This window comes from Nocardia gamkensis NBRC 108242 (assembly GCF_001612985.1).
GTDB lineage: Bacteria > Actinomycetota > Actinomycetes > Mycobacteriales > Mycobacteriaceae > Nocardia > Nocardia gamkensis.
In genome coordinates, this window is record NZ_BDBM01000018.1 from 57,672 (window position 1) to 115,342 (window position 57,671).

General features: G+C 68.5%; 47 protein-coding genes and 1 pseudogene (2 of these 48 cut by a window edge). 13 read left to right on the forward strand and 35 right to left on the reverse strand.

Annotation, left to right across the window (positions count from 1 at the left end; all coding sequences use genetic code 11):
• Window positions 1-752 carry the start of an MFS transporter gene (locus NG1_RS16765; RefSeq protein WP_084498987.1) on the reverse strand. 988 nt of this gene lie to the left of the window's left edge, so only the first 752 of its 1,740 coding nucleotides appear in the window; its start codon is at window positions 750-752; its stop codon lies beyond the left edge, outside the window.
• Between the two features lie 225 nt (window positions 753-977).
• On the opposite strand from NG1_RS16765, the gene NG1_RS16770 reads away from it, so the two are divergent.
• Both NG1_RS16770 and NG1_RS16775 read left to right on the forward strand, forming a co-directional pair.
• Entirely contained in the window at window positions 978-1,958 is a 981-nt protein-coding gene (locus NG1_RS16770) for an ABC transporter substrate-binding protein (RefSeq protein WP_062971872.1), read from the forward strand.
• A 12-nt stretch (window positions 1,959-1,970) separates the two neighbouring features.
• Window positions 1,971-3,350: a SagB family peptide dehydrogenase gene (locus NG1_RS16775; RefSeq protein WP_062971874.1), complete on the forward strand. Its 1,380-nt coding sequence runs from the start codon at window positions 1,971-1,973 to the stop codon at window positions 3,348-3,350.
• On the opposite strand, the gene NG1_RS16780 is transcribed toward NG1_RS16775, so the two are convergent.
• The 9 genes from NG1_RS16780 to NG1_RS16820 form a co-directional block, all read right to left on the reverse strand.
• Complete coding sequence (locus NG1_RS16780; protein ID WP_062971876.1) at window positions 3,325-4,413, reverse strand: DUF6545 domain-containing protein; 1,089 nt, start codon at window positions 4,411-4,413, stop codon at window positions 3,325-3,327. The genes NG1_RS16775 and NG1_RS16780 overlap by 26 nt on opposite strands.
• A gap of 111 nt (window positions 4,414-4,524) precedes the next feature.
• Window positions 4,525-8,022: a non-ribosomal peptide synthetase gene (locus NG1_RS16785; RefSeq protein ID WP_062971878.1), complete on the reverse strand. Its 3,498-nt coding sequence runs from the start codon at window positions 8,020-8,022 to the stop codon at window positions 4,525-4,527.
• 40 nt (window positions 8,023-8,062) lie between these two features.
• Window positions 8,063-12,403, reverse strand: a complete 4,341-nt coding sequence (gene nbtC / locus NG1_RS16790) for a nocobactin polyketide synthase NbtC (RefSeq protein ID WP_062971880.1) — start codon at window positions 12,401-12,403, stop codon at window positions 8,063-8,065.
• Window positions 12,396-13,718 carry a beta-ketoacyl [acyl carrier protein] synthase domain-containing protein gene (locus tag NG1_RS16795; protein WP_084498979.1) on the reverse strand — a complete coding sequence of 441 codons (1,323 nt, stop codon included), beginning with the start codon at window positions 13,716-13,718 and terminating at the stop codon, window positions 12,396-12,398. The genes nbtC and NG1_RS16795 overlap by 8 nt, the downstream gene beginning before the upstream one ends.
• Window positions 13,719-13,734: 16 nt before the next feature.
• Entirely contained in the window at window positions 13,735-14,493 is a 759-nt protein-coding gene (locus tag NG1_RS16800; protein WP_062971884.1) for a thioesterase II family protein, read from the reverse strand.
• Between the two features lie 119 nt (window positions 14,494-14,612).
• On the reverse strand, window positions 14,613-19,190 hold the full coding sequence (locus NG1_RS16805) for a non-ribosomal peptide synthetase (RefSeq protein WP_062971886.1): 4,578 nt from the start codon (window positions 19,188-19,190) through the stop codon (window positions 14,613-14,615).
• Window positions 19,191-19,448: 258 nt separating this feature from the next.
• Window positions 19,449-24,518: a non-ribosomal peptide synthetase gene (locus tag NG1_RS16810; protein ID WP_062971888.1), complete on the reverse strand. Its 5,070-nt coding sequence runs from the start codon at window positions 24,516-24,518 to the stop codon at window positions 19,449-19,451.
• 72 nt (window positions 24,519-24,590) lie between these two features.
• Window positions 24,591-25,526 carry a methionyl-tRNA formyltransferase gene (locus NG1_RS16815; protein WP_062971889.1) on the reverse strand — a complete coding sequence of 312 codons (936 nt, stop codon included), beginning with the start codon at window positions 25,524-25,526 and terminating at the stop codon, window positions 24,591-24,593.
• Between the two features lie 73 nt (window positions 25,527-25,599).
• Entirely contained in the window at window positions 25,600-26,886 is a 1,287-nt protein-coding gene (locus NG1_RS16820) for a SidA/IucD/PvdA family monooxygenase (protein WP_157114091.1), read from the reverse strand.
• A gap of 152 nt (window positions 26,887-27,038) precedes the next feature.
• Between NG1_RS16820 and NG1_RS16825 the strand changes: the two genes are divergently transcribed.
• Together NG1_RS16825 and NG1_RS16830 are read left to right on the forward strand one after the other, a co-directional pair.
• On the forward strand, window positions 27,039-27,509 hold the full coding sequence (locus NG1_RS16825) for an MTB12 C-terminal domain-containing protein (RefSeq protein WP_062971893.1): 471 nt from the start codon (window positions 27,039-27,041) through the stop codon (window positions 27,507-27,509).
• 112 nt (window positions 27,510-27,621) lie between these two features.
• Window positions 27,622-28,329, forward strand: coding sequence for a siderophore-interacting protein (locus tag NG1_RS16830; RefSeq protein ID WP_062971895.1), 708 nt, complete (start codon window positions 27,622-27,624; stop codon window positions 28,327-28,329).
• Window positions 28,330-28,399: 70 nt separating this feature from the next.
• On the opposite strand, the gene NG1_RS16835 is transcribed toward NG1_RS16830, so the two are convergent.
• Window positions 28,400-30,139 (reverse strand): ABC transporter ATP-binding protein, encoded by a 1,740-nt coding sequence (locus NG1_RS16835; protein ID WP_062971905.1) that lies wholly within the window; start codon window positions 30,137-30,139, stop codon window positions 28,400-28,402.
• Entirely contained in the window at window positions 30,136-31,977 is a 1,842-nt protein-coding gene (locus NG1_RS16840; RefSeq protein WP_084498980.1) for an ABC transporter ATP-binding protein, read from the reverse strand. The genes NG1_RS16835 and NG1_RS16840 overlap by 4 nt, the downstream gene beginning before the upstream one ends.
• 372 nt (window positions 31,978-32,349) lie before the next feature.
• Here NG1_RS16840 and NG1_RS16845 point away from each other — a divergent pair, with 372 nt between their 5' ends.
• The 6 genes from NG1_RS16845 to NG1_RS16870 all read left to right on the forward strand — a co-directional run bounded on the left by NG1_RS16845 (window position 32,350) and on the right by NG1_RS16870 (window position 38,960).
• Entirely contained in the window at window positions 32,350-32,544 is a 195-nt protein-coding gene (locus NG1_RS16845) for a hypothetical protein (RefSeq protein ID WP_062971921.1), read from the forward strand.
• 131 nt (window positions 32,545-32,675) lie between these two features.
• A complete protein-coding gene (locus NG1_RS16850) occupies window positions 32,676-33,116 on the forward strand; it encodes a TIGR03667 family PPOX class F420-dependent oxidoreductase (RefSeq protein ID WP_062971977.1) in 441 nt (146 codons plus the stop codon).
• A gap of 5 nt (window positions 33,117-33,121) precedes the next feature.
• Window positions 33,122-33,703: a putative glycolipid-binding domain-containing protein gene (locus NG1_RS16855; RefSeq protein ID WP_062971923.1), complete on the forward strand. Its 582-nt coding sequence runs from the start codon at window positions 33,122-33,124 to the stop codon at window positions 33,701-33,703.
• A 61-nt stretch (window positions 33,704-33,764) separates the two neighbouring features.
• The gene (locus NG1_RS16860; RefSeq protein WP_062971926.1) at window positions 33,765-34,694 is read left to right on the forward strand and encodes an RluA family pseudouridine synthase; all 930 of its coding nucleotides are present in this window, start codon (window positions 33,765-33,767) and stop codon (window positions 34,692-34,694) included.
• Between the two features lie 177 nt (window positions 34,695-34,871).
• Window positions 34,872-35,615 carry a CPBP family intramembrane glutamic endopeptidase gene (locus NG1_RS16865; RefSeq protein ID WP_062971928.1) on the forward strand — a complete coding sequence of 248 codons (744 nt, stop codon included), beginning with the start codon at window positions 34,872-34,874 and terminating at the stop codon, window positions 35,613-35,615.
• 447 nt (window positions 35,616-36,062) lie between these two features.
• Window positions 36,063-38,960, forward strand: coding sequence for a helix-turn-helix domain containing protein (locus NG1_RS16870; protein ID WP_062971929.1), 2,898 nt, complete (start codon window positions 36,063-36,065; stop codon window positions 38,958-38,960).
• A 152-nt stretch (window positions 38,961-39,112) separates the two neighbouring features.
• Here the strand turns inward: NG1_RS16870 and NG1_RS16875 are convergent, their stop codons facing one another.
• The 5 genes from NG1_RS16875 to NG1_RS16895 all read right to left on the reverse strand — a co-directional run bounded on the left by NG1_RS16875 (window position 39,113) and on the right by NG1_RS16895 (window position 43,172).
• Entirely contained in the window at window positions 39,113-41,266 is a 2,154-nt protein-coding gene (locus tag NG1_RS16875) for an MMPL family transporter (protein ID WP_062971930.1), read from the reverse strand.
• Between the two features lie 43 nt (window positions 41,267-41,309).
• Complete coding sequence (locus tag NG1_RS16880) at window positions 41,310-41,780, reverse strand: EXLDI protein (protein WP_168434220.1); 471 nt, start codon at window positions 41,778-41,780, stop codon at window positions 41,310-41,312.
• 123 nt (window positions 41,781-41,903) lie between these two features.
• Window positions 41,904-42,419 carry an NUDIX domain-containing protein gene (locus tag NG1_RS39050; RefSeq protein WP_063910363.1) on the reverse strand — a complete coding sequence of 172 codons (516 nt, stop codon included), beginning with the start codon at window positions 42,417-42,419 and terminating at the stop codon, window positions 41,904-41,906.
• A gap of 85 nt (window positions 42,420-42,504) precedes the next feature.
• Window positions 42,505-42,951: a type II toxin-antitoxin system VapC family toxin gene (locus NG1_RS16890; RefSeq protein ID WP_062971932.1), complete on the reverse strand. Its 447-nt coding sequence runs from the start codon at window positions 42,949-42,951 to the stop codon at window positions 42,505-42,507.
• Window positions 42,948-43,172: a ribbon-helix-helix domain-containing protein gene (locus NG1_RS16895; protein WP_062971934.1), complete on the reverse strand. Its 225-nt coding sequence runs from the start codon at window positions 43,170-43,172 to the stop codon at window positions 42,948-42,950. The genes NG1_RS16890 and NG1_RS16895 overlap by 4 nt, the downstream gene beginning before the upstream one ends.
• 88 nt (window positions 43,173-43,260) lie before the next feature.
• Here NG1_RS16895 and NG1_RS16900 point away from each other — a divergent pair, with 88 nt between their 5' ends.
• Window positions 43,261-44,166: an NAD-dependent epimerase/dehydratase family protein gene (locus NG1_RS16900; RefSeq protein WP_084498989.1), complete on the forward strand. Its 906-nt coding sequence runs from the start codon at window positions 43,261-43,263 to the stop codon at window positions 44,164-44,166.
• Between the two features lie 2 nt (window positions 44,167-44,168).
• Here the strand turns inward: NG1_RS16900 and NG1_RS16905 are convergent, their stop codons facing one another.
• From NG1_RS16905 to rpsJ, 12 genes and pseudogenes are all read right to left on the reverse strand, one after another.
• Window positions 44,169-44,990 (reverse strand): phosphatase, encoded by an 822-nt coding sequence (locus NG1_RS16905; RefSeq protein ID WP_174315475.1) that lies wholly within the window; start codon window positions 44,988-44,990, stop codon window positions 44,169-44,171.
• Between the two features lie 214 nt (window positions 44,991-45,204).
• A pseudogene (rpsQ, locus tag NG1_RS16910) lies at window positions 45,205-45,453 on the reverse strand (30S ribosomal protein S17); the annotation flags it as partial.
• A gap of 20 nt (window positions 45,454-45,473) precedes the next feature.
• Complete coding sequence (gene rpmC / locus NG1_RS16915) at window positions 45,474-45,713, reverse strand: 50S ribosomal protein L29 (RefSeq protein ID WP_040864843.1); 240 nt, start codon at window positions 45,711-45,713, stop codon at window positions 45,474-45,476.
• Window positions 45,713-46,129, reverse strand: coding sequence for a 50S ribosomal protein L16 (gene rplP / locus NG1_RS16920; protein ID WP_040864842.1), 417 nt, complete (start codon window positions 46,127-46,129; stop codon window positions 45,713-45,715). Before rplP ends, rpmC begins: the two co-directional genes overlap by 1 nt.
• A gap of 3 nt (window positions 46,130-46,132) precedes the next feature.
• On the reverse strand, window positions 46,133-46,927 hold the full coding sequence (rpsC, locus tag NG1_RS16925; protein WP_040774085.1) for a 30S ribosomal protein S3: 795 nt from the start codon (window positions 46,925-46,927) through the stop codon (window positions 46,133-46,135).
• Window positions 46,928-47,332 (reverse strand): 50S ribosomal protein L22, encoded by a 405-nt coding sequence (rplV, locus tag NG1_RS16930; RefSeq protein ID WP_040864841.1) that lies wholly within the window; start codon window positions 47,330-47,332, stop codon window positions 46,928-46,930. It abuts the gene before it with no gap.
• Window positions 47,329-47,610 (reverse strand): 30S ribosomal protein S19, encoded by a 282-nt coding sequence (gene rpsS / locus NG1_RS16935; RefSeq protein ID WP_039795442.1) that lies wholly within the window; start codon window positions 47,608-47,610, stop codon window positions 47,329-47,331. The genes rplV and rpsS overlap by 4 nt, the downstream gene beginning before the upstream one ends.
• 15 nt (window positions 47,611-47,625) lie before the next feature.
• Entirely contained in the window at window positions 47,626-48,462 is an 837-nt protein-coding gene (gene rplB, locus NG1_RS16940) for a 50S ribosomal protein L2 (protein ID WP_040864840.1), read from the reverse strand.
• Between the two features lie 33 nt (window positions 48,463-48,495).
• Window positions 48,496-48,801, reverse strand: coding sequence for a 50S ribosomal protein L23 (rplW, locus tag NG1_RS16945; protein ID WP_029923608.1), 306 nt, complete (start codon window positions 48,799-48,801; stop codon window positions 48,496-48,498).
• Entirely contained in the window at window positions 48,798-49,487 is a 690-nt protein-coding gene (rplD, locus tag NG1_RS16950) for a 50S ribosomal protein L4 (protein ID WP_062971938.1), read from the reverse strand. Before rplD ends, rplW begins: the two co-directional genes overlap by 4 nt.
• Window positions 49,484-50,149, reverse strand: coding sequence for a 50S ribosomal protein L3 (gene rplC / locus NG1_RS16955; RefSeq protein WP_062971941.1), 666 nt, complete (start codon window positions 50,147-50,149; stop codon window positions 49,484-49,486). Before rplC ends, rplD begins: the two co-directional genes overlap by 4 nt.
• A 14-nt stretch (window positions 50,150-50,163) precedes the next feature.
• Window positions 50,164-50,469 (reverse strand): 30S ribosomal protein S10, encoded by a 306-nt coding sequence (rpsJ, locus tag NG1_RS16960; RefSeq protein WP_003938093.1) that lies wholly within the window; start codon window positions 50,467-50,469, stop codon window positions 50,164-50,166.
• A 508-nt stretch (window positions 50,470-50,977) separates the two neighbouring features.
• Here rpsJ and NG1_RS16965 point away from each other — a divergent pair.
• Window positions 50,978-51,454, forward strand: coding sequence for a hotdog fold domain-containing protein (locus NG1_RS16965; RefSeq protein WP_062971943.1), 477 nt, complete (start codon window positions 50,978-50,980; stop codon window positions 51,452-51,454).
• Window positions 51,455-51,539: 85 nt separating this feature from the next.
• Here the strand turns inward: NG1_RS16965 and NG1_RS16970 are convergent, their stop codons facing one another.
• Genes NG1_RS16970 through NG1_RS16980 form a run of 3 tightly spaced genes read right to left on the reverse strand, consistent with a single transcriptional unit; the run spans window position 51,540 to window position 54,198 of the window.
• Window positions 51,540-52,190, reverse strand: coding sequence for an ATP-binding cassette domain-containing protein (locus NG1_RS16970; protein ID WP_062971945.1), 651 nt, complete (start codon window positions 52,188-52,190; stop codon window positions 51,540-51,542).
• A gap of 50 nt (window positions 52,191-52,240) precedes the next feature.
• Window positions 52,241-53,176, reverse strand: coding sequence for an esterase/lipase family protein (locus tag NG1_RS16975; protein WP_062971947.1), 936 nt, complete (start codon window positions 53,174-53,176; stop codon window positions 52,241-52,243).
• A gap of 17 nt (window positions 53,177-53,193) precedes the next feature.
• Window positions 53,194-54,198, reverse strand: a complete 1,005-nt coding sequence (locus NG1_RS16980) for an alpha/beta hydrolase (RefSeq protein WP_062971949.1) — start codon at window positions 54,196-54,198, stop codon at window positions 53,194-53,196.
• Between the two features lie 228 nt (window positions 54,199-54,426).
• On the opposite strand from NG1_RS16980, the gene NG1_RS16985 reads away from it, so the two are divergent.
• A complete protein-coding gene (locus tag NG1_RS16985; protein ID WP_062971951.1) occupies window positions 54,427-55,623 on the forward strand; it encodes a lycopene cyclase family protein in 1,197 nt (398 codons plus the stop codon).
• Window positions 55,624-55,650: 27 nt separating this feature from the next.
• Here NG1_RS16985 and NG1_RS16990 read toward each other — a convergent pair whose 3' ends face one another.
• The 3 genes in view from NG1_RS16990 to NG1_RS17000 are tightly spaced (at most 38 nt apart) and all read right to left on the reverse strand, a layout consistent with a single transcriptional unit that may run on beyond the window.
• On the reverse strand, window positions 55,651-56,529 hold the full coding sequence (locus NG1_RS16990) for an ABC transporter permease (protein WP_062971953.1): 879 nt from the start codon (window positions 56,527-56,529) through the stop codon (window positions 55,651-55,653).
• Window positions 56,526-57,308, reverse strand: coding sequence for an ABC transporter permease (locus NG1_RS16995; protein ID WP_062971954.1), 783 nt, complete (start codon window positions 57,306-57,308; stop codon window positions 56,526-56,528). The genes NG1_RS16990 and NG1_RS16995 overlap by 4 nt, the downstream gene beginning before the upstream one ends.
• A 38-nt stretch (window positions 57,309-57,346) precedes the next feature.
• On the reverse strand, window positions 57,347-57,671 hold the 3' portion of the coding sequence (locus tag NG1_RS17000) for a daunorubicin/doxorubicin resistance ABC transporter ATP-binding protein DrrA (RefSeq protein ID WP_062971956.1). 659 nt of this gene lie beyond the right edge of the window; 325 of the gene's 984 nt are visible here — the last part of the coding sequence; the start codon falls outside the window, past its right edge; its stop codon occupies window positions 57,347-57,349.

The following is a 57,671-nucleotide window of genomic DNA, read 5'->3' on the forward strand; positions in this document are numbered from 1 at the left end:
ACCGCGGACAGCACCCACGGACTGGTCCAGCCGGTGGCGTGCCCGCCGTAGGGCTGGATGCCGTAGGTGATGCCGGTGAGCAATGCCGTGAGTCCGAGGCCGAAGGTGAGGGTGCCCGCCCAATCGACCTTGCCCAGGGACCGGATCCCGACCTCGTGCAGCGACCGGTAGGACCAGACCGCGCCGAGGACGGCGATCGGGACGCTCACCCAGAACACCGCACGCCAATCCCATTCCGACAGCACGCCGCCGATCAGCAGACCGAAGAACGAACCCGCCACCGCGGCGACCATGTTGATGCCGAGCGCGGTGCCGCGCTGTTCGGCGGGGAAAGCGTCGGTGAGGATGGCGGAGGAGTTGGCCGTCAGCATCGCGCCGCCGACACCTTGGATCACGCGCCAGACGATGATCCACAGCGCCCCGGCGCCACCGTGCCACGGATCGAACGACAGCGCGACCGCCGACAGCGCGAAGACCGTGAAGCCGAGGTTGTAGACCCGCACCCGGCCGAAGATGTCGCCGAGCCGCCCGAACATCACCACCAGCACGGCGGTGGCCAGCAGGTACCCCATCAGCATCCACAGCAGGTAGCCGACGTTGCCCGGATCCAGCGGATTCAGTCCCACGCCACGGAAGATCGCGGGCAGCGAGATCAGCACGATCGAGGAGTTGATCGCGGTGAGCAGGACGCCGAGCGTCGTGTTGGTCAGGACGATCCACTTGTAGCGCGGATGATTCCGGTCGTAGCGCATGCGCCGCCGGATCGTGCGGACATCGCCCGGGTCGAGATCGGTGGAGGGATTCGGCACGGCGTCTCCTCGGAAGTGATTACATCGGCGAACAATATAGTTAGCAGATCTAATAAACAAGAGGCAGGGTTGGCGTTCGGCTGGATAGGTTAGCCTTGGCTGACTTATGCTGAGTCGGGCTCAACGGAGCCGGATCGAGGGCGTTCCTCGGCGAAGGAGGGTGCAACGATGAAGGCTGTTCGGACCCGGCGCGCACTGGCGCGCACGGCGGTGGCGGCACTGGCGGGCGCGCTCGCCCTCGGCTCGGCGGGCTGCGGATCGAGCACCGACGACGCCGGTTCCGGCGGAGAGTCGATCACGATCACCCACGCCAGGGGCTCGACCACCGTCGAAGGCACCCCGAAGAAGATCGTCGCCCTCGGAAACCAGTGGCTCGACACCACTCTCGCCCTCGACGCCGTCCCGATCGGCTACATCGACAATGTCGCCATCGCCTCGAGATCGGTCACGCCCTGGCAGCCGGACAAGCTCGGCTCGGCCAAGTCGATCAGCAGCACCGCCAACCTCTCCGAGCAGGTCGCCGCGCTCGAGCCGGACCTGATCCTGGTGGATCCGTTCATCGCGGATCAGAAGACCTACGACGAACTGTCCCATGTCGCGCCCACCGTGCCCGGTCTGAGCAAGGACACGGTCGGAACGTGGCAGGAACAGGTCACCACGCTGGGCAAGATCCTCGGTAAGCAGGATGCCGCCGCCAAGGTGATCGCGAGCGTCGACGACAAGATCGCCGGGATCGTCGCAGCCAACCCCGGATTGAAGGGCAAGACCTTCGCCAGCACCTGGCTGGGCAGCCCCTCGCAGCTGATGGTGCTCACCGACCCCAACGACGGCTCGGCCCGCGTCTTCGGGCAGCTCGGCATGAGCATCCCACGGAATCTGGTCGAGCAGCCCTCCAGCCAGGGCCGCCTCGCGCTCTCGACCGAACGCATCGACGAGATCACCGCCGACCTGCTGCTGGCGGGCTACTCGGGGAGCATGGACGAAAAGTACCGCCAGCTGCCGGGATACGCCGGTCTACCCGCCGTGAAGAAGGGCTCGGTGGTGTTCTTGACCACCCAGGAGATCACCGCGGTGAATCAGCCGACCGCGCTGTCGGTGCCCTACATCCTCGACAAGCTGAGCCCGGCGCTGGCCGTGGCGGCCAAGTAAGAGTCGCCTGCCGTGTCCATCCTCACCCTCTCCGATCAGACCCGGCTCACGTTGCGGGCCGGGGCCACCTGCCTGACCACGCCCGCCGGTGCGGTGCTGCTCAATCCTCCGCACAAGGAGAAACTCACCGGCCTGACGAATGGACAACTGCTCGCGCTCAAGACCCTCAACCGGGGGCAGGCGAGCGTCGCCGAACTCTCCCGGGCCGCGGGGAGCGACGATGTGACCGAGCTGATGGAACGGCTGGCCGCGGCGGGCTGGTTGTCCGTGACGGTCCGCGACGGCGGCCGCGACCTCTACAGCGTGCAGCCGTTCGGCCTGCCGCGCCCGCAGCTCGACAGCAGGCCCGCGTGGTCGGCGACGCTGTCGAAATTCGCGGTGCTGCATCGTGATCCGGACGGCTTCGTGCTCGAGCATCCGCTGTCGTGGTGCGATGTGCGCATCCACGACCCGCGGCTGCTCGCACTGCTCGACGGGCCGGGCGCGGCCGACAGCACCCTGCCGGTCGCGGTGAAGACGCGGTTCGCCGACGATCTGTACCGGTGCGGATTCTTCGTCGCCGACCCCGACGCCGAGGAGCGCGCGTTCACCACCCGCAGCTGGAGTGCGCCGGACCTGTGGTTCCACCGCCGCAGTACTCTCGGCGAACGCACCGTCACGTGGGAGCGTTTCGGACCGACCAAATGGGCGAAAGGCCGGTTCCCTCAGCCGCCCGCCCGCAAAGCGGCCTATCCGGGCGAGCCGGTCACGCTGCCCGCGCCCGACCTGGCCGCACTCCGCGAGGCCGACCCGACGCTGACCGCGGTGCTCGAGGACAGGGTCTCCACCCGTGCTTTCGACGACGCCGACCCGATCACCGCGGCCCAACTGGGTGAGCTGCTCTATCGCACGGCTCGCACCAGGAGCATCCGCTCGGAGGTCGAGGGCGAGGAACTGGTGTCGAAGCCCTACCCCAGCGGGGGCAGCGTCTATGAACTCGAGCTGTATCCGGTGGTGCGCAATGTCGTGGGGCTCGCACCCGGCATGTACCACTACGACTCGGTGGAGCACGTGCTGCGGCCGGTGGCCGCCGCCGACAGCCCGGCGGTGGCCAAACTGGTGAAGTCCACCTCGGCGACCTTGTCCGACGGCGCCGAACCGCAGGTGCTCCTCGTGATGGGCGCCCGGTCCGGACGGGTCATGTGGACCTATGAGCAGGTCTCCTACGCCGTCATACTCAAACACGTCGGCGTGCTGATGCAGACCATCTATCTGGCGGCGACTGCCATGGGTCTGGGCGCGTGCGCCCAAGGATTCGGCGACACCGCGGCATTCGTGGACGCCGCCGGTGTCGACGAACTCGAGGAGTGCAGCGTCGGCAGCATCATCATCGGTTCCCCCGCGCGGCGCTGAGCCGCGGTGACCCGTCGGCGGCGAGGTACGCGCGCTTCGCCTTCGGCCACCGGATCGCCAGATCCAGCAGGTAACGCAGTTCCAGGTCGTGACCGGCGGTGGCATCCGCGCCGGAGACGGTGACGAGTCCGGCCTCGGCGTCGCGCACGATGCGCAGTGTGCTGCCGCGGACGTCGTCGGGCGGATAACCGGGCGCATGCCTGCGCAGTTGCAGCAGTGCGTCGCGGATCTCGATCGCCATCCGGTAGCGGCGCAGCGCCGGGCCGCGGCGGTGGTCGTCGTCCACCAGCACGACCTGCGGGACGGCGGCGGTGAGATCGGTCCAAAGTGGTAGCAACGTGCGGCAATCGCGGCTGTCCCGATCCCAGCCGAGGCGGACCAGCAGCATGCGCACCAGAGGTATCGCCAGCAGCGCCGTGATGACGGCGAAGAAGGCGAATCCACTCAGCGACCATCCTTCGCCCTGATCGGTCGGCGAGACGCCCATGAGGCTTCGCCCCAGCACGAGCACCGCATAACAGATCCAGAAGGCGCCGACGCCGCTCAGGGCGAGGTAGGTGAGCCGCTGGGTGATCGAAGTCCCGGCGGAACGAATCTCGACCACCCCCGCGCGTATGAGCAGGAAACCCGCGGCGGCCAGCGGCAGGCAGGTCGCGGCGGCGCTGAGGGTGTACCACCGTGCGGAGGTCTCGGCCGGCAGCAGACTCAGGGCTGTCGCCACATCGATCAGCACGGTGATCCCGCCCGCCGCGACCGCGACCACGTCGTATCGGCGCTGCCGCCGAGGGGCGTCACGGGGATCCGCGCCGGCCAGCAGGCGTGCGACGCCGAATACACTGCCCGCGGTGAGGAATCCGACCATCGCCCCCAGGTGCGTGACGATTGCCGGGACGGCGAATCGAACCGTCACGACCGCGAGGAGCATGCCGATCCCGGCGCAGCCCAGCGCCCGGTTGATCAGGCGGTCGGTCGCGCTGTCACGGACGAAGATCCAGCGCAGGACCGCGACGAGAACGGCGAGACAGGTGACTGCCACCGTGGGGGCCAGCGGCACCGCCGTCATTTCCGCGAAACCCGCTGGGCGATCCCGATATCGTCGGTCACAGCCGGAGCGTTCATGATTCGAACGATAGGGGCCGGCCGGCTACGAGGCCACTCGACCATCGCTCTCCCCTCACGCCTGGGCCAGGATCTCCTCGTCGCTCATCGCCGCGACCTCCAGATAGAGGCGCGCGACCGCGGGCAGCCGATCCGGGATGCCGCGATCGGCTTCCCGCCGGGTGAGTCGCCCGGCCAAGCCCGCCACGGTTCGCGTCGCGAAGACGTCCGCGACCAGCGCGTGGTCGGTCTCCAGCCATTCGCGCACCCGCGCGATGACCGTGGTGGCCAGCACCGAATCGCCGCCGAGAGCGAAGAAGTCGTCGTGCACGCCGACGGCGTCCACCCCGAGCACCCCGGCCACGATGTCGGCGAGCGCGGCCTCGACGTCGTCGCGGGGGGCGCTGTTCTCGACAGTTCCCGCGCCCGGTTCGAGCAGCGCGACCACTGCCCGCCGGTCCAGTTTGCCGTTGCCGGTCAGCGGCATCCGCTCCAGGAATTCCACCCGGGCGGGAATCATGTAGGCGGGCAGCAGATCCGCGACGGCGGCGGTGATGTCGCCGATGTCGTCCTGATCACCGGCTACTGCCGCCACCAGTTTGGGCGCGCTTCCACCGACGACCGCCGCGACGGCATGGCGCACGCCGGGCACCGTGCGCAACGCGCTCTCCACCTCGCCGAGTTCCACCCGGTAGCCCCGGATCTGCACTTGATGGTCTGCGCGACCGAGGAATTCGATGATTCCGTCGGGCCGGTACCGAGCCATGTCACCGGTCTTGTACCACCGGATGCCCTCGTAATCCACGAATCGTTCGGCGGTGCGCTCGGGATCGTTCCGGTAACCCGCCGCGACATTCGCACCGCCGACCCAGAATTCCCCGGGCACCCAGTCGGGGCAGTCGCGCCCGGCCGGTGAGACCACGCGGCATCGGACATTGCGCAGCGGAACGCCGAACGGCACCGTCACCCACTCCGCGGGCGGCTCCCCCACTACCTCGCAGATGGTGTTGTGGATCGAGGTCTCGGTGGCGCCGCCGAGCCCCGAGAAGCGGCAGCCCGGCACCTGGGCGGCCAGCCTGCGCGCCAGATCCGCGCCGACCCAGTCGCCGCCGAGAGTGACCGCGCGCAACGAATCGCCCAGCTGATCGCCGCCGATCTCCAGGATCATGTCGAGCATGCTGGGCACGCAGTTCAGGATCGAAACACGATGACGGCGAAGCAATTCCACCCACGTGGTGGCTTCGGCGCGCTGTTCGGGATCGACCGCGACCACCGAGCCGCCGACGGAGAACATGCCGAAGATGTCGTAGACCGACGCGTCGAACTCCAAGGCCGACAGAGCCAGAACGCGATCACCGCTGCCGACCTCGAACCACTCGTTCACCGCATCGATGGTGTTCATCGCGCCCCGATGCGGCACGTCGACGCCCTTGGGCACGCCGGTGGAGCCGGAAGTGAAGATCACGTAGGCGATCGCTTCGGTGTCGGGGTAGACCGGCGCGGCCAGCGGGTGCGGATGCTCGCGTGCCGCATCGATGCGGACGCACGGGATCGGCACGCCCATGTCGCCGCCGGGAACGGTCACCGCCGCGACGATCGCACCGGTTCGCAGGATCTCGGCACGCCTGCCGGCAGGCTGGTCGAACCCGATGGGCACATAGGTCGCGCCCGCGGCCAGCACACCGAGCACCGCGAGGATCTGATCCGGCCCCTTGGGAAGCTGGACCGCCACCGCGTCACCGGGCCGCACCCCCTCATCGTGCAGCGCACCGGCGACGGCGAGAGCGCGCGCCGCGAGTTCGCCGTAGGTCCATTCGCCCGGCTGGGCGCCGAGACCCCACACCACCGCGGGCGCGGCGGGGTTCGCGGCGGCGTGGTCGAAGAATCCCTGGTGCAGGCAGCGACCGCTGACCGGCCCGTCGGTGGCGTTGACCGCCGCGCGCACCTCCGCCTGGGCCACGGGCAGTCGCACCGCGGCCTCCGCGTTCCAGCCCGCGTCGCCGTCGCCGAGGCGGCCGATCGCCTGCGTGTAGCACGCGAACATGGCGTCGATCATTCCCGCGGGGAAAGCCGATTCGCGGACGTCCCAATTGAGCAGCAGTCCGCCGCGCACCTCGGTGACCTGAGCGTCCAGCAGCACCTGCGGGCCCTGCGAGATGATCCACACCGGATCGCCGAAGGTTTCCCGCACCCGGTCGGCGAACAGCTCGCCCAGATTCAGCGCGCTGGTGTACACCACCGGCGCCAGCACCGGCTCGCCGCGATGCCTGCCCAGATCACGTAGCACCTCGAGCCCGGAATAGGCCGTGTGCGCGCCGCTGTCGTGCATGCTGCGTTGCAGGGCACGGGCCCGGTCGGCCACCGACATGTTCTCGGTGACATCCACCTCCAGCATGATCGACGAGGTGAAATCGCCGATCACCCGGTCGATTTCGGGGTGCACCGGTTCGCGATGGAACAGCGGGACGTTCAGCAGGAACCGGCTCTGCGCCGACCAGCCTCCGATGGTTTCGGCGAATACCGCCGCCAGCGCCATCGCAGGGGTGATTCCGCGCTGATGGGCCGCGGCGAGCAGTCGCTGCTTGGCCTCCGGCGCGAGCCAGTGGTCATAGCGCACCGTGCGGTGCGGTTCACCGCGCTCGCCGACCGGTACCGTCGGAAGCTCCGGTGCGCCCGGCAGCTCCGGCAACCGCTGCTGCCACCACTGCCGGTCGCGCTCGCGGGCGGCGGTGTCTTCCTGACGTTCGGTGCGGTAGCGCCGGTAGGTGTAACCGGGGGCGGGCACGGTGGCGCCGTGGTACAGCTCGGCGAGTTCGGAGATCAGCACCCGGTAGCTCATCGCGTCACCGGCCAGCATGTCGACGTCGAGATGCAGGCGGGTGCTGTTCTCGTCGCACAGCGTGAGTGTGATGTCGATGACCTGACCGTCCTCGATGGCCAAGCGCTGATGGGTCTTCCGGTCGCGCAGTTCGGCCAGCGCGGCCTCGGCCGCTTCCGGCGCGTGCGATCGCAGATCGACCACCGTGAAGACCGGCCTGCCGGGCTCGGGCATGGCCTGCTGGGTGCCGTCGGGCAGGAACCGGGTGCGCAGCATCGGGTGAGCCGCGACCAGGCGGGCCACCGCGCGCTCGAGTCGTGCGGGATCGATCCGGCCGCCGTCGAATTCGACGTAGAGGTGGGCCGCGACGCCGCCGAGTTCCTGCTCGTCGGAGCGGCCGATCCAGTAGGCGTGCTGCATGGTTGCCAGCGGGAACGGCGCGTCCTCGGTATCCGGCCCGGTGGGGGCCGGTTCGCCGACCGGCTCATCCTGTGGGCCGCTTTCCCGCGCGCCGAGCAGACCGTGCCAGGCGTCCACCGTGGGGCTGGCCGCGAGCCGGGCGAAGTTGATATCGACGCCCCGTTTGCGCCAGCCACCGGCGAGCTTCATCGTGCGAATCGAGTCCAGCCCCAATTGGATGAGATCGTCGTGATCGGCGATGTCGCCCGTGGCGACCCCGAGCTGGCCGGCCACGGCGGCCCTGATCTCTTCCCTGGTGATGCCGATCCCGCCGTCCGGCTGCTGTGCCGACTCCATTGCGCTGTCACTCCTTGCCTGATCCGACATGATCGGTGCACTACCCCCGGCCGCGTACGGCGAGGAAAACTCGCTGGTCGAGCTGGGCGACCGGGTGGTCGGCCTCGGGCAGGACCAGCTCCGGAGCGAGACCCGCCGCGACCAATTGGTCCCGCCATTCGGCCTCGGTCAGGAAGATCCGGTCGGTGCCCGCGCGCACGTCGGTCAGACCGGCGTGCGGCTGATCCTCCCGCGGGGACATCAGGAAGTGCACCGAGGTCAGCTGCTCGCAGTGGGCGTGGCAGGTCTCGATGATCACCACCGCGCCACCGGGATTCAGCAGATCGCGCAGCTGCCCGAGGGTCACCGCGATGTCGTGGGCGTTGTGCAGCACGTTCGCGGCGATCACGATGTCGTAGCGCGGTTGATCGCCCAGATCCGCGTTCATGTCGACGATCCCGTACCGCATCCACGGATAGTCCGCGAACCGCCGCTTGGCGGCCTCGAGGAAGAAGGCGGACACGTCGGTGAAGTGGTACTCCACCGGCAGCCCGGACAGTGCCGCCGTGACATCGTCGGTGGTGCCGCCGATGCCCGCGCCCAGCTCCAGCACACGCACCGGCGAGCGGTCACCGCGCAGGCCGTCGGCCAGGTCGGCGACGGCCCGGCCCGCCGCCAGGTTCAGGTAGCGGCTGCTGAGGTTGTCCCGGTAGGCGGCCTCGGCGGTGGTCATGTCCCCGTTGGGGAACAGCAGTTCCTGCACGCGCATGCTGTCCTGGGCCAGTTCGGTCAGGTGGTCGTCGGAGGCTTTCAGGAAGGTCGCGAGCGGATGCGGATATCCCAGATCCGCACAGACCTCCACCAGACTCGGCCTGGCCGGGGCCTGCACCGGCCGCGCGTACCGGTAGCCGCGATCCACGTCTCCCTCGAGAGAGCCGTGCGTGGCGAGCGCCTGCAACCATTGCCGCAGCAGCCACCGGTGCCGCGGGGCGAACCGCATCCGTGTCGCGATGTCGTCCACGGAGCGAACCTCGGAGCCGGACAATGCCGGTTCCAGTGCGGCCAGCATGGCGCGCAATCCGAACAGATCCATATCGTGGCGCGCCGAGCGGAAGCGTTCGGCGTCGAAGTCGATCGGCACGGCGTGCTGGGCGGCCTCTTTCGCCCTGTCGACCCGATCGGCGACCCTCGCCCCCGAGGGCAGACTCCGCACCGCGGGCGCCGACCGCGTCGGTCGCGCCACCTCGCCGACGTCCGCCTGCGCCGCGCCACCCGCCTGGGATCCGACGAGCTTCACCACGTCGTCGAGCGAGGCGCCGCCGATGAGATCGGCCACCGGGACGTCGGCGCGGAATTCGCTCGCGACACGCCTGCGCAGCTCCAGCGCCTGAAGCGAATCCAGGCCGATCGCCACCAGCGACTTGCCGCTGTCGATCGTGTCCACGTCGTCGGCGCCGATGATCTCGGCCAGCAACCGCACCATGCGGCCGGGCACGTCGGCTTCCGCCGCCGGCGGACCGGTCACCTCGGCGGAGGCCGGAACCGCACGCGTGGCGGTGACGGCGAGCTCCACGGGGGTCTTCAGCTCGGACAGGACGGGGCCGTAGCCGAAGGCGCCGAGCACCGCGCGCCCGCGATCCCAATCGAAGGCGGCGACGACGGCATTGCCGCGCAGGCCGCCGAGGCCGAGCGCGATGGCATCCGGCGACGTCATCGGGAGATAACCGACCTCGGCCAGTGTCGCCGGCTCGGCGTTGCCCTTGCCCTCGAAGACGTCCCACTGACCCCACTGCACCGACACGCAGCGCAGACCTTCGGCGGTCAGGCGCCGCGCGATCGCGTCGACCATCCGGTTCGCCGCCGCGTAGACGACCGTGCCGCGTCCGCCGAGCGTGGCGGCGAGGGAGGAGCACAGGACGATCTCACAATCGTCGGCCATGGTCAGCGCGTCGAGGACATGCGCGATGCCCGCGACCTTCCCGGACATGGCTTGCTCGACCTGAGCGTGGGTGATCTCGGTGAGTTCGAGTTCGCCGATCACCGAATTGTCGGCCGCCGCGTGCACGACGAGGTGCGCCGGTGCGTCGCGAAGCCGGTCGGCCAGCAGCGTGACGGATGCCCGGTCACCGATATCGCAAGGCACGACCGTGATCTGGGCCGACCCCAGCGCGCGGAGGTCGCTCAGTCGCCGCGTGACCGCCTCGGTCTCCCCCGACCTGCTCACCAGCGTCACCCGGCGAGCGCCCGCGCGCACCACGTGCTCGCAGAACTCGAGTCCGAGGCTGCCGGTGCCACCGGTGATCACGACGTTCTCCGGGTGCGACGGTCCGCGCAGCAGCGCGGAGCGGTCGGCTTCGATGAGCCGCTTGGCGTACAGATTGCCCTCGCGCAACGCGAGTTCGGGCTCCTCGGCCGTGTGCAGCGCGGTGACTATCGACGCTACCGCCTGCGCATTCGCCTGATCGGGGGCGAGATCCAGATGCCGGAACGCGACCCCCGGGTATTCCGGACTCGCCGAACGGAAGCCGGCGCTCGCGGCCGCGTGGACCGGATGTGGCGGCGCGTCGCCCGGGACGACCGCCTCACCGGCGACGGTGACCAGCCAGTACTCGGTCACTCCCGCATCGGGCTTGGACCACCAGCGCCGCGCGCCGAGGAACTCCGCGACCTGCGCGACCGCGGCGGAACCGTCCAACTCGGGCAGCGCGGGCAGCAGCACGACGAAGGTGTCGATGTCGCCGTCGCCGCTGCCCGCTTCGATGTCGAGCAGGCGCCCGCCGAGTCCTTGATTCGTCGCGTAGTCGACCAGGGCGGCGGCGAGTTCGGCGCACTGCCCGGTGTGATCGATGATGCCGAGCGCGCGCGGTGCGGTCATCGTCCGCCGCACCAGCCGGACCCAGTCTTCCACCAGCAATTGCGGTTTCGGGGCGGCCTGCGCCATTGCGGCCGGTTCCGGACGTGCCGGGGCAGCCTGCGGGTGCGCCGGGGTGTCGGTCGAGGACCTGGCGCGCCCGAGGGTGACGTCGTGGGGAAGCCACAGTGTCATCTCGTTCATCCGCACACTCGGGAAGTCCGCCAGTGGCAGCCGGGCGGGGGCATCGGAATCGGCGCGCAGGCTCTCCCACCGGTAGTTCAGGTCATTGACCGCCAGGACCGCCAGATTCCTGGTGAATTCGGTCAGGTCGGTCGCCGTCCGGATCGACGTGCCGCACACAGTGGTGGCGGCGCGATCGGCCGCGAATTCGGCGAGGCTCTCCTCGACGGCCAGCTGCAATGTCGGATGCTCGGCGAGTTCGACGAAAGTGTCGACCTCCCGGGCGAGGGCGGCGGTGATCGCCCGGTCGAAGCGAACCGGATTGCGCAGGTTCCAGAACCAGTACTCGTCGAACGGGAGATCCGGAGTGATCGCCGCACCGAGAGTCGCTCCGAGGCAGTCGATCTCGGATTCGAGGAAGCGGGCGTTGTCCAGCTTGCTGTGCACGGCGTCGCGGATCACGGCGCGGAACTCGTTGAGCAGACTGGTGTGCGCCGGATAGCGGACCCGGATGACGCGAGCGAACCGGCCGCGTGCGGCCAGCGCGTCCACGACGGACTGCACGGTCTCCCGCTCGCCCGAGATGCCGACCATGCGCGGTGCGTTGACCACCGACACCTGGCCCCAGCCGGACTGGCGCGCCAACAGGTCCTCGCACTCGTCGCGGTCGGCGGCGACGACGGCCATGGCGTATCGATCGGAGGCGATCTCGTCGACCGCACGCGCTCTGGTGCCCACGACGACGATCGCGTCCTCGAGGGTCATCGTGCCCGACAGGTAGGCGGCGGCGATCTCGCCCTGGCTGTGCCCGACGGTGGCAGCGGCATCGATGCCGAACGAACGCCACATCGCGCCGAGGCCCACCATCTGCATGAACAACGCGGGCTGGACGATCCTGGCGTTGTCGTCGGCCTCGGCATCGGTGTCGAGCAGATACGGCAGCGGGGATTCGTCGAACCGGTCACCGAAGATCGCGTCGCAGCGATCGACCTCGGCGCGGAACGCCTCCACCCGGTCGTAGAAGAGTCTGCCCATGCCGGGGCGCTGACTGCCCTGGCCGGGCAGCACGTAGGCGAGCCGACGCGCCACGGCGGGTTCGGCGGTGGCGACCACGGCCGGGTGGTCGTATCCGTCGCGCACCGCCGTCAGCGCCGTGACGAGATCATCGCGGCTGGTCACCATCAGCAGGGCGCGGTGCCGCCGGGCGACCCGCGTACGGAACAGCATGTCCGCCACCCGGTCCGGGGAGACCGCGGGACGATCGGAGACGTAGTCGAGGATGGCCGCCGCCTCCGCGCGCAGCGTGGCGGCGCTATCCGCCGACAGGAGTACCGGAATGGACCCGTCGGGCAGTCGATAGCTAGACATCGTCGTTCTCCTCACGAACGGGCATCGCGATGATCGCGTGCGCGTTGGATCCGCTCGCACCGAACGAGGACACCGCGCCGTAGCGGACGCCGTCCTTCGGTTCCCAAGGCTGTAGTCGCGTGGCCAGCCGCAGACTCGACCCGTCCCAATCCACGCGGGTGGTGGGTTTGTCGGAGAACAAGGTCGGTGGAATGTGCCCGTTTCGTCCCGCGAGGAGCAGCTTGATCAGGCCCAGCATTCCCGCGGCGGCCTGCGCGTGCCCGGCGTTGGATTTCACCGAGCCGAGCAAGGGGCCGGATCCCGCGGCGCCGTAGGTGTTCTGCAATGCGATCAGTTCGACCGGATCGCCCGCGCGGGTGGCGGTGCCGTGTCCTTCGATCATGCCCACGTCGGCCGGATCGATGCCCGCCTGCGCGATGGTCTTGCGGATCAGCCGCTCCTGCGCGTCGGTGCGCGGCACCAGGATCGGTTTGCCCTTGCCGTTGTGGTTGTGGTTGGAGGCGAGCAGCCGCCCGTAGATCCGGTGCCCGAGGCGCCGGGCGCGCGACTCGCGCTCGACGACGACGATGCCAGCGCCCTCGCCCCACAGCGTGCCGGAGGCGTCATCGGCGTAGGACCGGCAGTGACCGTCGGTCGACAGCGCGTTGAGCTTGGCGAACTCGTAGAAGACGCCGGGCCCGCCCATGACGCAGACCGCGCCGGCCAGCGCCCATTCGCAATCCCCGTCCCGCACGGCGGCGGCGGCGAGATGAACCGCGGTGAGGGAGGAGGCGCACGCGGCGTCGACGGCCAACGAGGGACCGATCAGCCCGAGGCAGTGCGACACCCGTCCGGCGGCGCTGAGCAATCCATAACCGATGGTCCGAACACCGGTGTATTCGTTCACTTCCGCCGCAATGGGTCCGTATTCCATCGGCGAGCAACCGATGAAGCATCCGGCGTCCTCGCCCGCGAGCGCACCGGGATTCATTCCCGCATTCTCGAGCGCTCGCCATGCCACGCGTAGCGCGACCCGCTGCTGCGGGTCCGTCGCGATCGCCTCGCGCTTGCCTATTCCGAAGAAGACGGGATCGAATTCCGCCGCGCCGTCGAGGAATCCTCCCGCGTCGCAGACATTGCCCCACCCGTCGAGCTGCGCTACCGACAGCAGATCCTCGATCGGCCAGCCGCGGTCGCGCGGAAAGGGGCCGACCAATTCCCTCGACTCTTCGAGCGCGGACCAGAACGATCCGGGACTGTCGATCCCACCCGGCGCCTCGACGGCCATTCCGGAAATGACGATGTGATCGACGTCCTGCGCCGTTGCTGTTGTCACCGCTGATCCTCGGCTCTCAGAACGCCGCTGCGGGATGCGCTTGCCGGGCAAGCAATTCCGCGATGGCCTCGACGTGATTGTTCAGATAGAAATGCCCGCCTTCGAACATCGTGACCTCGACGTCGTCGCCGTGGCGGTGCCAGCCGTGCAGGTCGGCCATCGAGACGATCGGATCCCGATCGCCGCCCATCGCGTGGATCCTGGTCGCGACCCGCACCGTCTCCGGGCAGCGGTAGGCCTCGGAAGCCTTGTGATCGGCCTTGATGGCGGGCAGCGACAGCCGCATGATCTCGCGGCTCGCGAGCACGTCGGAGCTGATGCCCTCCAGCATGATGAGGTGATCGAGCAGTTCGTCGTCGTCTTCCGGTGTGGGCTTGCGGTATTCGGCCCGGGACGGAGCAACCGCTGCCGAAATAGTCAGCTGCCGTACATCGATGCCCGCGGCGAGGGCGAGCCCGACGAATTCGAAGGAAACGAGCGCGCCCATGCTGTGACCGAATGCGACAATCGGCACATCGCGGTTGTAGGGGGACATCCGGAATTCCGCGAAAGCGCCTGCGGCGATATCCTGCAATGAGGTCAACGCCGGTTCCGCGGCCCGATCCTGACGTCCGGGGTATTGGAAGATGATGACGTCGTAGTGCGCACTGAACGCTTTGGAGAGTGTGCGATACGCGGACGCTCCCGCACCGGCGTGCGGAAAGATCAGCAGTGGCAGCCGCTCGGGCGAATCCGGCTTGTGAAACTTTCTGATCCATCCCGGTTTGTGCTGCATAGTGCTACCCACTTTCGAAACTCCCGCCGACAACCACAGCGGAAGCAAACCCGCGAACCGTTCGATACTTGGTGCAACGCAGCAGTTATCGGCTAAACTTAGGTAAGGCTACCATAACTTTATGGTGCACACTCGTCGAGCGCGGCCACAAGCGCGGTGACGCTGCGCTCCCAGAGCGCGGCCAGGCGGTCCATCTCGGACTGGGTGAACAACGCCGCACTCCAGCGCCAGGTGATCATCAGCCGCGGTCCGGCTTCGGTGGTGTGGACCGCGGCGATCAGGCCGAGGGAATAGCGCAGCGGCAGCTCGGGTTCCGGGGCGATCGGCAGGGTCGCGGTCACGGCCGGGTCGGTGATCATCGACCAAGTCCGATCGGCCTGCCCGCCGAGATCCACCCGGCCCAGATAGTTGAACTCCACCTGGGGTTCGGGGGCGCCGGACAACTCCGGTAGCGCGAGCACCGATTGCAGCAGTCCGAAATCGAGCCCCTGTTCCGGCACCGAGGCCATGTGCGCGGCAACGGAATCCAGCAGCGCGCGGGCCAGTGTGGGTTGCGCCTGCGCACGCTCCACGTCGATCGCGTTCGCCCCCACGCCCAGCCGGACCGGATAGGTGGCCGAGAACCAGCCGACGGTACCGGAAGTGTCGGCCCCGACCACCGCGTCGGCCCTGCCGTGGCTCTCCAGCCCGATGAGCGCTCCCGCGTCGTGGGTCTGCCCGCGCTCGCGCCGCCAGGACACCAGCGTCATCGTCAATGCCGCCAGCAGGAATTCCCGCACCCCGTCTGTCCTGGTCGGTGTGGCGAGGATGCGCGCGGTCGCCGAGGCGGGAACGCTCGCCGAAGTGAGTCGCAGCGACGCCCACGTATCGGTGGGAAGCGGTTTGCGCGAGCCGACGGCGGGATCCGGTCCGCTCACCTGCTCCACCCAGTAGTCGCGCTGGGCGAGCACGTCGGGCTGTTCGGCCCGCTCCCACATCAGCTGACACCAGTGCCGGTAGGAGGTGGGTTCGGCGATCGCCTTCGGCACCGCGCCGGAGACGACCTGTTCCCACGCCGCGGCCAGATCGGCCGTCAGGATTCCCCAGGACACCACGTCCACCGCGAGGTGGTGGATGGCGAGGAAGAGGATGTCGCCGCCGGGCGCGCCCCGCAACCACACCGCGCGCACCATGTCTCCGGCGGCCGGGTCGAGCTGGTCGAATGCGAGGCGGGCGGCCTGTGCCGGCACCGCGTCGAAACCATCCGCCGTACCGTCGAATTCGCGGATGGTCAGCACGTCCGAGGCGGAGACGCATCCTGGCTCACGGGTGACCAGGCGCGGGCCGTCCGCGGTCTCGTCCAGCCGGGAGCGCAGCGTGTCGTGTCCGTCCAGCACCGCCTGCAGCACCGCTTCGAGATCCGCACCGGATATGCCCTCGGGCAGGGCGAGGAGCACATGCTGGGCCAGGCGCCGGAACCGGGGCTGTCGGTGCATCCACGAAACGATCGGCAGCGGCAGGACCGGCCCGTAGTCGTCGCCGCTCGGCACCCGCTCGGACACCGCGCTCGCCCGGCTGTCGATCGCGGCGGCGAGATCGCGGATCGTCGGCGCGGCGAGCACCATGCGCACGTCGATCGCGATGCCGTGCCTGCGGGCCTTGTTCACCAGCGAGATCGCCACGATGCTGTCCATGCCGAGTGCGAAGAAGTCCTCCGCGACGCCGGGCGTGCGGCCGTCGAACACCTCGGTGAGCACCGCGGTCAGCGCCCGTTCGGTCTCGGTCTCCGGCTCGGCGGCAGCCGCGGCGTTCTCGCCGGCGAGCGAGTGCTCGGCGAGCACGGCGAGTTCGCGGACGTCGAGTTTGCCGTTGGCGTTCACCGGAAGCCGCGGCAGCGCCACCAGGCGAGCGGGAATCATGTAGGCGGGCAGACGATCGGCCAGCGCCGACCGCAGGGAAACCGGTTCGGCGGCGCGGCCGGGTTCGCACACCACGAATCCCACCAAGGTCACCGCATCCCCGCGGCGCACCACGGTCGCGGCGGCGGCGGCGATGCCCGGGAGGGTCCGCAGAGCCGTTTCGACCTCGCCGATCTCGACGCGGTACCCGCGGATCTTCACCTGGTCGTCGGCCCGCCCCAGGTAGGCGAGGTTGCCGCCGGCCAGCCTGCGCACCAGATCGCCGGTGCGATACATCCGCCTGCCACCGGCGAAGGGGTCGGCGACGAAACGCCCCGCCGTGCCGCCGGGGCGCCCGGCGTAGCCGCGGGCCAGCTGCGGTCCGGCGAGATACAGCTCACCGACCACACCGACCGGCACCGGCCGGAGCCCGGAATCCAGCACGTACGCCGACGTTCCCGCGGTGGGCCTGCCGATCGTCGGCACATCGAGATCGGCGGCCCCGGGGGCGGTGACGTCGGCGACCACCGCTTCGACGGTCGTCTCGGTCGGGCCGTAGCAGTTGTGCACGGCGACGTCGGGCAGGCCGCGCAGGCGATCCCACAGCTGGGTATCGATGGCCTCGCCGCCGAGGGCGAGCACGGCGGGCGGCCGGTCGAGCAGTCCGGCGGCCGCCAACTGCCGGAACATCGACGGCGTGGTGTCGATCATGTCGATTCCGTGCCGCCGCATCCCCTCCACCAGGCGCTGCGCATCGCGCATGGCCGCGTCGTCGAACAAGTGGATGCCGTGCCCGTCGAGCAATCCGACCATCGGCTGCCACGAGGCGTCGAAGCTCAGCGACCAGGCGTGCGCGATCCGCAACGGACGCCCCAGCCTGCGCACCGCGGGCCGGTACACCCGTTCCCGGTGGTCGGCGAAGTATGCGACCAGGGCGGCGTGGGAATTGACCACGCCCTTGGGTTCGCCGGTCGAGCCCGAGGTGAAGATGACGTAGGCGCTGCTGTCCGGATGCCGCGCGACCGCGGGCAATACGGCGGCAGCGCGCCCGGCGACAGCGGAATCGTCGAGGTCCAGCACGATCGCCGGGTCGAGACCGGCGCCATGTCCGCCGGAGACCAGTACCAGCTTCGGATCCGCCTGCCGCAGGATGGATTCGACACGGGCGGTGGGCAGCGCGACATCGACGGGCACATACGCGGCGCCCGCGGCGAGCGTGGCGAGCACGGCGATGATCGCGCGCTCGCCGCGCGGCAGATGAACGGCCACCACGTCTTCCGGCCCGACGCCACGCGCGATCAGTTCGCCGGCCAGGCCCTTCGCCCGTTCAGACAACTCCCGGTAGGTCGCGACGATGGTGTCCGTGGTGAGCGCGACCGCGTCGGGAGTGGCGCTCGCCTGACGCTCGAACAGCTCGAAGACCGTTGTCGCACGGTCGCGTTCCGGCACGTCGGGCGTGGTTTCGAACAGGCGTGCCTGCGCGCGCGCCGCATCCGGCAGCACGTCGAGATCATCGGTGCGCAGCCGCGCCGAGCCGGGCAGGCGCCGCAGCACGGCCAGCATGGCCGCGCCGATGTCCTCCGGCAGATACGGCACCGATTCGCGCACCGCCTCCACGACGACGGCCAGTTCGTCACCGTGCACATGCGAGACCACGGTGAGCGGGTAGTGCGTCAGGTTCTTGGCCATCATCGGCCGGAACGTGACCGCACCGACGGTGTTCGCGCCGACCACGTCGTCCATGGGGGCGTTCTGGAACACGAACATGGTGTCGAACAGCGAGCTGTATCCGGCCGCGCGCTGCACCGAGGACAGACTCAGATATCCGACGTCGCGCATCGCCGCGGATTCGCGTTGCAGGCGTGCGCATTCGGCCGCCACCGGCGCTGCCGGATCCGTTCGGAACACCACGGGAATCGTGTTCAGGAACAGGCCGACCATGCGTTCCACGCCGGAGATCTGCTCCGGACGACCGGTCACGATGGTGCCGTAGACGACGTCGCGGCGATCGGTCAGCCGCGACAGCAGGATCGTCCAGGCGAACTGCACGACGGAATTGAGCGTCAGTCCGTGCCGGCGCGCCCAGTCACGCAGTCGCGCGGTGTCGTCCGCGGGCAGGATGAATCGGGTGACCTCGGCGATCGCCGACGCCGTCCCCCGGGTGAGGCCCATGCCGGTTCCGCCGTCGGCGATCATCAGGGGGCCGCTGAGCTCGGCCAATTGCTCGGCCCACCAACGCTGCGCCGCCGACATGTCCTTGGCGCCGAGCCAGCCGATGTAGTCGCGGTACGGCCGCACCGGGGCAAGCGCGTCGGCCGCTCCCCCGGCCGAATACAGTGCCCGCAGCTCGCCGAACAGCACGCCCAGCGACCAGCCGTCCAGCAGGATGTGGTGGATCGTGAGAATCAACCGCCACCGCGCGGCGCCGTCCTCCGGCGGCAGCGTCACCAGCGTGGCGCGCAGCGACGGTCCTTTACCGAGATCGAACGGGCGGGCCAGTTCCTCGGCCTCGACCTCGTCCAGTTCTTCCACCCGCGCGGCACGTTCGGTCCACGGTAATTCGACCCGGCGCGGCACGATCTGAACCGGCTTGGGGACGTCCCGATCCCAGAACACCGCGCGCAGATTCGGGTGACGGCGCAGCAGCGTCTCGAGGCAGCGGCGCAGCAGTGCGGCGTCCAGCGGTCCTTCGATGTCGATGACGAACGGGATGGTGTACACATCCTGCCCGTCACCGGTCAGCCGGGACAGTGAGAACAGACCCTCCTGCAATGGGCTGAGCGCCAGCACATCCTCGATCTCCGCAATGGCCTCACTCATACCCGTTCTCCTGCCTCGCTGCCTTCGCCGCGTCGTCGACGACCCCGGAATCCGGGCGTGGCGTCAGCGCCCCCGCCAAAAGGCAAGGCTTGCCTAACTCGGAAGTGATGGTAACTCACACCGCCGCCCAGAAATAGAGATGTGGTTTGGCTAACCTAATGCCAGCCGAGCGCATATCTCCGGGGACGCGACCGCCCTCGCCCACACGGCGAATCGCGTGGGCGAGGGCGGTCGGAATCCGTGCCGCAGCGGGCGTGATCAGCGTTGTGCCGCCCACGAACTCTGCAGAGCGGCCAAGGCGTCCGCGTCGAGCCCGGAGGCGGACATCGGGGCGTGCTCCTGTTCGTCCACCGGGTCGTCGGGCAATGTCTCGGGCGGATTCGCGATGGCCTCGTCCACCGCCGCCGCCAAGTCCGCGATCGTGAAGAACTCGAAGATCATCTGCGGACTCAGCGGCAGACCGGCCTCCGCGGCGCGCGCCGCCCATTTGATGGCGATGACGCTGTCACCACCGAGGCCGAAGAACCCGTCCTCGCGGCCGACCTCGGTGATGTCGAGCAGTTCCTCCAGGATCGCCGCCAGCGTGCGCTCGGTCTCGGTCCGCGGCGCCACATAACCGGATTCGAGCGCGGCGGCCGCGGCGTGCCGGACCACCGAGCGGCTGGTGTCCCAGCCCTCCGGCAGGATGTCGAGCTCGCCGAGAGCGAGATCGGGCTGTTCGGCGAAGGCGCGCAGCACCCCCACCAGCACGTCGGCGAAGATCTCTCCGGTCTCCGCGAGGTACAGATCCGGGTTGACCACCACCCGCGCGACGAGGTCGCCGTTGGTCTCCACCGAGTAGTCGAGGTGGAAGTCCATGAAGGAGACGTCGTAGTACCCGGCGATGCCGGTGAGCATGGTCGATCCGTCGGCCGTGAACGGCACGGGCACGGGGCGGTGCCGGAAGTGCATCATCACCTGGAACAACGGATTACGCGACAGCGAGCGTGCCGGATTCAGCGATTCCACCAGACGCTCGAACGGCACGCCCTGGTGGCTGATCGCGTCGAGCGCCGCGTTGCGCACCCGCTCGAGCATGGTGCGCGGAGTCGGATCGCCCGACACGTTGTGGCGCATCACCACCACGTTGGCGAACAGGCCGACGAGTTCGTCGGTGGTCCGGCCGATCCGGTTGGCCACCGCGGCGCCGATCGCCACGTCCTCACCACCGCCGAGAATGTTCACCACCGCCGCGCTGACCGCCTGGCAGAGCATGAATTCGGTCGCCCCGACCTCGTCGGCTCTGGCGCGCAGCGCGTTCCAGGTCGTCGCGGGCAGCACGCGGGCGGCGCTGAGTCCGTTGCGGCCGAGCACGGGCGGACGCGGGTGGTCGTGGGCGACGGCGATCTCGTCGGGCAGGCCGTCGAGCGTCTTGCGCCAGTAGTCCAGCTGCGCCTGTCCGTAGGCACTGACCTCGCGGTCGGGGCCGCGGTCGAAGATCTCCCGCTGCCAGATCGCGAAGTCGGCGAACTGGATGGGCAATTCGGCCCAGCCCGGCGCGGCCCCGTCGAGCCGGGCGCGATAGGCGAGAGTCAGATCGTCGAGGAAGATCTGGCACGACCGCATGTCGGCGATGATGTGGTGCATCAGGATGGACAGCACATGGGTCCGCTCGTCCAGTCGCAGCACCCGCAACCGCACCATCGGCTCGGCTGCCAGATCGAAGACGTAGTCCCAGTCCGCCGCGAGCTCCCGCTGGAGCTCGGCGTCGACATCGCCTCCCCCGCTGATGTCCACCAGCGGAACCGGCACCGGAGCGGGCGCAGCCACCAGTTGGTATGGCGTGCCGTCGTGTTCGGGGAAGGTGGTCCGCAGCGATTCGTGCCGGGCGACCACGTCGTCGATGGCGGCGCGCAGCGCGTCCACGTCGAGCGGGCCGTCGAAGCGGACCGGGTAGCTGACGTTCTCGCCGTCGATCGCGCCTTCCAACCGGCGCTGGAGCCAATAGACGCGCTGGGAGTAGGACAGCGGAATACGTTCCGGACGTTGCCTGCGCACCAATTCGGGTTTCGCCGCGCGCGCTTCCACCACCGGCGCGGGCTCGGCGGCCTCGTCCTCGTCGAACGCGTCGACCTCGTCGAGGTCGATGTCGAACTCGTCGCGGAAGGCGGCGACCAGATGGGCGGCCAGCGCGGTGACGGTCGGCTTGTCGAACGGGACGCGCATATCGATCTCGATGCCGAACTCGGCGCGGATCATGGTGATCAGCCGCGCGGCCAGCAGTGAATGCCCGCCGAGTTCGAAGAACGAGTCGTCGGCGCCGACCCGCTCGCGGGTGAACAGCGTGGCGAACAGTCCGGCGACACGGACCTCGGTCGGCGTCCGCGGCTCCCGGTACGCGCGGGCCTCGGCGAACGCGGGGGCGGGCAGCGCTCGCTTGTCCAGCTTGCCGTGCGCGGTGAGCGGCACCTCGTCGATGACCGCGAAGGCCGAGGGGACCATGTACTCCGGCAGAGTGGCCGCGACGTGCGCGCGGACCTCGTCGAGATCGACCCGCGCCCCCGGAGCCGCCACGATGTAGGCGGCCAGGACCGGGCCGAGCATCTCGTGCTCCGCCACGATCACCACGCAGTGCGCGACCGACGGATGATCGGTGACGGTGGCCTCGACCTCGCCGAGTTCGATCCGGTGCCCGCGCACCTTGACCTGTTCGTCGGCGCGCCCGATGAATTCGATCTCCCCCGCGGCGTTGCGGCGCGCGAGGTCGCCGGTGCGATAGAGTCGCCCGCCCGCCAGGAAGGGATCGGCGACGAAACGTTCCGCGGTCAGGCCGGGCCGGTTCAGATATCCGCGGGCCAGCTGGCGTCCGCCGAGGTAGATCTCGCCGACCACCCCCGAAGGCACCAGTTGCATGGCGTCGTCGAGCAGGTAGAGGTGCACATTGCGGTTCGGCAGCCCGATCGGCACGATGCCGGTGCCCTGCGGACCTTCCACCTCCATGTGCGCCGAACACACCACCGCCTCGGTGGGGCCGTAGTGATTGCGCAGCTCGGCGTCGAACTGGGCGGCGAACCGGTCGGCCACCTCGCCGGGGAGCGCCTCGCCGCCGACCGGCACGCGCCGCAGCGTGCGCCAGTCGTTCACTTCGGGCAGCACCAGGAAGGTGGCCAGCATGGACGGCACCATGTGCAGCACCGTGACGCCGTGCCGGGTGACCAGATCCGCGACGTAAGGAATGTCGCGGTAGGCGTTCGCCTTCGGGATCACCACGCGCGCGCCCGCGGTCAGCGTGACGAAGATGTCCAGCAGCGAGGCGTCGAAACTCACCGAGGTCGATTGCAGCACACGGTCCTGCGGGGTGAGATCCCACTCCGCGTTGAAGCCCGACAAGTGCTCGGCGATCGCGTCATGCGGAACCGGAACGCCTTTCGGCTTGCCGGTGGAGCCGGAGGTGTAGATGACGTAGGCGGTGTTCGACGGGTGCAGGGGCGTCGCGCGGTCGGCGTCGACCGGATCGCGGTCCGGCAGCGTCGCCGCCTCTTGCTCGGCCGCGGCCACCGTCACCGCATCCAGCGTCAGCTCGGGACGAGCATCGTCGAGCAGATATTCGGTGCGCTCGGCCGGGTAGGCGGGATCGATGGGCAGATACGCCGCCCCCGCCTTCTGCACGGCCAGGATCGCGACCACGAATTCGACCGAGGTGGCCATGCGCAGCGCGACCAGGTCTTCGGGGCCGACACCCCGCTGGATCAGCCAGTGCGCCAGCCGGTTCGCGCGCGCGTTCAGCGCGCGATAGGACAGCTCGACTTCGTCGGAGGCGATCGCGATGTTCTCCGGCGTCGCGCCCACCTGCCGCTCGAACATGGCGATCATCGTGGTCGGCTGCTCGTCGACCAGCGTGCCGTGCGAGATCGCGAGCAGGTGCTCGCGCTCCGTCGCACCCAGCAGGTCCAGATCGCGGAGCCGTCGCGCGGGATCGCGCAGGGCGCTGTCGAGTATCTGCACGTAGTGGTCGAGCAATTGGGCGACCAGCGATCTCTCGAGCTCGTCGATCAGATAGGTGGCCTCCACGCGGGCGCCCGCACCGTCCTGGACGACCATCAGCCCCAGCGGCTCCTGCGCGACGACGCTGCCGAGGTCCAGTTCGCTCGCTTCGATTCCGGGCAGATCGAATCCGTTGGCCGCGCCGCGCACGCCGAAGCTGAGCTGGACCAGCTGCGCCATGGCGTCGCTGCCCGCCACCCGCTCGGGCCCGACCGCCTGGACCACGCGATCGACGCCGACGTCCTGGTGGGTGAAGGCGCCGACCACCGTCTCTCTCGTCCGGTCGAGCAGCGCGGCGAAGGTATCCGCCCCGCGGGGCGTCGCGCGGAGCAGCAGCGTGTACCCGAAGTATCCGATCAACGCCTCCGCCCTGGCGTCGCGACGGTTGGTCACCGGCATGGAGACCAGGAAATCCGTGGCCGCGGTGTAGCGATGCACCAGCGCCTGGAAACCCGCGAGCAGCACCATGTATGGGGTAGCCGAGTGCGTGCGCCCGGTCGAGGCCACCAGATCCATCAGCTCCGGCGGCAGTGCGCGCACCACGCGGTCGGCGTTCTTGGACCCCGCCCCGCCCGCCCGCCGGCTCGGCAGTTCGAGCCGTTCGGGCAGGGGGGTCAGCGCGCTGCGCCAGAATTCCAGGCCCGCGCTCTGGTCGTCCTCGGATCGCCCGAGCACTTCGACGTCGACATACTGCGCCCTGACCTCGGGCAAAGCGTCGGCATCACGGTAGGCCGCGTTCAATTCGGTGAAGAACACCGGCCACGAGTCGTCGTCCCAGCCGATGTGGTGGACTACGAGGACGAGCACGTAGGAGTGCGCGCCGACCCGGATCAGCGTCGGGCGCAACGGCAGTTCGGTGGACAGGTCGAAGGGGCGGGCGAATTCGCGGCGGGCGAGGACCTCGACGCGCCTGGACAGAACGTTGTCGGGCAGATCGGTGAGATCGTGCCGCTGCCAGGTGAGCACGGCATCGTCGCGGGAGACCTGGTACGGCTCGCCGTCGTCGCCGGCGTGATAGGTGGTGCGCAGCACCTCGTGTCTGGCCACAACGGTCGCGAACGCGGCCTGCAACCGCTCCGGGTCGGCGAGTCCGTCCAGCCGGTAGGCCACGCAGACGTTCAGCGTGGTGTCGCTCGGATCGAGCCGCTGGAGGAACCACATCCGCTGCTGGGCCGCCGACAGCGGGCTCGGCTCGCCGGCGCGCCGGGCCGGTACGGCCTGCTCCGGTGGCGACGCCTGCACACCCTGCTCGCGCAAACGTCGCTGTAGTAGCTGCTTTCGGCGCTCGAGAATGTCGTCTGCCATGTCCGTCCTTCGAATCGTGCTGTCGGGCCTGCTGTCCGGACATGCCGGACGGGCGGTGGTCGATGGATCAGGTCACTGATCGGTGAGATAACCACCGCGCGCGAAGAATTCGGCTCCGTCGTGCTCGACGCCGTCCGAGGCGCGCACCCGGGTGATCACCAGCGCGCGGTTACCGCCGCGGTGGGCGTCGGTCCCCGTCACCACCGCGCCGCCGCCCTCCTGCACGATGACGCGACCCGGTGTGCCGCCGTAGCGCGCTTCGGAGACTCGCGCGGCCAGGACCTCGACGCGCTCGCCGCGGTAATGGGTGAACGGGCGGGGGTAGGGCGCGGAGAGCGCGCGCACGAAACGCTCCAGATCCTCCGCCGCCCAGTTCCAGTCGATCCGGCTGTCGCGCTCGGAGCGCTTGTGGAAGTAGGTGCGCTCGGCCTTGTTCTGCGGCCGCCACACCGCGGTGCCGGAATCCAGCGCGGCCAGCGCCTCGCCGAGCGCGTCGGGAATAAGCTCCATCCCGCGCATCACCAGTTCGGTGCCCGTGTCGGTGGGGCCGATGGGGATCGAGCGCTGCACGAGGATGTCACCGGTGTCCAGGCCATCGTCCATGCGGTGCACGGTCAGGCCGGTCTCGGAAGCGCCGCTGATCAGCGCCCACAGCACCGGAGAGAAACCGGTGAACTTCGGTAGCAGCGAATCGTGCAGGTTCAGGGTGCCGTGCGGCGGCAGGTTGTACAGCTCCGCGGGCATCCAGGTGTACCAGCTGTTCACCACGATGACATCCGGTTCGGCCCGCTTGACGAGATCGATGGTCTGCGCGTCGGCGCGCTCGGTGAGGTGCACCGGAATCCCGTGTTCGCGCGCCAGTTCCTCGACCGAATCCGAGAAGATCGCCTTGTAGGACTGCTCGCTCGCCGGATGCGTGACCGCGAGCACCACCTCGTGTTCCGAGTCGATCAGGGCTTGCAAAGTCTTGCGCCCCCACGTCTGGAAACCGAACGACACGATACGCATGAACCGAAAAACCTTCCCTCAGAATACCAAGGTTAGCCTAGCCTATGCCCACCGGGCGCGCGGGCCGAGTCGATCACTCGACCGACAAGGCCGGGGTCGCGCGCCGGTCCGCGGCCTGCCGGACCGTCGCGGTCTGGAGCACGCGGTCCGAAAGCGCGCCGAGGCAACTGAGATTCGGAAAACCGGGCCCCTGGGCAAGGGCCGCCAGGTTCGGCAGGTACAGCTTGCTGTCCAGGCCCGACACCGCGAGGTCGTATCCGATGGCGGTCTCGATCCGCGCCTGGGTCAGCTCGCCGCCGACCGCGAGTTCGAGCAGATCCGCGGCATTCGCGTCGAAGAGTTCGAGAAACCACAGCGGCCGCCCACCGGTCGCGTCGATCACCAGATCGGTGGTGTGCACCTGATCCGGGCGCATCTCGTTGCGCAGCGTCAGCGCGACGGCGCCGTCCTGATCCGTCACCCGCACCACGCGGCCCTGCATGTGATGCACGCGGTTGTCGGCGAGCAGACTCTCCTGCACCCGCACCGAGAACACCCCGCGGTCGGTCCGCCTGATGACGTCCCTGCGCTCCTCGATACTGAGCGACCCCCATTTGATCGGATCGCTGAACAGCGAGTTCTCGAAATAGCTCTCACCGCGGGTGTAGATCGTCGCCATCGGCGAGATCACCGAGATCGACAGCATGCCGTGGCGGATCAGCTCGTCCAGCGCCGAACCGGCGGTCTCGCCGCCGCCGATCACCGCGACCCGGGAGGCGACGGGAAGACTGCGCTTGCCGGCCAGATTCCAGAATTCGGCGATGCTGAGCACCTTCGGATGATGAGCCAGCGCCTTCTCGCTGCGGCCCGGCCCGGTGATCATGAGGCCGTCCGCCTCGATCTCGGTCGGGCGGCCGTCACCGGCGACGGCGGTGACCTGCCACCCGTCCGCCGTGGCCGCGATGGATCGCACTGTGCCGTAGACGAGTTCGAGATCGATTCCACGAGCGACCCACTGAAGGTACTTCGCCCAGACATGATGCTGGGGACTCGGCCTGCCTCGGTCGACCCACTCGGCGTAGGTGCCCTGGTCGATCAGGAACGAAGTCCAGCTGTAGGCCGTCATGGCCTCGTTGATGGCCCGGTTGCGACCGCGGGCCCAGGTGGAGTGATAGGGAAACCCGATGTCCTTCTCGGGACTGGTCCCGAGCCGGTGCTGTCCATCGGTCCAGCCACCGCTCGGCAGCCAATTACCGCCCACGGCATGGGCTTCCACCACAATCACGCGCGGCGCGGGCAACCCCAGTTCGCGCAGCACATGCGCCTTGGCCGCCACCGCCAACGCCTTCGGACCCGCACCGACGACAACAAGCGTTCCCACTGCATCTCCCACTCTCGACAAGCGCCGCACCCGTGGGCACGCCCACATCGACCGAACCTGCGTGTCTATGTTTGCATAGGCTTACCTTACAGTGAAGGCGCGCGCTCGACTCGACCATGGGTGAGCGCACACCCGAATGATTGGAAGAACAGATGATCGGAATCAGCCGAAAGACCCTCGGCGCTCTCGCCGTTGCCGCCTCGGTCCTGACCGGCGCCCTCGGCACGGTCGCCACCACCGCGGTCGCCCAGGCCGCACCGCTCGTCACCCCGATGCATGCCAAGGCGCCCGGCACCGGCGAGCTGCGCGCCAAGATGGCCGTCCTCTTCAACGCGGGCGCTTCGCGCTCGGCGCGGGCCGCCGAACTGGAGAACGGCGAGGCCGGCCTGGCCGCCTTCGATCGCGCCGCGGCGCTGATCGCGGTCGCACCCGCGAGCTGGCGGTGGGATGTCGTCGGCCCGGTGAGCGTCGACGGCGACGTGCTCTCCGCCAAGCTGCTGACCTCGACCGAGGGGTACGAACCGTGGTACTTCGATCTGTCCTGGCGGCAGGTCGGCGGCACCTGGAAGCTGACCCAGGAGTCGGTGTGCACCATCGGCAACTTCGTCGGCGCGGGCTGCTGAAGCTCAACCGCGACAACCGAAGTGCCCCGCCGCTCGCGGGGCACTTCGCCGTCGAGGGCCGGACACTCCGTACGACGTGACCGCCAAGTATTCTTAGGCTAACCTCAGTTGCATGAGCAGAGGATTCAGCGGCGTCGTGGTCAAGGCGTGGGGCGGCAAGGACTACCGGCTCACTGTGACATCGACCGAAGAGGTTACGGACAAATTCGTTCGGCTCGGCTTCGATGCCGGTGGGCTGCTGGCCGACCACCCCGTCCATCCCACCCAGTGGATCCGCGTGTGGATTCCCGAGGCGGACAGCGACAAACTGCACCATCGCGCGTTCACCCTGGTCGATCCCGATCCCGCGGGCAACCGCTTCTGGATCGAGTTCGCCCTGCACCACGGCCCCGCCGCGGACTGGGCGCGCAACGCCGACGTCGGCGATCCGCTCGACGCGAGCGTGCTCGGCTCCAAATTCGCGCTGCCGGAAACCGCCCCGAGCGAGTACATCGTCTTCGGTGACACCGCCTCGCTGCCCGCGATCAACTCCCTGCTCGACGCCATCGGCGACACCCCCGCACGGGTCTGGCTCGAATGGCAGTACGAGTCCGACCAGACCCTCCCGGTGCGCAACAAGCCCCACCATCAGGTGACCTGGCTGCAGCGCGTGGACGACGGCCGCCTGATGCGGGAACAGGCCCAGGAGATCACCTGCGCCAAGGACGCGTTCGGCTGGGTCGCCTGCGACGGCGCCACCACGCGTTCGATCGTCAAGACCCTCAAGACCACGCACGGATTGCCCAAGACTTCGATCAAGTACCAGGCGTACTGGAAGTAGCCCGCGCACACCAGCGGCGATAACGCCGCCCACTACCTGAGGTAGCGGGCGGCGTTATCACTGTGGACCGTCAGACCGCCGCGGCGGGCTCCAGACGCCAGCCCGCGGCGCGGGAGCGCTCGTTCCAGAAGTCGGCATAGCGGCCTCCGAGGGCCAGCAGCTCGTCGTGCGTGCCGCGTTCGACGATCCGGCCGCCGTCGATGAACAGGATCTGATCGGCGTGCGCGATGGTGGCCAGTCGATGTGCCACGACGATCACCGTCTTGCCCCTGGTCACTTCGTGCACACCGCGCACGACCACCGCCTCGCTGTGCGGGTCGAGCGCACTGGTCGCCTCGTCGAGCAGCACGATGGGGGCGTCCTTGAGCAGGGCGCGGGCGATCGAGACCCGCTGCCGCTCACCACCCGACAGCGCCGCACCACCCTCGCCGACCGGTGTGGCCAGCCCTTCGGGCAAGCGCTCGACTATCTCGTCCACACTGGCGGCCTGGGCGGCCCGCCACACCTCGGCGTCGGTCGCCTCCGGCTTGCCGATCCTGATGTTGTCGGCCACCGAGCGATCGAACAGGTAGACGTTCTGGAAAACCAGGGCGAGCTGATTCAACAGCGTCGGCGAAGGTTGTTCGCGCACATCGTGTTCACCTACCACGACACGACCGGAATCCACGTCGTAGAACCGGGCGGCCAGCTGCAGCAGCGTGGTCTTGCCCGCACCGCTGGGGCCGACGATCGCCGTCGTGGTCCCGGGCGGCACGCTGAAGGTCACCTCGCTCAGCACCGGCTCGCCCGGGCGGTAGCCGAAGCTCACATTGTCGAAGACCACCGAGGGCGCGCCGGGCGTCACCGGGGATGGCGCCTCGGGAAGAACGGGTTCGGCCAGCAGATCTCCGACCCGCCCGACGGCGGCGGCCGCGGCGCGCAGCCCGTTGCCCAGCTGGGCGGCCTGATTCAGCGGTTCGATGAACCGCGCGCTGACCGCGATCAGCGCGATCGCCGCGGCCGTCGAGATCGCCCCTCCGGTGGCCCTGCCGACCACGACATAGGCCAGGACCAGGAAGACCGCCTGCACCGACAGCGCGAACAGGATCAATCCCGGTACGGCGGTGAACACCTGGCGCGCGGTCGCCGACCGCTGCCGGTGCAGCGCCGCGTCCAACGCCCGGTTGCCCGCGCCCACGGCCCCGAAGGCCCGCAGCACCGGTTGCGCCTGGGCGAATTCGAGCACCCGGGCGTCGGCCTCGGCCGCGGCGGCATGGGCCTGTTCGTCGGAGCTGCGGTAGGCGCGCGAGGCCAGGCCGTTCACCAGGAACAGGACCGGGGCCGCCAGCAGCATCGCCAGCGAGATCCGCCAGTCGATGAACAGCATGCCCACGGCGACACCGAGTGGAACGACGATGCCGTTGAGCACCCGGGCCACCAGATACGCCACCGCGCCCTGGATCTCTCGCACGTTCTCCACGGCCATGCGCGACAGCGGACCCGCGCTGTGGGTCTCGAACCAGCCGAGCGGCAGCGCGTTGAGATGATCGCCGATCCTGGTCTGCAGGCCGCGCTGCATGCCGACCGCGATGCGCAGACCGACCGCGGTCTGGAAGTAACCGAAGACCGCCATCGCCGCGACGGCGAGCGTCATCAGCAGCGCCCAGGTCCACGCTCGGTCGAGGTCGCCGTCGAACAACGACTCGAGCACCGGGACGAGCAGCAGGTAGGCGACGGACTGGCTCAGCGCCTGACCGATGATCACCAGCAGCAATGTGGGGGTGAGCCCGGCGTATTCGGCGGGAACGAGCCCGAGAAGCTTGCGGATCATCGAATCTCCTCGCTTTCGACGAGCGCGACCGCGTTCAGCGCCGCCTCGTTGATCTCCCAGAGGCGCTGATAGGTGCCGCCGGCATCGCGCAGACTCCGGTGGTCGCCCTGTTCGACCAGAAGCCCGTTCTCCAGCACCAGGATCCGGTCGACGCCGGTGATGGTGTGCAGGCGGTGTGCGATCACCAGGACGGTGCGTCCGGCGACCAGCGCCGCCAGCGCGTCCTGCACCGCGGCCTCGGACTCGGGATCGGCGAAGGCGGTGGCCTCGTCGAGCACCAGCACGGGGCTGTCGGCGAGCAGCGCGCGAGCGATCGACAGCCGCTGCGCCTCGCCGCCGGACAGCGTCGCGTCGACACCGATCTCGGAGTCGTATCCCCGCGGCAGCGCCACGATCCTGTCGTGGATCTGCGCCGCTCGCGCGGCGCGCTCGAGCGCGTCGTCGGGGGCGTCCTGTGCGGCCATCCTCAGGTTGTCGCGGATGGAGCCGCGGATCAGGCGGACGTCCTGGAAGACGAATCCGACTGTGCGATACAGCTCATCGGTCGAGTAGTCGCGGATGTCACGACCGTCGATCGTGATCCGTCCGCCGGTCACGTCGTAGAAGCGGGGCAGCAGCTTGGCCAGCGTGGATTTACCGGAGCCACTGGGGCCGACCAGCGCGGTGATGGTGCCGGGGGCGAGTTCGAGATCGATGCCGCGCAGCACTTGGCGGTCCTCGCGGTAGCCGAAGGTGACCGACTCGAAGCGCACCACACCGGCCCGGTCGGGAACTTCCGATTCGGCCTTCCCGGCCGCCAATTCGGGAGTCTGCTGCAATTCGTGCAGGCGCACCGCGGCGGCGCCCGCCGCGCGCAATGCCTGCCCGCCGTAGCCGAGCCCGAGCAGCGATCCGCCGAGACCGAGGCCGACGAGCAGGAACGGCAGCACATCCAGCGGCGCGACCCAGTCGAGTCCGACCGCGGCGAGCCCCGCCAGCACGATCACCAGCATCATGAAGACCGGCGTGATGACGATGTCGGAAACCGCCTGCAACCGGATCATCGGCGTCTTCCACCGGTCGAAGGCGCGGGCTTGGGCGTCCACCGCCTCTTGATATTCGGTGTGCGCCTTGCCCGCCTGCCCGAAGGCACGCACCACCTGGATGCCGTCGACGAATTCGACGGTGCTCTCCTGAACGCGGTTCTCCCAGCGGGTGTATACGGCGAGCCGGTCGCGACTGTCCTGATCCATCATCCTGCCCAGCGCGACGGCGTAGACCACCAGCGGGATCAGCAACGCCACGGTGAGCCGCCAGTCGACACCGAACAAGTAGCCGAGGGTGACCAGCGGTACGACGAGCGCCCCCACGAACTCCAGTCTGGCGTGCGCCACGAGATAGTGCAGCGCCTCGACGTCATCCTGCAGGTACTTCTTCACCTCGGTGGAGTTCCGCTCGCCGAACCAGCCCAGCGGCACCCGGGTCAGCTTGTCCGCCAGCGCCCGGCGCACATCGAGCTGATATTTCCCGTCGAGCAGATGCGTCCAGGTCAGCGCACCGGCTTGGAGCAGGGCGCGGACCACCAGGACGAGCACCGCGATCGTCAGCAGACGCCACACCCGGTCGGTGTCCACCCGCTCGTCGATCAGTTCGCGACAGGCCTCCACGATCAGCACGAACGGCACGACCGTGCACACCGACGCGACCGCCATCACGATGCTCGCGACGTTCAGCGGGCCGCGCACGGGCGCGAGGATGTCCTTGCGCGCCTGCGCCTCCTGCCGCTTGCGTTCTTTCGTCACCGCCTTCGGCGGCCGGTTTCCCGTCTCCGCCTTCGGCGGCGCGACCTCCACCGTCATCTGTCCTCGCCTCCCGACCTTCCCGGCGCAGCTCGCCGGCATCCACCCATCGCCATCAACAAGGAAGGTTAGGCTAACTTACCAAGATACGGTAGGGGCGGCCTGCGGTATCGACACGCGAACAGCGGTGCGCACAGTCCACAGCGCCCCGCGCCCGATGTCGTCGCCCGCTTCGCGAATGACGGCGGGCCTGGAATTCTCCTTCCCGACTTATTTCGTCAATGTGTGAAAACTGTGCCGAGCCCGTGGTTTTCGAACTCCCGACGCGCCGGGGAATCCTCCGTGAACGGCGGCCCATCCTGGCCCGATAGCACGTGCGCATCGCTACCTTCAACCGAAAGCGAACCCATCCGACGCGCAGGAGTATCGAATATGTATGGCACGGCGAATTTTTCGGTTCTGACCGATTGCGCGAAAGATCCCGGCGAACTGACCGCGGGCCGAGCGCACACGGCCATGCAGGTGCACCTGGATTGCAGCGTCGAATTGTGCCGGGTCCGGCGGCGCGCACGCAGGACGCTGGTCGAGGCTCGGCTGATGGTGCTCGACGAGCGCGCCACGCCGTAGTGGCGTTCACGATGGACGCGCGGCGCTCGTGCCTCGGCTCGCCGGTGCGCACGGCGATGAACTCGCACGCACCGGAGTGGCTTTTGTGCGTGGAGCGGAATCGTCCCGGCGGCCGAGGTGTTGACCCTGGCATGACCGCAACGGCATCCGATCGATCCGCCACCCCCGTCGTGGATACCGAGACCGAATTCGGCGGACGACTCGACCGCGAGTCCGTTCTCTGGCTGACCACCATCGGCCCCACCGACACCCCGCAGCCGAACCCCGTCTGGTTCCAGTGGCGCGACGGCGAGTTCCCGATCTTCAGCAAGCCCGGCCAGCCGAAGGTGCGCAACATCCAGCGCAATCCCCGGGTCTCGCTGAACCTCGACAGCACCGAACACGGCGGCGACGTCGTCGTGCTCACCGGCACGGCGCGCGTGGTCGAGGAACGCCCCGGCGCGGACGAGATCGACGCGTTCACGAAGAAGTACGCCGACGGCCTGCGCTCGATCGACCTGACCGACGAGCAGTTCTACGCCGAGTACTCGGTCGTGCTGCGCGTCACCCCGGACCGGCTGCGCGGATTCTGATCCCCATGATGTTCGAGCCGCCGCCGCCCACCGCCGCGTGGCGGCACCGCACCGCCCGCGAAGGATTCGAGGTGGCGTATTTCCGGGTCACCGAACTGGGTGTGCTGATCGACGGCTGCACGACGGCCGTCGAGGACGGCGCGGCATGGGTGGTGGACTACCGGATCGCGCTGGACACCGAATGGCGAACGTGCCGGGCCCAGGTGGGCGTGCGTAAACCGGGCGGCTGGAACACGCTGGTGCTGGAGTCCGACGGCGCGGGGTCCTGGCTGCTGGACGGCATGCCCGCGCCACTGCTCGACGGCTGCCTGGACGTGGACTTGGAATCCTCCGCGCTGACCAACGCCCTCCCGGTGCACCGGTCGGCGTGGGAGATCGGCGACGGCGCGGACGCCCCCGCGACCTACGTGTACGCCTCCGGCGCCGCGGTGGCCCGGTTGGAACAGCGCTACGTCCGCATCGCCGACGGCGCGCACGGACCGCGGTTCCACTACGACGCCCCCGAGTTCGACTTCACCTGCACCCTGGACTACGACAAGTCCGGCTTGGTGCTGGATTACCCGGGTATCGCGGTCCGCGCCCACTGAGCGCCCGGCGCGGCACGGCCTCGGTTATCCCGGATCCGGCCTGCGGTTAGGGTCGATACCGATGAGAAGGCGGCAACAACCGCCGTTGCCCAAGCGGCACGGCTTGGACCCGGCCCGGCTGCGACTACCGGAGCAGGGTCACTGGGCGACCATCCGGGACCACCTGGTGGAGCGCCTGCCCCGGGTGCCCGCGACGCGGATCGACGAACTGCTGCACGCGGGCGGCATAGTCGACCTCGACGGCCCCATCTCCCCCGACGCGGCGTACGTGCCCGGCGGCGCGGTCTGGTTCCACCGCGATCTGCCCGAGGAGACGTCGGTCCCGTTCGACATCCCCGTCGTGCATCGCGACGACGACCTGCTCGTGGTGGACAAACCGCACTTCCTGGCCACGATTCCGCGTGGTCAGCACATCTTGCAGACCGCGCTGGTGCGGCTGCGCCGGGAGCTGGACCTCCCCGACCTGATCCCGGCGCATCGGCTCGACCGCGTCACGGCGGGCCTGCTGCTGTTCGTGATCAACCCCGCCCGCCGCGGCGCGTACCAGACCATGTTCCACAAGCGCACCGTGCGCAAAGAGTACGAGGCGATCGCGCCGTTCGACCCCGCCCTCGAACTGCCCCGCGTGGTACGCAGCAGGATCATCAAGGAGAAGCAGGTGCTCGCCGCCCAGGAGGTGCCGGGCGAGCCCAACGCGGAAACCGAGATCGAACTGCTCGAGCACCGCGACGGCCTCGGCCGCTACCGGCTGCGCCCGCACACCGGCCGGACCCACCAGCTGCGCCTGCACATGAACAGCCTCGGCATCCCCATCCTCGGCGACGACTTCTACCCGGTGCTCACCGACAAGCCCGTCGACGACTTCACCAGGCCGCTCCAGTTGCTTGCCGCCTCGCTCGAGTTCACCGACCCGATCACTCGCGAACCGCGCCGCTTCGAGACCACGCGCACCTTGCAGGCCTGGACCGATCCACAGGGGTGGGCGGGCTGACGGCGCCCGGGATCACGCCGCACCCCTCGCTGGGCATCCTCGCCGACCGGGTGACGCCGGTCGCCCGCCTAAACGGCGGGGACTCCAGCGGACCGCCTCGGTGGCGAGAAGTGATCGATCCAGCGATGACCCCGCGATGCGTAGCGAAGCAGACATCGATTTGTAAACTTGGCCGAGATGTCTGAGCCGGCTCTAGCAGCACCGCCCCGTCCACGCCACGAAGTGCACGCCTCCGTGGACGTCGCCGTCGTAGTGACCGTTCTGGCGGGCACCAATCTGATCGCGCACTTCACCACCGCGTGGGCGAGCATCGTGACGGTGCCGGTCGCGGCGCTCGTCCTGCTCGCGCTGGTGCGCAGGCGCGGTCTCGGCTGGTCGGAACTGGGCCTTTCGCCCCGGCACTGGCGGCGGGGTTCGCGCTACGCGCTCGCCGCGGCAGCGCTGGTCCTCGCGGTCGTGGCGATCGGGGCGGCGCTACCGTTGACCCGGCCATTCTTCCTGGCAGATCGCTACGCGACCGTCTCCGGCGCGCTGATCGCCTCGATGATCGTCATCCCGCTGCAAACCGTGATACCGGAGGAGCTGGCCTTCCGCGGGGTGCTGCACGGCACACTGCTTCGCGCCTACGGTGCGCGGGGCGTCTTCGCGGCGGGCTCGCTCTTGTTCGGTCTCTGGCATATCGCGTCCTCCTTCGGTCTCACCTCGGGCAACCGCGGTCTCAGCGGCGTCGTCGGCGGCGGCGTCGCCGGACAGGTCATCGGGATCCTGCTCGCCGTCCTCGCGACAGCCGCGGCAGGCGTGGTGTTCACCTGGCTGCGCCAACGCAGTGGAAGCCTGCTCGCTCCGATCGCCCTGCACTGGTCGGTCAACGGCGCGGGAGCCTTGGCGGCCGCCATCGTGTGGCACACCACGCTGAGCTGAGTCTTTTCCAGCGCCTGCGGCGCTGGGTGTTCGGTCTCGCTTCGCTCGGAACCGGGAGTTGAGGTGCGCTGGCGCGGGAGGGTCGAAAATGCGGATCCGGGGCTTACGCAGGATCGGGTGATCGGTTCCGGCACGTTCGGTGGGAACACCGCGGCTGTCGGGTGTGTCGGTGTTCGGCTGAGGGATAGGGTGCGGAAGATTCCGTGTGTTTGCCAAGCGCCGATTCGAACTGAATTTCGACACGCGGAGGGCGCCGATGAAAGCGCCGCTCATCCGGATTTTCGAGCAAGGCCATGAATTTCGCCTGTTCGGCGTGTCGCCTTCGGCCCGGAGACCGTCACATTGACCACGAGCAGAGGTCGGTTTAGTCTCACTCCGATCACACATATGTTCGAGCACTCATGTCTCCACCACCCGACATGACACCTGCTCTTGGGAAGGCTCGCGATGCCCGACGAACCCTCGAACAGTAGTTCCGAGATTGCCGCGCTGGCACAGCAAGTCGAGACCGCGCGCGGCAAATTGCCCCTGCAATTGGATCCGGCACTGTTGGAAGTGCTGTCCGAACGCGAGATCACCGCGGAGCGCGAACTCGCGGAATGGATTCGTGCGCAGCGACGCAAGCAGCGGCGCCGGGAAATCGAGGCGGAGCTGGCCGCCGAGCAGCGTGATCGGAAGTCGGCGGCGGCGTTGCGCCGCTCGGAGGAAGCCGACGACCGCTGGCACCGGCGCGCGCTGGCGGCGCGACGGCGGGCCTCCAGCGAGGACGCGCGCCTGGCGCAGCTCTACCGGCGGGCGGAGTGGTCGTCGCGCGCTTTGATCGCGGTCGTCGTCCTCGGCATGGTGTGGGCCGGGGTCAACGTGCAGCACAATCTGGTGCCCAGCGGCGACATGTCCGATCCGCTGTACTGGTTGAGCTACGGCATCGAGGCGATGATCTCGATCCCGATCATCACCATCATGGTCGCGGCCACGACCGCGGCGCGGTGGGGCCGCGAGCTGGCCCGCGGCAAGGTGCTCTTCTTCGAGGCGGCGCTGCTCGGCACCACCGTCGCGCTCAACACCGGACCGCACCTCGCCGCGGGCGACCTCGGCCGCGCCGCCGAGTACGCCATCGCGCCGGTGATGGTCGGCGTCGTGATCTGGCTGCACGCCTGGGTGGCCGCGCGGTACGCGGTGCTGATCGACGGCGCGCCGGTGATCGAGCGCGACCGGCAGATGATCCGGGTCGACGCGCACCCTGCCGCGGGCACGCCGGATGGCGGCTTTCACACGCTCGACGCAGCGGCGAACGGCGGCCGGCTTCCGTGGGAAGAGACCAGCACCGCCCGCGTGAACGGCGGCCACGGTGAACACGACGCGGTGCTCGGAGTCCGAGCGGACCGGCTGGGCGACCCCGATGTGCATCATCGCGGACTCGACGCTCACCAGCGCTCCGCTCCGGTCGACCCGACCGGTGGTCACCGTGATGTCCGGCGCGACGAGTCCACCGGTTCGGACATCCCTGTCAGGCCCACCCATGGTCACCCCATCGATTCGCCGCACAACGGCCACTCGGTCAACGGTCACCGATTCGAGCAGTCCGTGGCCGACCACGCGCCGGGCGCGTCGGCGAACCCCGTGAACGGCGAAGCGCGCATGCCCTCTCCCGCTTCCGCGGCCGACGAGCGTTCCACCAACAACTATGCGGTAGTCCCCAGCCCGAACGGTGCCACATTTCCGCAGGCCCCGACCGCCCGCCCGCTCCAGACCACAGTCAACGGCCACACTCCCGACCTCTCGGTGAACGGCCACACCGTCCGGCCGGTCGATGCGAAGCCCAGCGATTCCCCCGTCAACGGCAACGCGCACCACCTGCGCGTCAACGGACATACCGTCCATCCGGCCACCAACGGCCACACCGCCGACGGCAACGCCCAATCCGCGCAGATCAACGGACACACACTCCACCCGACCACCGACAGCCACACCGTCGGATTCCCCGCCACCACCGGCCAAGCTGCTCCCGAGCAGGTCCCCAGCACTCCCAACGCCAACGGCCGCAACGTCGAGCGCCCCGGCGACAGCAACGCACACCCGTCGCAGATCAACGGAAACACTGTTCGACCGTCCGCCGACATCGCTGCTGCCCCTGCCAATGGCAATGCACTCTCCCCGCAGGCCGCCGACAACCACACCGCCGGCGCCCCGGCCGAGACCAACGTGCAGCACTTGCGGGCCAACGGTGATCCGGTTCGGCCCACCCCCAACGGCCACACCGCCGCGTTCCTCGCGAACGGCGATGCTCCCCACGGGCAGATCACCGGCGTCCACGGCATCAACGGCCATACCATTGCCGCTCCCGCAGGCAATGGGCACAACGTCCGTCCGATCACCAACGGTCACACCACCGACATCAGTCCGCATCCTCTTCCGGTCGACAGGCACACCGCTTCCCTCGCCGCGGAAGACCACCTGGGCACCCACGCTGCCGACGAGAGTGCAACTCCGTCCGTTGTCAGCGGCCGAGAGGAGCCGTCCTCCGAGCCGGTCGCGTCGATCGACGATCGCGTCTCGGATGTCCGCACCGACGTACACATGAGCCGAGCGGCCGACCCGGAAGCGGCACAGTCCTTCCCGGTCGCTGCCGAGCATGCCGCGATCACCGGAGCGGAAGCGTCTGCGCCCGTCAGCCGGAAGCCGCGTCTCGAACCCGCGCAGCCCGGTGCGGCCCAGCAGATCTCGCTGGATGACCTGCACGCCGGATTCGGTTTCGACGAGCGGTCGGCACGGGCGAATACCGCGACACCCCCGCACGCGAACCCCCATCCGAGCGAACATTCGATCGAGCGCGCACATCGCGGCGACGACGTGGCCCGGCACCCGCGCTCCACCGAACTCACCCGCACACCGCCCGCCGCCACCGCCGACACCGCCGCACAGGTGCATCCGAACGCCACCGCCCCGCGCGCGGCGAAACGCGGAAAGTCGACGTCCGCCGAGCAGAACGACCGCTCCGCCGACGCGGAGAGCGAACAACTGGCCCTCGAGGAAACCCCCCAGCCCACGCACCCGCGCGTCGAACCGATGCCGATCCTCGATGCCGATGACGAGGACGACGAATTCCCCACCGAGCCGGAGGAAGCCGACACCGACGACGACGAGATCTCCGCGATCGCGCGGGCCATCACCGACCGGCGCCTGTCCGCCCTGCCGATCGAGGAGGTCAGGGAGATCCTGACACTCGCCGATCAGGGCGGTTCGACCCCCGCCATCGCGAACGAACTCGGCGTCTCCCGCTCCGCGGTCACTCGCGTGCTGGACTCGGCGCTCAAAGTCCACCGCCCCTACGCGGCCATCGGCTGAGCGCCGCCCGACGGCCGGTCGCTTCGGCCCGCCGGAGTCGCGGGCGAGTTTCCTCCGACGACCTAGCACCGTTCCCCACCGAAAAAGCTGTGCACCCGGTGGATCCGGGTGCACAGCTCTGTTCCGGGTGGATCACCCGTGCCCAGCGGCTCCTATTCCGATCGGCTCACGCCGACGGCGGGCTCCACGACGCGAGCGCCGGTTCCCGAACCTTCGGGCTTCTGATCACCATGACCCGGCCACCACGCCCTGTGCCCGATGATCGCCGTGAGCGCGGGCGTGAAGAACATGGCCATGACGAATGCCGCGATCGCGATACCCACCGAGATGGCGAAGCCCATCTGCGCGAGCACGTTGTTACCCGCCAGCATCATCGACGCGAACGTTCCCGCCAGGATCACGCCGGCCGCCGCGATGGTGGGTCCGGTGTGCCGCAGAGCCAGTGCCGCGGCCTGTTTCGGCTCGTTGCCCTCGCGGGCCTCTTCCCGCAGCCGGGCGACCATGAGGATGTTGTAGTCGGTGCCCAGCGCGACCACGAACAGGTACATGATCACCGGCAGCGTGAAGATCAAGCCGGTCTCGCCCCGGAAGTGCTGGAACACCAGCACCGCGGCGCCGAGCGTGGCGGCGAAGCCGAGGAACACCGAGGCCATCAGATACCACGGCGCGACCAGACTGCGCAGCAACAACCCGAGCACGATCATGATCAGGATCGCCGCCACCGGGAAGACGATCGCGTAATCCCGCGCCATCGCGTCCTGGAAATCGACGAACACCGAGGTCAAACCGCCGACCGCGGCGGTCGTACCTGCGGGCGCCGCGGAGTGCGCGGTGTCGCGCAGCGGCCCCTTGACGGTGTCCAGCGCGGAATCCGACTCCGGCGCGGCATTCAGCGTCACCGCGAAGTCGGCGATCGTCTTGTCCGCGGACAACTTCGGCTCGGCCACCTGTCCCACACCGGGCACACCGGCCAACTCGTTGCGGTAGGCGGTGAGCTGCTCGGCGGTCAACGCACCGTCGGATCGCAACAGGACATCCGAAGGCTGGGTCGTCCCGGCGGGCAATCCCTTGACCAATTCCTTGCTGTAGACGACGGATTCCGACGCCTCCGAGGTCGATCCGGAGCTGAGATCGAAGGTGGGGTGGAAGCCGAGGGCGAAGATCCCCAGCACCACCAGCACACCGCCGGAGGCCACGGCGAACACAGCGGGCCGACGACCGAGCGCGTTGCCGAGGGCGGTGAACCGCGCGCCCTTCGGTTCGGTGCGCCACGCCTTGGACGGCCAGAACACCTTGGTGCCCAGCAGCGAGACCACCGCAGGAACCAGCGTCAGCCCCGCCGCCAGCGCGATCGCCACCGCGATCGCCAGTGCCGGGCCCATGGCGCGGAACATGCCGAGCGTGGACAGCACCAGCGCCATGAACGCGATGATCACCGCGCCCGCCGCGGACGTGATCGCCTCGCCCACCCGGGTGACGGCGCTGACCATGGCGGTTTTCGGATCCTCGCCCGCACGCAGCCGTTCGCGGTAGCGGAACATCAGGAACAGGATGTAGTCGGTGCCGACACCGAACAGCACGACCACCAGGATGGCACTGATCGATGCGTCGATCTCCAGGTCGAAGGCCTTGGCCACCACGGCGATCAATCCGTTGACCATGCTGGAGACCGCCCCGATCACGACGATCGGCAGCAACGCGATCACCGGGCTGCGGAAGATGATCAGCAACAGCACAAGGATCAGCACGACGGTGGCGATGCCGATGATGGCCATGCCCTTGTCGCCGGATTCGCGCTGGTCCAGCACCTGCGCCGCCTGGCCGGTGATGCCCGCCTTCAGTTCGGTGTCGCCGACGCGCTCGGTCAGCTTGGCTCGCAGCGCCTTGACCGCCTCGCCTTGGGTGGTGTCGTTCGGATTGGTCACCTTCGTCATCTGCACCGCGATGATCTGGATCAGGCGGTTCTCCGACGGCGGCGTCGGTTGCATGCCGATGACGTCCTTGATCTGCGCGTTACGCAGGTCGTTGCCGATCGACACGACCGAAGCCGCGTCCGCGTCGGTCAACGGCGTGCCGTCCTCGCGGGCGAACACGATGATCGCCGCGGGAGCTGAGCTGTCCGGGAAAGCTTTCTGCTGTAGCTCCAATGCCTGAATGGACTCGTAATGGGAAGGCAGGAAGGCGGATTGGTCTGTCGTTGATTTGAGTTCCGGCGCCGCGGCCACCACCGCGATGGTGAGCAGCAGCCACAGGCCGATCACCTTCCACGGATTGTGGACGACCACGGCCCCCAGTCGTGCGAACATCTGCGAAGAGATCCTTTCCGGAATCGCCGAAAGCGGCGGTGTCTCAGATCTGAAGGTCTTGCGAGGTCGGGTTCTCGGCGATATCGACGACCGTCCGGTAGATGTGCTCCGGAATCCGGCCGTCCAGTTCAGCGGGCGAGTCCACGATCTCCACCGTGTAGTCACCCCATTCGCGCTCACCGCCGCCGACCCCCAGCAGCTCGCGCCAATTCTTCCAGTCGGTCCAGTCGATCGCGGCGAACATTTCGCGCCAGTTCGATTCCCGCCGGTGCACCACATACTTGCCTTTACGGCTCACGTAGACGCGCACCACGTTCATCCCGGCCTTGTCGTACTCCCGCGACTCACCGAGCAGCCTGCCGACGAACCGCTGCTTGCGCCCGCCGCCCGGACCCACCCGCAACACGATCTGGCGGAGGTCACCCGGCTCGGCGGGCGCTTTCACGACGGTGACGCCGGATTCCCGCTCCTCGACAGTGCCTGTCCCGCTCAGGTCGTTCGGATCGGTCGTCATCATTTTCCCCGTTTCATAGATCAGTGCGCATCCAGCCATGCGTCTACCGCAGACCGGCCCGTTTCGAATCCGCCTCTCCGAGCGCGAAATCCATGTTTCCAGACTGACCGAGCCGCCGTCTCACTATAAGTAGATGTATACGTATAGCGCAAGACCTATCATCGCCCGGCCTGGTGCGGGCCGAACAGTGCTCGGCCGATCGACCCGCCCGAGCGGACGGCCATGGTGGAGGTAACGCGGGGAACCAGCGATATGCGCCAAGTGCGCATGCCGCACACGCCGAGCCAAACGCGGGACCACGACGTCCCCGATCGCCACCCACCACCAGGCGTCGAGTTCCGACTTCTGCAGTCGGATGGCTGGCTCATCGGCACCGAGTTCGCCGCAATCGAAGACGTACGAGACCTTGTCACCCTCACCGGGATTCGGTGCCCAGTCGTGCACCAGCAGCCGACGAGCGACCCGGTCGATCCCGAGCTCCTCACCTACCGCCCGCCTGCAGGCCGCCACAGACCCCTCCCCCGACTCCGCATACCCACCCGGCAGATCCCACCCGTTGCCACATGTCGTGTGCACAAGCAACACGTCGTCGCCGCGAACGAACAACGCACCGCCGCCAACCGCGCCCGCCCGACCCATTACCCCAGCCAACCACGGAGACCGTCGGTCAGGACTTCATCCCGAACCCAGGCGCGGACCCGGCGCCGACCGAACATCGGCACATCTAGGTAGTGGAGCGCCAATCGTCCGGCAATATCCGGAACGCGGAGTAGCGACCGAGTGGACGCAAGGTTCGAAAATCGCGCCGGTCGAGCGTGAGAATGGTGTCGGTATCGAATTCGTCGGCCAGCGCTACGCACACAGCGTCTACCAGGTCCAGATTCAGGTTGCCGTATTTTCCACGGACATCGACCGCAGTATGCAACTGCGCCGCGTCGACGCCTGAGATGACGATCCGCGTCGTCGATACTCGGTCGGCTATCAAAGCGAGGATGCCATCGGCCACCTTGCGTCCGGCCCGAGCGCTTGCTACATGATGCACCGCCGTCAGCGCCAACGGACTGACGACAATGGCGCTCGCCGAATCCGCAGCCCGGCGCACCGCAAAGTGCTCAGGATCCGAACGATTGAACAGCGCGAGGATTCCCGAGGTGTCTGCGATGACGATCATGCGGGTCGGTTCATCGCATTACGGATGTCATCCTTGCCGATGGGCCCGCCTAGATCGAAAGTCTCGTCGTCACTGAGCAATGGCGACTCCCACTTGCGATGGCGCATGAGATACGCCCGGACCGCATCACGAGTGATTTCGTGTTTCGAGCGCCCCTCGGCATCCGCTTGCGCATTCAGCGCCGACTCTTCGTCTTCCGGCAATCGCATGGTCCAGGCCATACCCCAATGGTATCATCGCTGATACCAGAAGAGTCGTCATATTCGCCATCAGCAACAGCGCTCCCTAACTCGGTGACAAGATCGTGTGGTGCGTGTTCTCGTCACAGGAGCGAACGGCTACCTCGGCCGGGCGGTCGTTCACCTGCTGAGCAGAGCCGGGCACGAGCCGATCGCGATGGTTCGCAAGCGCGTTTCGCCCTCGCGGACGGCGGTGCGAGTCGCCGACCTGCTGGATGACGCCGCGCTGCGCGAGGCGCTGGACGGCGCGGAGGCGGTGTGCCATCTTGCCGGGCTCACTCGCGCGCGCGAGTCGATGACCGAACCCTTGCGGTACTTTCGCGTCAATACGGGCGGGACCATCGCCTTGCTGGAGGCCATGGCCGCGGCCGGGGTATCGCGGATCGTCTTCGCCTCGACCGGCTCGATACACGGGACTCCGGAGATTCAGCCGATGACGGAGAGCCTGCCCGACGCACCGCCGCACCCTTACGCGGCAAGCAAACTGGCCGCCGAGTGGGCGCTCCACGCACAGGCGGGCACCGGACGCTTGTCGGCTGCCGTACTGCGTTTGATGAACGTGGCAGGCGGCGCCGACCCCGACCCCACGCGCCTGATTCCCCGCACGTTCGCCGCCGCCCTGAACGGTTCGGCATTGGAGGTGAACGGCGACGGCAGCGCGGTACGCGATTACCTGCACATCGACGATGCCGCAGCCGCTTTCGTCGCGTGCCTCGAGCAGACACCGCCGGGCGGGTTCGAGCGGTACCTCATCGGCAGTGGGCAGGGCAGCAGCATCCTCGACGTCGTCGCCGCCGTCGAACAACAGACCGGCCGTCGAATCCAGCTGATCCATCGGCCACCTGCGCCCGAACCGGCCGCATTGGTCAGCGACCCGGCCAAGGCGGCAGCCGAATTAGGCTGGTACCCGAGGCATTCCGAGCTCGATCGCATAGTCCGCGACATGGCCGACGACGACCGGCGGAATTCGCGCTGACGTCACCGGCCCAGACCCGCCCGGTCGAGCAGGTAGGCGGTCAACGGCTGGTAGTGGTCGGGGCGGATGCCGTCGTCGAGGGGCACCGTGACGGCGATCTTTCCCTCGGCGTGTCCGGCGAACAGGGCGGGATCGTTGCTGTCCGCGAAACCGACGGTTTCGATGCCCGCTTCCCCCGCCGCACCGGCCCACCCGTGGTCGGCGACGACCAGGTCGGGCCAGTGGTCGGGCTCGGCATCGCGCAACTCCCGGAGCATCGCCCGCATCGGGTGCGGGTCATGCGTGTGTTCCAGCCTGCCGTCGGTGCCGAGCGCGGCAACACCCGAGGTGTAGATGATTTCGCGATTCTGCGGTCCGAAACGGGTGGTGACCCGGTATGACCATCCGGCGGCGGGCGCGAGCACCACGCACCCCGCCGCACGCAACGCATCCTCGACGGCACGATAGACGCCCAAGAGCGTGTGGGGATGCCCGGTCGCCAGGATCACGGTCTCCTGACGGCGGGCCGCCTGGCCGATCCGCGCCCCCATCGCGTCGAGCGCGTCCAGGGTGAGGTCGACGTCGATGGTGTCGGGACCCCGCCGATGACGGGGGTCCGGGTCGACCCCGCACAGACGCGCCATCATCTCCAGGGTTTCGGCGAACGTCCAATCCTTCAGCGTCAGGCCGAACTGGTACCCCGGATCTTTGTCCACCATTTTGCGATAATTCGAGAGATTCCCCTCCCGAGGCGTCGCGACATCCCCCGCGATCCGCGTCCTCAGCAGATGCTCCCGCAGCAGCGTTCGGTCATCGGGCCGGCCGGGTCGAGTCCCATATGCCACCGCTCACACCTCCACATCGGCCTTCGCTCGCCGTATCGGTCAGGCCACGAGCCTGCTTGCGGCGTGCTCGATCGGCGCACGCAACACAACCACGACAGTACCCATCGAGGGGTACTCCACCGCGATTCCGTGAAATTCGGACATGCCCGGACACGGCGAAGGCCCGCCTCCCGGAACGGGAAGCGGGCCTTCGGGTTTCACGCCGTGGAAGGGCTTACTTGGCCCTCTCCAGGACCTCGACCAGACGCCAGCGCTTGGTGGCCGACAGCGGACGGGTCTCCATCAGCTGAACGCGGTCGCCGATGCCGGCGATCTCGTTCTCGTCGTGCGCCTTCACCTTCGAGGTGGTGCGAATGATCTTGCCGTAGAGCGGGTGCCGGTGGCGGTCTTCCAGCTCGACGACGATCGTCTTGTTCATCTTGTCCGAGACAACGTAGCCGACACGCACCTTGCGGGTGCCGCGCTGCCCTTCTACTTTGTCGCTCATGCGGCATCTCCCTTGCCAGCGGGTCCGGTGGCCAGACCGAGCTCGCGCTCACGCATGACCGTGTAGATGCGCGCGATCTCGTGACGGACGACGCGCAGACGACGGTTGTTGTCCAGCTGACCCGTCGCCATCTGGAAGCGCAGGTTGAACAGCTCTTCCTTGGAGTCGCGCAGCTTGGCCACCAACTCCTCTTCGGTGAGCTCGCGGAGCTCTGCGGCCGGTGTTCCGGTAGCCATCAGAACTGCTCCTCCCTGGTCACGATCCTGCACTTCATGGGGAGCTTGTGCATCGCGCGGCGCAGGGCCTCACGAGCGGTCTCCTCGTTCGGGTAGCTCATCTCGAACATCACGCGACCGGGCTTGACGTTCGCGACCCACCACTCCGGCGAACCCTTACCGGAACCCATGCGGGTCTCGGCGGGCTTCTTGGTCAGCGGGCGATCCGGGTAGATGTTGATCCAGATCTTGCCGCCACGGCGGATGTGGCGAGTCATCGCGATACGCGCCGACTCGATCTGCCGGTTGGTGACGTACGCCGGCTCCAGCGCCTGGATGCCGAACTCGCCGAACGCCACCGAGGTGCCGCCCTTGGCCATGCCGGAACGACCCGGGTGATGCTGCTTGCGGTGCTTCACCTTGCGAGGCATCAGCATGCGTCAGCCCTCCTGTGTCTCTGCCGGCGCGTCGGCCACCGCGGTGGCGGCGCGCCCGGCCTCGGTGCTGGTCGCGGTGGTGCCTGCGGAACCGGACCGACGCGGACGGCTCGGCCGCTCCCGGCGCGGACGCTCGGGCGCGGCGGCAGCGGCGGCGAGCTCACGCTTGCCACCGACGATGTCGCCCTTGTAGATCCAGACCTTCACGCCGATGCGACCGAAGGTGGTCTTGGCCTCGTAGAGGCCGTAGTCGATGTCGGCGCGCAGCGTGTGCAGCGGCACCCGACCCTCGCGGTAGAACTCCGAGCGCGACATCTCGGCGCCACCGAGGCGGCCCGAGCACTGCACACGGATGCCCTTGACGTTCGGCGAACGCATGGCCGACTGGATGGCCTTGCGCATCGCGCGACGGAACGCCACACGGTTGGACAGCTGCTCCGCGACGGCCTGGGCGACCAGCTGCGCATCCGACTCGGGGTTCTTGACCTCGAGGATGTTCAGCTGCACCTGCTTGCCGGTGAGCTTCTCCAGCTCGGCGCGGATGCGGTCGGCCTCGGCGCCGCGGCGGCCGATCACGATGCCGGGACGCGCGGTGTGGATGTCCACCCGAACGCGGTCACGGGTGCGCTCGATCTCGACCTTGGAGATGCCCGCCCGCTCCATGCCGGTGGCCAGGAGCTTGCGGATCGCGACGTCTTCCTTCACGTAGTCCGCGTACTGCTTGTCCGCGTACCAGCGCGACTTCCAGTCGGTGGTGATACCGAGGCGGAAGCCGTGGGGATTGATCTTCTGTCCCATTTACTTTGCCCCTCCCTTCCGGCGGTTACGAGTGGATCCACCGGCGGTGGGGATGCTCTCGACCTCGATGGTGATGTGGCTGGTGCGCTTGCGGATGCGGAACGCACGGCCCTGGGCACGCGGCTGGAACCGCTTCAGGGTCGTACCCTCATCGACGTAGGCGGTCGAGATGACCAGCGTGGCCGGGTTCAGGCCGAGGTTGTTCTCGGCGTTGGCGGCGGCACTGGCGACGACCTTGGCGACCGGCTCGCTCGCGGCCTGGGGCGCGAACTTCAGCAGGGCGAGGGCGTCCTCGACGCGCTTGCCGCGGACCAGGTCCACGACACGGCGTGCCTTCATCGGGGTCACGCGAACGTGCTTGGCGGTCGCGCGCGCAGTCGGGTTCTGAGTCTCGGTGGTCGTCATCGCCGCTTGCTCTTCCGGTCTTCCTTGACGTGGCTCTTGAACGTCCTGGTCGGCGCGAACTCACCGAGCTTGTGCCCGACCATGTTGTCCGAGACGAACACCGGCACGTGCTTGCGGCCGTCGTGCACCGCGAACGTGTGCCCGATGAAATCGGGGATGATGGTCGAACGACGCGACCAGGTCTTGATGACCTGCTTGGTGCCCTTCTCGTTCTGCACGTCCACCTTCGCGAGGAGGTGGTCGTCGACAAACGGGCCTTTCTTGAGGCTGCGTGGCATTTCTTACCTCCTCCTTCAGCGCTTCTTGCCGGTCTTGCGACGGCGGACGATGAGCTTGTCGCTCGGACGGTTGGGCTTGCGGGTGCGGCCTTCCGGCTGACCCCACGGCGAGACCGGGTGGCGACCACCGGAGGTCTTGCCCTCACCACCACCATGCGGGTGGTCGACCGGGTTCATGACGACACCACGGACCGTGGGGCGGCGACCCTTCCAGCGCATACGGCCGGCCTTACCCCAGTTGATGTTCGACTGCTCGGCATTACCGACCTCGCCGACGGTGGCGCGGCAGCGCACGTCGACGCGGCGGATCTCACCGGAGGGCATACGCAGCGTGGCGTAGGGGCCTTCCTTACCGAGCAGCTGGATGCTCATGCCGGCCGAGCGGGCCAGCTTGGCGCCGCCGCCCGGACGCAGCTCCACCGCGTGGATGGTGGTACCGGTCGGGATGTTGCGCAGCGGCAGGTTGTTGCCCGGCTTGATGTCGGCCGTCGGGCCGGACTCGATGCGGGTGCCCTGCGTCACGCCCTTGGGGGCGATGATGTAGCGCTTCTCGCCGTCCACGAAGTGCAGCAGCGCGATGTTCGCGGTGCGGTTCGGGTCGTACTCGATGTGCGCGACCTTGGCCGGGATGCCGTCCTTGTCCAAACGACGGAAGTCGATCAGACGGTAGGCGCGCTTGTGCCCGCCACCGCGGTGCCGGGTGGTGATCCGGCCGTGGGCGTTGCGGCCGCCGGACTTGGACAGCGGGCGCAGCAGCGACTTCTCCGGGGTCGACCGGGTGATCTCGGCGAAGTCCGAGACGCTGGCGCCACGACGGCCCGGCGTAGTCGGCTTGTACTTACGGATTGCCATGAGTTCTTCTCTACTTTCTGGATTCCCGAGCGCTTACGCGACCGGGCCTCCGAAGATCTCGATGGGCTTGCTGTCGGCCGAGATGGTCACGAGCGCGCGCTTGGTGCTCTTGCGCTTGCCGTAACCGAAGCGGGTCCGCTTGCGCTTGCCCTGACGGTTGGCGGTGTTGACGCTGGTCACCTTCACACCGAAGACCTTCTCCACGGCGATCTTGATCTGCGTCTTGTTCGAGTCCGGGTGCACCAGGAAGGTGTAGGTGCCTTCCTCGATCAGTCCGTAGGACTTCTCGGAGATGACCGGCGCCAGCAGAATGTCGCGGGGGTCGGCGATGGTGGTCACTTGCTCTCCTCCTGTGCAGCCTCGGCCGGGCCGTGCACGAACGCGTTGAGCGCCTCGACGCTGAACACCACGTCGTCACTGTTGAGGACGTCGTAGGTGTTGAGCTGGTCGGGGGCGATCGGGTGCACGTTCTGCAGGTTCGCCAGGCTCTTCCACGCGGCGACGTCCTCGCGGCCCACCACGACCAGGAACTTCTTGCGGTCCGACAACTCGGCCAGGAAGCTCTTGGCGGTCTTGGTGGACGGGGTCTGGCCGGCCACCAGTTCGGTGATCACGTGGATGCGCTCGTTGCGAGCCCGGTCGGACAGGGCGCCACGCAGGGCGGCGGCCTTCATCTTCTTGGGCAGGCGCTGGGTGTAGTCGCGCGGCTGCGGGCCGTGCACGGTGCCACCACCGGCGAACTGCGGCGCGCGGGTCGAACCCTGGCGGGCGCGGCCGGTGCCCTTCTGCCGGTACGGCTTCTTGCCACCACCGGAGACCTGGCCACGCGTCTTGGTCGCATGCGTGCCCTGGCGGGCCGCGGCCTGCTGGGCCACGACGACCTGGTGCATCAGCGCGATGTTGGCGGTCACGTCGAAGATCTCCGCGGGGAGATCGACGGTGCCGTTGGTCTTGCCGCCGATCTCCTTGACCGGCAGCGTCAGATTTGCAGACTTCTTCTCAGTGTTCACAGCTGAGCTGGTCATGCGTGCGCACCACCCTTCACGGCGCTCTTGACGATCACGACGCCGCCCTTGCGACCCGGGATCGCTCCCTTGATCAGCAGCAGGCCGTTCTCGGCGTCGACCTTGTGCACCGAGAGGTTCTGCGTGGTGACCCGGTCGTTACCCATCCGCCCCGACATGCGCATGCCCTTGAACACGCGGCCGGGGGTGGCGCAGCCACCGATCGAACCCGGACGACGGTGCACGGCCTGCGCACCGTGCGAGGCGCCCTGGCCACGGAAGCCGTGGCGCTTCATGGTGCCCGCGAAGCCCTTGCCCTTGCTGGTGCCGGTGACGTCGACGTAGCTGCCCTCTTCGAACACGTCGGCGCTGATCTCCTGGCCGACCTCGAAGGTGGAGGCGTCCGCGACGCGGATCTCGGCGACGTGGCGGCGCGGGGTGACACCGGCCTTGGCGAACTGGCCGGAGACCGGCTTGTTCACCTTGCGCGGGTCGATGGCGCCGAAAGCGACCTGGACGGCGCTGTAGCCGTCGCGCTCCTCGGTGCGGATCTGGGTGACGACGTTCGGCCCGGCCTTGATGACGGTCACGGGAACGACGCGGTTCTTGTCGTCGAAGACCTGGGTCATGCCGAGCTTGGTGCCCAGGATGCCGGCGGCCGGCCTGTTCTTGTTGTCAGTCATGTCTCGAGTCCCCGTCACTGAATGTTGACGTCGACGCTGGCCGGCAGGTCGATGCGCATGAGCGCGTCCACCGTCTTCGGCGTCGGGTCGAGGATGTCGATGAGGCGCTTGTGCGTACGCATCTCGAAGTGCTCGCGCGAGTCCTTGTACTTGTGCGGCGAACGGATGACGCAGTACACGTTCTTCTCGGTCGGCAACGGCACCGGGCCGACGACGCGTGCCCCGGTGCGGGTCACCGTCTCCACGATCTTGCGCGCCGATGCGTCGATCGCCTCGTGGTCATAGGCCTTGAGCCTGATGCGGATCTTTTGTCCCGCCACGCTAAGTGTCCTTTTCTCCGCTTTCCTTCGTGATCCGGAAGCCGGCTACGCCGGTCCGCTGGACCACCCTCATTTGCACAGCCCGAACACACGAAGACGTCCCAGCCCGAGTGGGTCAGGCCCGGAGGAGGCAGCCTGCGTTACCACGCAGGGCCCTCGCTCGGGCTCGATCCCGACACAGTGGAGACTCATGACCGGGCATGCCCGATCTCGCCGCTGTTCATCTGTCATGGTTCTCCGGTCCACGCGGTCGGGCGTGTCGCCCGTCCGCTCATTCCTCGGCCTCGGATCGCACTGCGCCTCAGACCTGGAACACTGTCCCGGACGTACCCACGCCGGAAACCCGGCGAGGTACACGATGGGGTACTGCTCGCCCCGCCCGACCACCCGTTTCACTGGGAAACAGACATGGCCCGGTGCAGGGCAACCCGAACAGTATGCACGACCCCAGGGAGTCACTTCAAATCGGTGGGGTGTCGCGAAACTTACTTTTGAGTAAGATACGCGTATGGCGAACGAAACCGCGACCTACCGCGGGTGGAAGAAGCTGCCCGACAACCGGCTGGGGCACGCCCTGTTCTCGCTCGGGATGGTGGCTCGGGTGCCCTACTTCGGCACCGTGTTGCCGAACGTGGTGCGGCTCGAACCGGGGCTGTGCGAGGTGACCTCGCCGAAGTGGTTCGGAATCCACAATCATCTGGGCACTTTCCACGCCATCGCCGCGTGCAATCTGGCCGAGGTCGCCATGGGCATGCTCAGCGAGGCGACGGTGCCTTCGACGCACCGGTGGATTCCCAAGGCGATGAACGTGCAGTACCTGGCCAAAGCCGAGACCGCGCTGCGGGCTGTCGCGAAGCTGCCGGAACTCCCGGATTTCGCGACCGTCACCGAGGGCCGCGAGATCGTGGTGCCGGTGTCGATCTACGACAAGCACGGCCTGGAGGTCGTGCACGCGGACATCACCACCTGGGTTACGCCCAAATAGTCGCGGCCGACGATCGGCGTGCGAAAGCCGCGCGGGCGCCCGGGAACGCGCTCCGCGCGGGATCGGATGCGCCGGAATCGAGCCTTCAGGCGGCGACTACTCGACCGTGAGCGATGCGCAGTATCTCGTCCGCGCATCCGGCGAGTTCGTCTTCGGCACAAGCCGAAACGATGATCGTCATACCCTGCTGAGCCAAGGCTCGCAACATCCCGGACAGATAGCGGCGACCCTCAGCGTCCAAGTCGGCCGTCGGGTTGTCCAGCACGAGCGCGGCGGTACCGGCGGCCAGCGCTGCGGCCAGCCCCAGCCACTTCTTCTCGCTCCGGGAGAGACGGAGAACGGGCGTCGAAGACGAATCCGCCAAACGTGCGAGATGCAATGCCCGATCGACGAATTCGCCGGCCGCGGCTCCGGTGTGACCGGCGATTTTCGCCGAATACTCCACCACTTCCCGGATCGACCAGGTCTCGGCGCCTTCGTACACGTCGGGAACCCAGCCGACCCTGGATCGGACCACCCATGGTTCGACGCTCGGATCGGCGTCCTCCACGCGCAAATGGCCTCGGTGCGGCCGCAATCGACCCGCGAGCATCGACAACAGGGTCGTCTTTCCCGCGCCGTTCGGTCCGACCACTCCGGTGACTCGGCCCGCGGGAGCACGGAATGTCACGTCGTCGACCACGACGACTCCCGCGAATTCGCGGCGCAGGCCCCTACAGGTAATGCCGAGACCCACCGCGGTTCTCCATCTTCGTCTCGAATGATCGTGTCCGGCCCGAGTCGGGATCAGCAGGGCAACGCTCGCTGGTCTCCGGCGAGCGCCGAGAGCACGGCGGCGGCGGCGCGCGGGTCTTCCAGCATGCCGCTGTGGTCGGCGGTGTTGCCGGGGCATCCGTCCTGTAGCCAGACGTTGCGGTCGGCGGCGGCGGGCGCGGCGAGCACGGCGGTGTCCTGCGGCGTGATCACCCGGTCGGCACGGGAGGCGATGGCCGTGTACCGGACACCGGGCACGGTCTCGCCCCCTGTGTTCAGCCGGTTCAGCAGCGGTGACCCGACCACCTGCTGTTGCCCCGGAGTTCCGAAGACCTGTGCCGCGATCTGCGCGTTGCCCAAGCCGAGTGCGGCCAGATCCGGGTAGCCCGCGCGCAGCCCGTCCCAGGTCGTGCCCCGGTACGGGGTGCCGAGCGTCACCACCCGGGACACCGCCTCCGCGCCGCGAGCGCGCAGGTACTGCCGGATCACGGTGCCGCCGGTGGAGTGGCCGACCAGCGCCACCCGGCTCGCACCCGTGGTCTCCCGCACCGACCGCACGACTTCGGCGAGTTCGACCGCCATCCGATCGATGTCGGCCACGCCATAGACCGCCCGACCCAGCAATGCCGCGCCGATCGGCCCGATGCCGGTGGAACTGGAGCCGGACTGCCCGCTCACCGCGTCGACCACACCCGGAGCGGCACCGAGATTCGCGGCGAAAACGCAATGCCCCTCGGCCCGGATGGCAGGCGCGAGCAGGGGGAAACTGCGGCCGATATCGGTACCCGAGCCGTGCACGAGCACCACCGGCTCCGGCCGTGCCCCGGTGGGCCTGCACGACCAATCGTTGGCGCCGTCCAGCGCCGGTGTCTCTGGGGCGGCGCCCGCGCTCGGCGCGTGCGACAGTGCCGCGCAGGCCGCGACCAACAGCAGACCGACGACTCGCGCGGCCCGGGAGCGAATAGGCATCTCTTTATCCCGACGAATCAGATTCCCAATGGACCGGCGAGAGTCGGCCACGAGTCCTTGAGCGCGTCCTCCCAATAACCCCAGGAATGAGTGCCTTCCGGGCGGAAGTTGTATCGCGCCGGAATGCCGAGGCCGTCCAGCCGGTCTTTCATGTTGTGCGAGCAATAATTGGTGGCCGCCTCGATGACGCCGCCGACCACCAGTTGATTGGCGAAACCCCACGGACCGTTCAGCGAATATTTTCCGCCGTACTGGTCGTAGACACCGGGCATGCCGTTACCACTGGCGATGTAGATGGATTTTCCGCGCAGACCCTCGGCCTGCACGTAGGGATCGTTGGCCACCCATTGCTGGTCGCCCGCGGGCCCCCACATGTTGTCCATTTCCGCGAGACCCCATTCCTCGACCGTCAGCCGGACGAACTCGCGACCGACCGGATCGCTGGTCTGCGCGCAACCGCTGTAGGCGGCCACGCTGGAGAACAGATCACCCGTGGTCGCGGCGAGCGCGAGGGTCGTGGTCCCCGACATCGAGAACCCCGCGAGCGCATTGCGCCCGCTGGTCCCGAGGTACGAGTCGATCAGCGGAGGCAGTTCGCTGCTCAGGAAGGTCTTCCACTTCTGGCGTCCCAGCCTGGCGTCGTCCTTCTGCCAGTCCGCGTAATAACTGAACATGCCGCCGATCGGCGTGACCGCGTGCACGTTCTTGTCCGCGAGGAATTGCATCGCATCGGTCTTCGTGGCCCAGGTGGAGCCGTCGACGCCACCGGCCGCACCGAGCAGCAGATACAACACGGGCCGGGGAACGCTCGTGTCCGCGGCGCGCTGCACTTCCACCGGGATATCGAGATCCATGGCGGCGGAATGCACCGTCAATGTCAGGTTCCGCGCATCGTGCTCCTGCACGGAAACGATGGAAGACTCCGCGGGCGTCGCTTGCGCCGACACCGAAACCATTGCCGATGCGACGGCGCCGACGACGGCCGCCGGCAACACCAACCGGCGGAGGTGGCTTCCTCTCATGACTCCCCTTATCCCGAATCCCGGAACGCGTCGCGTTCCGAACCCAGGCTATGGTGCGCGTCGAGCCGATTCACGACTGAAGTTGCTGGGCCACCGATTCTGGGGGCATGCGCGAAAACGCGATTCCCACCCGATCGGCTCGATCCGGAAAATGCGAGACCCGAATTATTCGGGCTCGCATGCCACGAATAGTTGCGCTCGCATCGGCCGAGCGGATTGAATGCCGGTATGGGTGTCAGCGCGGGCCGGGAAGTCGATGTGTGCGTGGTCGGGCTCGGCCCCACCGGGCGGGCGCTCGCGCACCGCGCCATGCGCGCCGGATTGTCGGTGACCGCGATCGACCCCCGCCCCGATCGGCTGTGGCCGCCCACGTTCTCCTGCTGGGTCGACGAGCTGCCGGAGTGGCTGCCGTCCACGGTCATCGCGACCACCATTCCCGCGCCCACGGTCTGGACGAAGACCGAGCATCGCATCGACCGGCCCTACTGCGTGCTGTCCAAGCCGGGCCTGCACGCGGCGCTGCCGCTCGACGACGCGACGGTCGTCGCGGGCCGCGCCACCCGGGTGGACGCGCGCGAGGTCGAACTCGCCGACGGCGCGGTGCACCGGGCGAGCGCGGTGTTCGACACCCGTGGGCTGCCCACGCTCGGCCGCCGCCGGGCCGCGAGCGCGCACGGCATCTTCGTCGACGCCGAGACGGCCGCGCCGATGATCGGCGACGGCGAGGGCTTGCTGCTGGACTGGCGGCCGGAGAACGGCGCGGGGCCGCAGGAGCCGCCGTCGTTCCTCTACGCGGTGCCGCTCGGCGACGGAACGGTGATCTTCGAGGAGACCAGCCTCGGCCTGCGGGGCGGCATGCCGCAGCACGAACTGCACAAACGCACGCTCCACCGGCTCGCCGCGCACGGCATCCGGCTCACCGGCGCGGAACCGAGCGAGGCGGCGCACTATCCGCTCGACCAGCCGCCGCCACGGCGCGGCGCGGCGCGCGCGATCCCGTTCGGTTCACGCGGCGGCATGATGCACCCGTGCACGGGCTACAGCGTCGCCGACTCACTGGCGCTGGTCGACACCGCGATCACCGCGCTGTGCCAGGGCCGCGACCCGATCGCCGCGCTCTGGCCGCCGCGCGCGCGACTGGTGTATTGGATGCGGATGCGCGGCCTCTACGGCCTCGGCCGCCTCACCACCGAACAATCCATCGCCATGTTCGACGCGTTCTTCAGCGCCTCCCCGCGCGGGCAGCGCGCCCTGCTGACCGCGCACGACGACTACGCCGCCCTGGGCGCGGTGCTGTTCGGCACGGTCGCGCACACCTGGCCGTTCCGTTGGCGCTACGACCTGGTCGGCTGGCGGAATCGGGACCGCTGGCTGGACTACGACTTCGCCGAACCGCGGGAAGAGGCCGAACGCCGGACCCGGTGACCGGGCCGGCGGGCGGCACACAGGTGGCTAGGGCCCCGTCTCCGCGGCCCGCCGGTATCCCCTGACCGCGGGGTAGGCGAAGACGACGATCATCCCGATCGTCCAGGCGAGCGTCTCGAGCAGCGGCTCGGCCACCGCCCCGCCGTAGGACAACCCGCGCATCGCGTCGATCGCGCAACTCATCGGCTGATTCGCCACCACGTCCTGCAACCAGACCGGGTAGGCGAAGACCGGGACGAACCCCGAGTTGAAGAACATCAGCAGCGTGCTGATCATGCCGATGATGTTCACCAGCATCACGCCCTCGGACACGGTGGCCAGCGCGGTGACCAGGACGGCGAACGCGACTCCGAACAGCACCGGGATGCCGATCAGCGCCAGCGCCGCGACCGGTCCCTGACCGAACCGGAAACCGAGCAGCAGGCCGACCGCCACGACGAACGCCGTGGTCACCAGGACGCGGATGGCCTCGGCGAGCAGGCGTCCGGTGAAACCGGCCGCACGGTGCACCGGCATCGTCCAGAACCGGCCGAGCAGCCCGGTCATCTTCTCGGTCTTGAAGCCGAGGGCGCTGACCACCGCACCGGACATCGCCGCGACCAAGGTCAACAGCGGGACCGTGCCGTACACGGCGGGCATGCCGGTGGCTCCAGAGACGGGCTTGTTCAGCACGATGTAGAACATCACCAGAGTCAGCGCGGGATACACCAGCGTCTGGATGGTCGTCGCCGGATCACGCGCCCAGACCAGCAGCAGTCGCTTGCACTGGATCAGGCTCTGCGCCACCCAGGTGACCAGCGACCCTTCCGGCCGCGCCCGGACCACGGGCAGCGGTTCGGTCGCGCGGGACTCGGGCTCATCGGCCCGGTCGGCGGTGCGCTCCACGGTCGATTCCACCGAACTCATGACCGCCTCACACTCGCCCAGATCGCCAGCGGGACGAACGCCGCCGCCAGCCCGATCACCCACACCAGCGGAACCCACAGCACCTGCCAGGTCACCCCGTCGGCCGCCATGTCGCGCAAGGCGAAGGAGAACTGGGAGATCGGCTGATTGCGCACGAACGGGCGAATCCACTCCGGGAAGTTGCGTTCCGGCACGAACCCGCAGGAGAGCATGCCGAAGATCAGCGTCGGCAGGGTCAGCGCCTGGCTCAGCGATTCCGGACTCTTGGTCAGACTGCCGAGCCCATCGGCGCCGATCGCGAGCACCGTGCCGACCGCGAGGGAGAACGCGCAGAACAGCACGGCCTGGCCGACGCCAGCAACGAAGCGGAAGCCGATCAGGTGCCCGAACAGCACCGCCGCGGTGAGCGAGGTGACCGAACGGACCAGACCGGCGCAGATGCGTGAGGTGAAGGGCACCAGAATCCCGATCGGCATGGTCTGCAGGCGGGTGCTCAGGCCGGTCATCGCCTCGAAGGCGGCCAGTTGCGCGTTGGACATCATGGTGAAGGCCATGGTCTGCAACACGATGATCGGCATGACGTACTGGGCGTAGTCGACGCCCTGGATCTTCATCACGTAGCGCAGCGGCAGGTAGAAACCGAGGGTGAAGATCAGCGGCGTGATCATCGCGACGATCAGCTCGCCCTTGGTCGCCATGGTGCGGACGATGCGGCCGGTCAGCGCGCGCCACTGGGCGAACGACGACAGCCGCGCCGCGGGGAGTTCGGCGAACAACATCACATCGGCCCGGACGTGCTCCGGGGCTGTCGCAGCGGTCACGCGTGGCCGCCCGAATGGCCGGTGATGGACAGGAACACGTCGTCGAGCGAGGGGCGGCGCAGCGCGATGTCGGCCAAGTCGACGCCGGCGCTGTCGAGCCTGCGCAGCGCCTCGGTCAGCGTGGCGGCGCCCTCCGGCGCCGGGATGGACAGGCGGTCGCCGCCGTTCAGGTCGGCCATTACCGCGGCGGGCACCAGATCGCCCAGCGCGTACGCGGCGGTGCGCAGCTTCTTCGGATCCAGCGGAACGACCTCGCAGTAGCTGCCGCCGGTCTTCTCCTTGAGCTCGTCGGCGGTGCCCTCGGCGATGACCGTGCCCTTG

Coding starts and splice junctions, on each gene's coding strand:
- NG1_RS16770 (WP_062971872.1), top strand. CDS start 978: ATGAAGGCTGTTCGGACCCGGCGCGCACTGGCGCGCACGGCGGTGGCG.
- NG1_RS16780 (WP_062971876.1), bottom strand. CDS start 4,413: ATGACGGCGGTGCCGCTGGCCCCCACGGTGGCAGTCACCTGTCTCGCC.
- NG1_RS16785 (WP_062971878.1), bottom strand. CDS start 8,022: ATGGAGTCGGCACAGCAGCCGGACGGCGGGATCGGCATCACCAGGGAA.
- nbtC (WP_062971880.1), bottom strand. CDS start 12,403: ATGTCTAGCTATCGACTGCCCGACGGGTCCATTCCGGTACTCCTGTCG.
- NG1_RS16800 (WP_062971884.1), bottom strand. CDS start 14,493: ATGCAGCACAAACCGGGATGGATCAGAAAGTTTCACAAGCCGGATTCG.
- NG1_RS16805 (WP_062971886.1), bottom strand. CDS start 19,190: ATGAGTGAGGCCATTGCGGAGATCGAGGATGTGCTGGCGCTCAGCCCA.
- NG1_RS16810 (WP_062971888.1), bottom strand. CDS start 24,518: ATGGCAGACGACATTCTCGAGCGCCGAAAGCAGCTACTACAGCGACGT.
- NG1_RS16815 (WP_062971889.1), bottom strand. CDS start 25,526: ATGCGTATCGTGTCGTTCGGTTTCCAGACGTGGGGGCGCAAGACTTTG.
- NG1_RS16825 (WP_062971893.1), top strand. CDS start 27,039: ATGATCGGAATCAGCCGAAAGACCCTCGGCGCTCTCGCCGTTGCCGCC.
- NG1_RS16830 (WP_062971895.1), top strand. CDS start 27,622: ATGAGCAGAGGATTCAGCGGCGTCGTGGTCAAGGCGTGGGGCGGCAAG.
- NG1_RS16835 (WP_062971905.1), bottom strand. CDS start 30,139: ATGATCCGCAAGCTTCTCGGGCTCGTTCCCGCCGAATACGCCGGGCTC.
- NG1_RS16840 (WP_084498980.1), bottom strand. CDS start 31,977: ATGACGGTGGAGGTCGCGCCGCCGAAGGCGGAGACGGGAAACCGGCCG.
- NG1_RS16845 (WP_062971921.1), top strand. CDS start 32,350: ATGTATGGCACGGCGAATTTTTCGGTTCTGACCGATTGCGCGAAAGAT.
- NG1_RS16850 (WP_062971977.1), top strand. CDS start 32,676: ATGACCGCAACGGCATCCGATCGATCCGCCACCCCCGTCGTGGATACC.
- NG1_RS16855 (WP_062971923.1), top strand. CDS start 33,122: ATGATGTTCGAGCCGCCGCCGCCCACCGCCGCGTGGCGGCACCGCACC.
- NG1_RS16860 (WP_062971926.1), top strand. CDS start 33,765: ATGAGAAGGCGGCAACAACCGCCGTTGCCCAAGCGGCACGGCTTGGAC.
- NG1_RS16865 (WP_062971928.1), top strand. CDS start 34,872: ATGTCTGAGCCGGCTCTAGCAGCACCGCCCCGTCCACGCCACGAAGTG.
- NG1_RS16870 (WP_062971929.1), top strand. CDS start 36,063: ATGCCCGACGAACCCTCGAACAGTAGTTCCGAGATTGCCGCGCTGGCA.
- NG1_RS16875 (WP_062971930.1), bottom strand. CDS start 41,266: ATGTTCGCACGACTGGGGGCCGTGGTCGTCCACAATCCGTGGAAGGTG.
- NG1_RS16880 (WP_168434220.1), bottom strand. CDS start 41,780: ATGACGACCGATCCGAACGACCTGAGCGGGACAGGCACTGTCGAGGAG.
- NG1_RS39050 (WP_063910363.1), bottom strand. CDS start 42,419: ATGGGTCGGGCGGGCGCGGTTGGCGGCGGTGCGTTGTTCGTTCGCGGC.
- NG1_RS16890 (WP_062971932.1), bottom strand. CDS start 42,951: ATGATCGTCATCGCAGACACCTCGGGAATCCTCGCGCTGTTCAATCGT.
- NG1_RS16895 (WP_062971934.1), bottom strand. CDS start 43,172: ATGGCCTGGACCATGCGATTGCCGGAAGACGAAGAGTCGGCGCTGAAT.
- rpmC (WP_040864843.1), bottom strand. CDS start 45,713: ATGGCTACCGGAACACCGGCCGCAGAGCTCCGCGAGCTCACCGAAGAG.
- rplP (WP_040864842.1), bottom strand. CDS start 46,129: ATGCTGATGCCTCGCAAGGTGAAGCACCGCAAGCAGCATCACCCGGGT.
- rpsC (WP_040774085.1), bottom strand. CDS start 46,927: ATGGGACAGAAGATCAATCCCCACGGCTTCCGCCTCGGTATCACCACC.
- rplV (WP_040864841.1), bottom strand. CDS start 47,332: ATGACGACCACCGAGACTCAGAACCCGACTGCGCGCGCGACCGCCAAG.
- rpsS (WP_039795442.1), bottom strand. CDS start 47,610: ATGCCACGCAGCCTCAAGAAAGGCCCGTTTGTCGACGACCACCTCCTC.
- rplB (WP_040864840.1), bottom strand. CDS start 48,462: ATGGCAATCCGTAAGTACAAGCCGACTACGCCGGGCCGTCGTGGCGCC.
- rplD (WP_062971938.1), bottom strand. CDS start 49,487: ATGACCAGCTCAGCTGTGAACACTGAGAAGAAGTCTGCAAATCTGACG.
- rplC (WP_062971941.1), bottom strand. CDS start 50,149: ATGACTGACAACAAGAACAGGCCGGCCGCCGGCATCCTGGGCACCAAG.
- NG1_RS16965 (WP_062971943.1), top strand. CDS start 50,978: ATGGCGAACGAAACCGCGACCTACCGCGGGTGGAAGAAGCTGCCCGAC.
- NG1_RS16975 (WP_062971947.1), bottom strand. CDS start 53,176: ATGCCTATTCGCTCCCGGGCCGCGCGAGTCGTCGGTCTGCTGTTGGTC.
- NG1_RS16980 (WP_062971949.1), bottom strand. CDS start 54,198: ATGAGAGGAAGCCACCTCCGCCGGTTGGTGTTGCCGGCGGCCGTCGTC.
- NG1_RS16985 (WP_062971951.1), top strand. CDS start 54,427: ATGGGTGTCAGCGCGGGCCGGGAAGTCGATGTGTGCGTGGTCGGGCTC.
- NG1_RS16990 (WP_062971953.1), bottom strand. CDS start 56,529: ATGAGTTCGGTGGAATCGACCGTGGAGCGCACCGCCGACCGGGCCGAT.
- NG1_RS16995 (WP_062971954.1), bottom strand. CDS start 57,308: ATGTTGTTCGCCGAACTCCCCGCGGCGCGGCTGTCGTCGTTCGCCCAG.